Below are 57,479 nucleotides of genomic sequence, written 5' to 3'. Positions count from 1 at the left end.
GCGACGAACGGACGTCCCGGAGCGGCCTACGGCGGGTTCTTCTGGCGGGCCCGCAAGGAGAGCGCGGCCCCCGAGGTCTTCACCGCCGGCACCCGGGGCGAGGCGGCCGTCCACGGCGCCCCCGCCGACTGGCTCGCCTTGGCGGGATCGGGCTCCGCCCGCTCGAGCGGGGTGGACGGCAAGGGAGGCTGGACCCTCGTCTTCGCGGGCGCCACCGACGCCACCCGCCGCGACCCCTGGTTCGTGCGCACCGCCGAGTACCCGGGCGTCGGCTCGTCGCTGGCCTCGGCCGAGCGGCTGCCGATCCCGCCCGGCGAGACGGCCGTGCGCCGGATCGTCACCGTCGTCGCCGACGGCCGGCTCGACCGGGACGAGGCGGCGGCGCTGGTCCGGAAGGCGGTCAACCAGTGAGGCACGAGCGGCCCGAGACGTACACGAACCCGGTCCTGAACGCCGACTGGTCCGACCCGGACGTCATGCGGGTCGGCGACGACTTCTACCTGACCGCCTCCAGCTTCGGCCGCGCCCCCGGCCTGCCGCTGCTGCACTCGCGCAACCTGGTCGACTGGACGCTGATCGGCCACGCCCTCGAACGCCTCGAACCGGCCGCCGAGTTCAGGACCCCGCGCCACGACTGCGGGGTCTGGGCGCCCGCCCTGCGCCATCACGACGACCGCTTCTGGATCTTCTGGGGCGACCCCGACCAGGGCATCTTCCAGGTCAACGCCCCTGAGATCAGGGGGCCTTGGACCCGCCCGCATCTGGTGAAGGAGGGCAAGGGGCTCATCGACCCCTGCCCGCTGTGGGACGACGAGACCGGCGAGGCCCACCTGGTCCACGCCTGGGCGAAGTCCCGCGCGGGCGTCAAGAACCGGCTCACCGGCCACCGTATGCACCCGCAGGGGACGGCCGTCCTCGACGAGGGCAAGGTGATCGTCGACGGGGACCGGATCCCCGGCTGGTTCACCCTCGAAGGACCGAAGCTCTACCGGCACGACGGCTGGTACTGGATCCTCGCCCCGGCCGGGGGAGTGGAGACCGGCTGGCAGGGCGCCTTCCGTGCCTGGGACTTCTTCGGCCCCTACGAGGAGCGCGTCGTCCTGGAGCAGCGGGACACCGAGGTCAACGGCCCCCACCAGGGCGGCTGGGTGCGCACCCAGGCCGGCGAGGACTGGTTCGTGCACTTCCAGCAGCGCGGCGCCTACGGCAGGGTCGTCCATCTGCAGCCGATGCGGTGGGCCGCGGACGGCTGGCCGGTCGTCGGCGACGAGGGCGCCCCCGTCCTGGAACACCGGCGGCCCGACCTGCCCGCGGAGCCGCCCGCCGCGCCCGCCACGGACGACGACTTCCCCGGCGGACGCTTCGGCCGCCAGTGGTCGTGGACGGCCAACCCCCGTGACGGCTGGGCCACCCGGCACTCCGCCGACGGACTGCGTCTGACCTGTGTACGGACGGCCGACGCGCACGACCTGCGCACCCTGCCGAACGTGCTCACCCAGCGGCTGCCGGGGCGGCCGTCCGCCGTCGAGGTGGAACTGCGACTGCACAGCGAGGAACCGGGCGCCCGCGCCGGACTCACGGTCCTCGGGGACGCGTTCGCCTGGATCGGCCTCCAGCGGGGCGCCGACGGCGCCGTCCACCTGGTGCACCGGTTCGCCGAGCCGGCGGCCGACCGGGAACGGGACGCCGCCCCTCCGCGGCTCGCCCCCGAGGGACGGGCACGGCTGAGGATCGAGGCGGGCGCCGGAGCCCGCTGCCGTTTCACGTACGACGTCGGCGACGGTCCGTGTCACTCGGGCCCCGTCTTCGCCGCCACCCCCTGGCGCTGGGTGGGCGCCCTGCTCGGTCTCTTCGCCCTCGCGCCCGTGGGGACCGGACACGCGGGTGCGGCCACGTTCAGCGCCTTCCGGATCAGACCTCTCTGACTCACCCGCCGTACCCGCCCGTGAGGAGCGGCGCGACGCACCGCCCCGCCCTCGACCGCGCGGACCGGCGCCGGCCCCACCCCCCCCGCACAACTTCATATCTCCGTTGGGATCCAGAAGAAGAGAGCCGACCACATGAAGAGCAGCATCCACAGAAGCAGGCGAGCCGCCCTGGCCGTCGCCCTGGGCTCCGTGCTCGCGCTGACCGCCACCGCCTGCGGCGACGACGGCAGCGGCGCGGCGGGAGACAAGGGAGGCGACGGCTCCGGCAAGGGGGAGATCACCTTCTGGGACAACAACGGCGGTGTCCGCACCGATGTCTGGAAGGAGATCATCGCCGACTTCGAGAAGGCGAACCCGGACATCAAGGTCAAGTACGTCGGCGTGCCGTCCGACAGCGTCCAGTCCAAGTACGACACCGCCATCCAGGGCGGCGGGCTGCCCGACGTCGGCGGGGTGGGCACCGCGATGCTCGCAGAGATCGCCGCGCAGGACGCCCTCGAACCGCTGGACGAGCGTCTGGAGAAGAGCGGGCTGGGCAGCCGGCTCAACGCGAAGTTCCTGGACGGCGTCAAGGCCGCCGGCATCGACGGCAAGACGTTCACCGTGCCGACCTCCGCCAACAACGGCACCCTCTGGTACCGCACGGATCTCTTCCGGAAGGCGGGCCTGGAGGCGCCGACCACCTGGACGAAGTTCTACGAGGCCGCCGACAAGCTGACCGACAAGGACAAGAACGCCTTCGGGTACACCATCCGCGGCGGCGCCGGATCGATCGCCCAGGCCCTCGACGCCACGTACGGGCAGAGCGGCATCACCGCGTTCTGGAACGGTGACAGGACGACGGTCAACGACCCGAAGAACGTGGCCGCGCTGGAGAAGTACGTCGGCCTGTTCAAGAAGGACACCCCGGCCGCCGACGTCAACAACGACTTCACCAAGATGGTCGCCCAGTGGGACTCCGGCACCATCGGCATGCTGAGCCACAACCTGGGCTCCTTCGGCGACCACCAGAAGGCCCTGGCCGGCAGGTTCAGGGGCATCCCGGCGCCGACCCAGGACAACGGCACCCGGGTGCAGGTGTCCAACCCGGTGGACGGCCTGGGGCTGTTCAAGTCCAGCAAGAACAAGACCGCCGCCTGGAAGTTCATCGAGTTCGCCGCCTCGCACGAGTCCAACAGCAAGTGGAACAGGACGGCGGGCCAGGTGCCGGCCAACCTGGAGGCCGCGCAGGACAGCTGGGTGCAGGCGTCCGAGGCGACGAAGCTGGCGGCCGAGGCGCTGACGGGCACCACCACGAAGATCGTGCAGCTGCCCTACTACCTGCCCGACTGGAACACGATCTCCAAGGCCGACAACGAGCCGAACTTCCAGAAGGTGCTGCTGGGGAAGCTGAGCGCGAAGGAGTTCCTGGACCGGCTGGCCGACCAGCTGAACACCGCGCAGGCCGACTGGAGGAAGAACCACGGATAAGCCGGCCGCCTGCCGTCGTGGGCGCGACCGTGAGCGGTCGTGGACGGTCGCGCCCCCGCGGCGGAGCCGTGCAGCGGTACGGCCCCGCACCCCTGAAGGACTCGAGAGAGGCACACGTCCGTGTCCCTGACCCGTAGGCAGATCACCTCGGCGGCGCTGGCCGCCGTCCCCGCCGTCCTCCCCCTCGGCGTCGCGGCGGCCGGTACCGCCCACGCCGCCGGACGCAGGCGAACGCTCTACCTCGCCGGCGACTCCACCGCCGCCCAGAAGTACGCCGACGCCGCCCCCGAGACCGGGTGGGGCATGGCGCTCCCCTTCTTCCTGCACGCCGACCGGCCGGTCGCCAACCACGCGGTGAACGGGCGCAGTTCGAAGAGCTTCGTCGACGAGGGCAGGCTCGACGCCGTGCTCGCCGCGATCCGGCCGGGGGACCTGCTCCTCGTCCAGTTCGCGCACAACGACGAGAAGACCACCGACCCGACCCGGTACACGGAGCCCTGGACGACGTACCAGGGCTACCTGCGCAGGTACGTCGACGGCGCCCGGGCCAAGGGGGCGCGGCCGGTGCTGGCCACGCCCGTCGAGCGGCGCAGGTTCGACGCGGCGGGTGCTGCCCTGCCCACCCACGGGGAGTACCCCGCCGCCATGCGTGCGCTCGCCGCGCAGGAGGGGGTGGCGCTGCTCGACCTCCAGGCGCTGTCGCTGGCCCTGTGGCAGCGGCTCGGGGTCGAGGAGACGAAGACCTACTTCAACTGGACCGCCACCGAGCAGGACAACACGCACTTCAACCCGCCGGGAGCGATCGCGGTGGCTCGGCTCGTGGCCCGCGAGCTGCTGCGGACCCGGGTGCTCGCGCCGCGTGACGTGGTCCGGCTGCACGACGAGATCCCCACGTCCTGGATCACCTGGCCCGCGCCCCTTTCCTGACCGCTCCCGCGAGAGAGCCCCCGACCTTCTTCCAGAGGAGACCCGCACAGTGCGCACACAGTCATGTCATGGACGCGTCATAGCTGCCCTGGTGGGGTGCACCGCGCTGGTGCTGTCCGTCACCGCCACGGCGTCCGCCCAGGCCCAGTCCCGCTCCTCGTCCCGCGACCTCGGTCGGCAGGTCCTGGGCGCCGACGACGGCTGGGCCGCCTACGGGACGGGCACCACGGGCGGATCGGCCGCCGACGCCGACCACGTCCACACCGTCACCACCTGGGCCGAGTTCAGGGCCGCCCTCGCCGCCGGGGGATCCGCCCCGAAGATCATCAAGGTCAAGGGCGTCATCGACGCCGTCGCCGAGGGCTGTGACGCCTTCGCCGCGCTCGGCTACGACTTCGACGCCTATCTCGCCGCGTATGCTCCGGACGTCTGGGGACTGGACACCGACCTGAGCGACGAGCCCGACGACAGCCCGGAGGGGCTGCGACGCGCCTCCGCCGCCGCCCAGGACACGGCCGTCAAGGTGAACGTCCCCGCCAACACCACCATCGTCGGCATCGGCAGGAACGCCGGATTCAAGGGCGTCAGCCTGCAGATCAAGGCCGTCGACAACGTGATCATCCGCAACCTGGCCTTCGAGTCGCCCATCGACTGCTTCCCGCAGTGGGACCCCACCGACGGAGCCAAGGGCAACTGGAACTCCGAGTACGACACGGCCGTCGTCCACGGCTCCACGCACGTGTGGCTGGACCACAACACGTTCACCGACGGCTCGCACCCGGACAGCGCCGCGCCGACCTACTTCGGCATGCTCTACCAGCAGCACGACGGCGAACTGGACATCGTCCGCGGCGCCGACTACGTCACCGCCTCCTGGAACGTCTTCACCGAACACGACAAGACGATCCTCATCGGCAACAGCGACAGCGAGTCGACCGCCGCCGGCGACCGGGGCCACCTGAGGGCGACCTTCCACCACAACCTGTTCTCGAACCTCGTCGAGCGCGCCCCCCGCGTCCGCTTCGGGCAGGTGGACTCCTACAACAACCACTTCGTCGCGAACGGCGACTACTCCTACACCTTCGGCATCGGGAAGGAGTCGAAACTGGTCGCCGAGCACAACGCGTTCACCCTGCCGGAAGGGACCAGCGCGGCGAAGGTACTGAAGCGGTGGAACGTCTCGCCGCTGACCGCCGCCGACAACTACGTCAACGGCGTGAAGACCGATCTGATCGCCGTGCACAACGCGGAGATCCCCGGCGAGGTCCTCCAGTCCGGCGCGGGCTGGACGCCGACCCTGCGCACCAGGACCGACCCGGCGAAGTCGGTCCCCCGCATCGTCGACTGCGGCGCGGGCGCCGGACGCCTGGGCTGACCCTCCGCAGCACGCAGGGGGCCCGGTGCGCGCCGCCGCGCCGGTCCCCCTGATCCCCTCCCCACCCGAGCCGCACCGCGAAGGAGCAGTCGCATGCCCTCGCCCCTGCAACACCCCCTGTCCAGAAGGGGATTCCTCATGGCGAGCGCCGGCGCGGGCGCCGCCCTCGGCCTCGCCTGCGAGCCCGCACGGGCCGCCACCGGGAAGCTCCCGTTCGGCCGCCACGGATCCCCCGCCGCCCGCCTCACCGCGCAGACCCTGTACGTCGATCCGCAGGGCCGCGGCGACTTCACCTCGGTCCGGGACGCCGTCGCCGCCGCTGCCGGCAGCGGCTGGACCCTGGTCCTGGCCCCCGGCGTCTACCGGGAGACCGTCGTCCTCGACGCCACCCGCACCGAGGCCACCTGGATCGGCGCCTCGCAGGACCCGCGGGACACCGTCATCGTCCACGACACCGCGGCCGGCACCCCCAAGCCCGGCGGCGGCACCCACGGCACCACCGGCTCCGCCACCACGACCGTGCAGGCCGACGGCTTCACCGCCCGCCGGATCACCTTCGCCAACGACTGGCTGCGCGCCGACCACCCCGACATCACCGGCACCCAGGCCGTCGCGATCAAGGTCCAGGGCGACCGCTCCGCGTTCCACCACTGCCGTTTCCTCGGCCACCAGGACACCCTGTACGCCGACTCCAGAGCCCTCGGCGCGTTCGCCCGCCAGTACTACGCGCACTGCCACGTGGAAGGGGACGTCGACTTCGTCTTCGGCCGGGCCACGGCCGTCTACGAGCACTGCCGCTTCCGCGCCCTGAACCGCACCGACCTGGCCGCCGCCCCCTACGGCTTCGTCTTCGCGCCCTCCACCGCGAGCGCCAATCCGCACGGATTCCTGGTGACCGGGAGCCGGGTGAGCAGCGACGCGCCGGACGCCTTCTACAAGCTGGCCCGTCCGTGGGTGCCCAGCTCCGACACCACCGCCCGTCCGAGCCTCACCGTCCGCGACACCCGCCTGGACGCCGGCATCGACGCGGTCGCGCCCTATACCGACATGTCGGCCGCCTTCCCGTGGCAGAGCCAGCGGTTCGCCGAGTACCGCAACGCCGGCCCGGGAGCGCGGATCCCCGTCCCCGAGAACCGGCCCCGACTCACCGCGCGGCAGGCCCGGTCGGCGACCCGTGAGAGCTACCTGGGCGACTGGGAGCCCTGGCGGAGGGAGTGCTGAGATGCTGCGCCGACGCACCCTTCTCGCGGGCCTCGCGGGCGGCCTGACCGCCGGCGTTGCGACGCCCGCCCGCGCCTCGACCGGCCGCCGCGTCCGGCACGTCCGCCCCGGCGACTCCGTCCAGGCCGCCGTGGACGCGGTCACCGGCCCCGGCTGGACGATCGTCGTCCACCCGGGCACGTATCGAGAAGTCGTCGACGTGCCCGCCGACAAGGGCGAGTTGACTCTGCGCGGCGCCACCCGCGACCCGTGCGACGCCGTCCTCGTCTTCGACAACGCCAACGGCACCCCGAAACCGGACGGTTCCGGCACCTACGGCACCGCGGGTTCCGCCACCTTCACCTCTTCCGCGCCCGGCCTCACCGTCCGCGACCTCACCCTCGCCAACGACTGGCTGCGCGCCGACCACCCGGAGATCACCGGAACCCAGGCGGTGGCCGTCCACGTCACCGGCGACCGCACGCACTTCGAGAACGTCCGCCTCCTCGCCCACCAGGACACCCTCTTCGCGGACACCACCGCGCTGGACGCCTTCGACCGGCAGTACTTCCACCACTGCTACATCGAGGGCGACGTCGACTTCGTCTTCGGACGGGGCCGGGCCGTCTTCGACGCCTGTCACTTCCACACCCTGCAGAGGGACGTCGCCTTCACCCCCAAGGGCATGGTCTTCGCCCCGGCCACCGCCCGGGCCAACCCCTACGGCTTCCTCGCCCTGCGCGGCCGGATCACCTCCGGCGCCGAGGACGCCGCCTACAAGATCGCCCGGCCCTGGGTGCCGTCGTACGAGACGACCGCCTGGCCCTCGCTCGTCGTACGGGACACCTGGATCGGGCCCGGGATCGACGCCGTCGCCCCCTACACCAACATGCGCGACGCCCACCCCTGGCAGACCATGCGCTTTCGCGAGCACGCCAACTCCGGTCCCGGCGCGGTGATCCCGGCGCCCGAGAACAGGCCGCAGCTGACGGCCGAGGAGGCGGCCGTGCACACCCGGCGGACGTATCTCGGGGCCTGGAGGCCGTATGGGCACGGGTGACACCGTGGGGCGCAGGGCGTTCGTGGTGGGGGCGGGGACCGCGCTGCCGGCCGGCTCAGCGGCCGTGCCCGGCGCGGAGGCCGCCGTCGTCGACGGGCCGCTGCCCGACTTCCATCCCGCGCTCAAGGCCGAACTGACCTTTCCCCTCGCCTGGGGGAACGCCCCGATCCACGACTTCCGCGCCTGGCGACGCGCCGCCCGCGCCAAGGTCGAGGACCTGCTGATCGTCGGGCGGGACGACCGCACTCCCTACGCCCCCGAGTACGGCGACCGCCGGCGACAGGACGGCTACACCAGCGAGTCGGTCACGCTCTCCCTCACCCGTCACGAACGCGTCCGCGCCGCCCTCCTCACCCCGCACGGCCCCGGTCCCTTCCCGGCCGTGCTGCTCCTGCACGACCACGGGGCGAAGTTCGACATCGGGAAGGAGAAGCTGGTCCGGCCCTGGTACGACGACACGCGGCTGGCCTCCGCGCAGGCCTGGTCGCAGAGGTACTTCAGCGGGCGCTTCGTCGGCGACGAACTCGCCCGGCGGGGGTACGTCGTGCTGTGCGCGGACGCCCTCGGCTGGGGCGACCGCGGCCCCCTCGCCTACGACCAGCAGCAGGCCCTGGCCTCCAACTTCTTCAACCTCGGCTCCTCGCTCGCCGGACTCATGGCCCGCGAGGACGCACGCGCCGCCGGATTCCTGGCCGGCCTCGACCGGGTGGACGCCGGCCGGGTCGCGGCCGTCGGGTTCTCCATGGGCGCCTTCCGCGCCTGGCAGGCGGCCGCGCTCAGCGACGACCTCGCGGCCGCTGCGGCCGTGTGCTGGATGACAGGGCTGAGGAAAATGACGGTCCCCGGCAACAACACCCTGCGCGGGCAGTCCTCGTACTACATGCTCCACCCGGGGCTTCCCCGGTTCCTCGACTTCCCCGACGTGGCGAGCATCGCCGCACCCCGGCCGATGCTGTTCTTCGACGGCGGGCTCGACCCGCTGTTCCCGGCCGACGGCGTCCACGCGGCCCATGACCGGCTGCGCACCGTCTGGCGCTCCCGTCACGCCGAGGAGCGGTTGCACCTGAAGACCTGGCCCGACCTCGGCCATGTCTTCGTCGACCGCATGCAGGACGAGGTCTTCGACTGGCTCGACACCGTCCTGTGAACGTCCCCAACCGCAACCGCAACCGCAACCGCAACCCCAACCCCGTCCCCGAACCCATCCCCTGAGTCCATGCCTCCCCGCACGACGGAAAGGACCCGCACTCCATGTCTCGTCGTACCGCTCTCACCGCCGCCGCGGCCCTCGCCCTCGGCGCCTCGCTCGCCGCCCTCCCCACCCAGGCACAGGCCGCCACCGTGGTCGTCGCCAACTCCACCGACCTGGCCAACGCCATCAAGAACGCCACCGCCGGCACCGTCATCCAGGTCCGCGGCGGCACCTACTACCCGACGGCCACCCTGCAGTCGACGGCGAACGGCACCTCCTCCTCGCCGGTCACCCTCACGGCGTACGGCTCGGAGACCGTGAAGATCGACGGCTCGTCGCTGCCGGGCGGCGCCTGGATCCTCAAGCTGACCGCCGACTACTGGAACGTCTCCAACATCACCTTCCAGAACTCGCCGGACAGCGCGGTCGTCTGCCAGTCCTGCGCCGGCACCAACTGGAACAACGTCAAGACCATCAACGGCGGCGACTCGGGCTTCACCCTCACCGGAGACGGGACGGTCAACAACACCGTCAGGAACATCGACTCCTACGGTCACTACGACGCCGCGGGCCACGGGGAGAACGCCGACGGGATCGCCGTGAAGTTCGGCTCCGGCAGCGGCAACCTCATCACCGGGGCCCGCCTGTACAACAACTCGGACGACGGGATCGACTTCTGGTCCTTCTCCTCGCCCGTCACCGTCGAGCACACCTGGTCCTTCGGCAACGGCGTCAACCGCTGGTCCGACTCCGCCTTCGCGGGCGACGGCAACGGCTACAAGCTGGGCGGCGACGGCGAGGTCGTCGCGCACGTCGTCAACAACTCGGCCGCCTGGGGCAACGCCGGGAACGGCTTCACCGAGAACTCCAACACCGGCGCCATCGTCATCAACCGCACCACCGCCTACGCCAACAGCAAGTGGGGCTACTACTTCGCCACCGGCTCCGCCAAGCTCGGCAAGAACCTCGCCGTGAGCAACGGCGGCGGCCCGGTCAGCAAGAGTTCGAAGGTCGCCTCGGCCGGCAACAACTGGGACTCCGGCGTCTCCACGCCCGCCTTCCGGTCGACGGACGCGAGCAGCACCTACAACGCCCGCAGCTCCAGCGGCACCCTGCCGGCGACCACGTTCCTGACCACGGGCAGCACGACCATCGGAGCCACCATGAACTGACTCCACCGAGGCGCTTGACCCGTTTTTTGCCCGACGGGTCTCGCGCCCACGGGGGTGACGCGCGTAGAAACCTGTGTCATGCATAAGTCACTGCGCATCACGGCCGTAGCCGCGGCCTGCGCCGTCGCCGGCGCCGCCCTGTACGGCGCCGGCGCGGCCACGGCCGGCCAGTCCACGGCCAACTCCACCCACGAGCCCTACAACATCGGGCTCCTGGTGAAGGACATCGACACCTACTACGGCACCGCCCCGGACGCGAACGGCGTCTACCAGGCGTCGCCGACCAGCCCGTACGCCAAGGACCTCGCGAGCATCGACAAGGCCGCGCGGAAGTACATCGACGAGGCCTCCCGCAAGGCGGTCAGGAAGCACCAGCGGCCCGCGGTCGTCTTCGACATCGACGACACCCTGCTGCTCAGCCTCGACTACGAGAAGCGGTACAACTACACGTACAACTCCGCCTCCTGGGCGGCGTACGTGAACAAGGCCGACCGCCCGGCCGTGTTCGGCAGCCCGGAACTCGTGCGGTACGCCGAGAAGAAGGGCGTCGAGGTCTTCTACAACTCGGGCCTCGCCGAGGCGCAGCGCGCCGCCGCCGTCGAGAACCTGAAGAAGGTCGGCGCCGACGTCAACCTCGACGCGGGCCACATGTTCCTCAAGAACGCGGCCGCCCCGCCGTCCTACCTGAGCGCCTGCGCCACGCCGGGGGCCTGGACCTGCACCACCGTGCAGTACAAGTCCGGCACCCGCAAGCACATCGAGGACGACCTCGGGTACGAGATCATCGCCAACTTCGGCGACCAGTACTCCGACCTCGAGGGCGGCCACGCCGACCGCAGGTACAAGCTGCCGAACCCGACGTACTTCGTCGGCTGACGTCCTGTGCGTCCCCCGCCCGGTCCACGAACCGGGCGGGGGACGCACGGCCGGCTCAGGAGCCGCCGGCGTCGGTCTCGGGAGAGGTGAAGCCGCCGCCCACGGAACCCTGTTGCCCGTCCGAGCGGCCCTCGATCGCGTAGCTGTCCTTCTTGGCGTCCCGGCCGCCGCGGTCGTGGTTGTACTGCCCGGCGAACACCCACTCGCCCTTGGCGACCGTACGGCCCTCCTTGAGCACCCACGTGTAGACCAGGAAGCCGTCCCGCTCGACCACCGTGAAGGTGAAGTCGTCCTCGGGCAGGGAGCGCCAGGCGCCCGACTGCGAGACGCCGCCGGTCTGCGCGACCTTCAACTGCACGGTCAACTGCGTGAGCTGTTCGGACGTCCTGAGCGTGACGTTGCTCTGCGCCCAGAAGTCGTTGCTGTGCGCGTCGATCGAGCCGGCCGACCCCAGCGGGCCGTCCTCGGTGTCGTTCGTCCCCGGCAGCATCGTGGCCGCGGGCGTGGAGGGCGTCGCCCCGGGACTCTTCGGCGGTGCGCTGCTGGGCTCGGCCGGGTCCTTCGCGCCGCCGCCGGAGCTCGGTGTGGCCCTGGGCGAGGCGGGCGGGCGGCTCGTCGCGTCCGGGGACTCGACCGGCGGCGAGGAGACGGTGACCGTCTGCTGCGCCGGGGTGTCGCCCTTCACGGCGGACGCCACCGCGTAGCCGCCCACCGCGAGCATGCCCGCGACCGCGGCCGTGGCGCCCACGATCCGGGTCCAGCCCCACAGGGGCGGGCGGGTGGCCCGGTGGTGGGAGCGCGTCTGTCCCTGCTCCGCCATGCCGCGCTCGACCCGCGCCAGGATCCGGGCCCGGTCGGGCTCGTGCGCCTCGGCCGCCTCGTGCAGCCGGGCGCGCAGCTCGTCGTGCACGTCCCGCTGCATCGTCATCGGTCCCTTCCCGAGGCCGAGGCCTCACTGGTGCGCACCATGGCGGGCACCTTGAGCGGAGTTCCCTTGGCGCCGAGCAGCTTCTGCAGCTCGGCCATTCCCTTCGAGGTCTGGCTCTTCACCGTACCGACCGAGACCCCGAGGGCGAGCGCCGTGTCCTTCTCCGAGAGATCGAAGGCATGGCGCAGCACCACGCAGGCCCGCTTGCGGAAGGGGAGTCTACGCAGCGCCGACTGGACGTCCACAACGCCCGCGACGTCCGGGTTCTCCGTCTTCTCCTCGCGCTGCGACCAGAACAGCGCGATCCTGCGGCGTTCGCGCACGGCGCTGCGGATGTGGGTGCGGGCGAGGTTGGCGACGACGCCGCGGGCGTACGCCACCGGGTGGTCGGCCGCCCGTACCCGGTCCCAGCGGTTCCACAGGGCGAGGAGCGCGTCCGCCGCCAGGTCGTCGGCGGCGTCCGACTCACCGGTCAGAAGGTGGGCGAGCCGGGACAGTTCGGCGTAGTGGCGGTCGAAGAAGGCGTGGAACTCCACCGAGGCGGCGTCGTCGACGACTGTGCCCACGGGTGACCTCTTCTCGGTGCGGCCGGTGCTGCTTCGGGCACCCGGCGGGGTGCTCCTGTGCGTGTCATGTGAATGACATGGGGATGCCCCGAGGAGGTGGTCGGGACGAGATCGGGAAGCGTAGCAGTGATCGAGAACCTGTTGGCGTGCGGGGGTTCGAACGTGCCGCGGCGGGCCGAACGTCCTCGGAGTCCGATTCCGTAACACGGCGAAAACCTGAAGTCGGTTCAGCACAGGAACAATCCAGCCAGCATCCGCACCCAGATCATTCAGGCACCTAGGAGTACCAGCCATGTCCGTGACGAAGAAGACGGCCGACCGGCCTGACGTCGCGCCACCCGCGGCGAACAGTGTCGACCGGTTCTTCAAGATCTCCGAGCGGGGATCCACCTTCGGCCGGGAGGTGCGCGGCGGCTTCGCCACGTTCTTCACCATGGCCTACATACTTGTCCTGAATCCGATCATCCTGGGCAGTGCCAAGGACAAGTTCGGCCACCAGCTCGACGCCGTCCAACTCACCACCGCCACCGCCCTGGTGGCCGCCGTGATGACGATCGTCATGGGCGTCGGCGGCAACCTGCCCCTCGCACTCGCCGCGGGCCTGGGCCTCAACGCCGTGGTCGCCTTCCAGATCGCCCCGCTGATGAGCTGGGACGACGCGATGGGCCTCATCGTGCTGGAAGGCCTGCTGATCTGCGTCCTGGTGGTGACCGGTCTGCGCGAGGCCGTCATGCACGCCATTCCGCAGCCGTTGAAGCAGGCGATCAGCGTCGGCATCGGTCTGTTCATCGCCTTCATCGGCTTCGTCGACGCCGGCTTCGTCAGCCGTATCCCCGACGCCGCCAACACAACCGTGCCGGTGCAGCTCGGCGGCACCGGCACGCTCAGCGGCTGGCCGGTTCTCGTCTTCTGCCTCGGCGTGCTGCTGACGGTCGGACTGCTCGCCCGCAAGGTGAAGGGCGCGATCCTGATCAGCATCGTCACGATGACGGTCCTCGCGATCGTCATCAACTCGATCGCGGACATCAAGTCCTGGGGCCTGACCACGCCGTCGTGGCCCGACAAGATCGTCGACGCCCCCGACTTCGGGCTGGTCGGCCACTTCAGCCTGTTCGGCGCGTTCGGCGAGACCGGCGTCATCACGGTCGTCCTGCTGATCTTCACGCTGATCCTGTCCGACTTCTTCGACACCATGGGCACGGTCGTCGGCATCAGCGCGGAGGCCGGACTGCTGGACGAGAAGGGCGATGTGCCGGGCCTCGGCCGGGTGCTGCTCATCGACGGCGCGGCGGCGGTCGCGGGCGGCGCGGCCTCGGCGTCCTCGGCGACCTCCTACATCGAGTCGGCCGCCGGCGTCGGCGAGGGAGCCCGCACCGGCTTCTCCAACCTGGTCACCGGCGGCCTGTTCGCCCTGGCCCTGTTCCTGACCCCGGTGCTCACCATCGTCCCGCTCCAGGCGGCCGCCCCGGCCCTGGTCGCCGTCGGCTTCCTGATGATGACCCAGGTCAAGAGCATCGACTGGGACCGCTACGAGATCGCCATCCCGGCGTTCCTCACCATCGCCGTGATGCCCTTCACGTACTCGATCACCAACGGCATCGGCGCGGGCTTCGTGGCGTACGTCCTCATCAAGACGGTGCTCGGCAAGGCGAAGGAGGTCCACTGGCTGCTGTGGGGGGCCTCGGCGCTGTTCGTGGTGTACTTCGCGATCGACCCGATCGAGCAGATTCTCGGCGTGCGGTAGTTCCCGGGGCGAGCCCCGCACCCCGGCCGGGAGCGTTTCCCGGCCGGGGTGCTCAGGTGCTCACTTCTTCAGCGCCGCCTCCATCATCGCCTTGGCGACCGGGGCGGCCAGTCCGTTGCCGCTGACCTCGGAGCGCGCCGCGTTCGACTGCTCGACCACGACCGCCACGGCGACCTCCTTGTCCGAGGAGCCGGACTTGCCGTACGACGTGAACCAGGCGTACGGGGCCTTGCTGTTGTTCTCGCCGTTCTGGGCCGTGCCCGTCTTGCCGCCGACGGTGACGCCGTCGATGCGCGCGTTCGTGCCCGTGCCCTTCTCGACGACCGTCCGCATCGCCGACTGCAGTTGCCGGGCGGTGGAGGAGCTGAGGATCCGTGTGCTCGACGCGTCGTCGTAGTCCTTCAGCACGTCGCCGCCGCTGTCGGTGATCTGCGAGACCATGTGCGGCGAGACGAGCTCGCCGTCGTTGGCTATGGCCGCGGACACCATGGCCATCTGCAACGGGGTCGCCGTCACGTCGAACTGGCCGATGCCCGTCAGGGCCGTGGACGACTCGTCCATGCCGGACGGGTACACGCTCGTGTACGCCCGCACCGGCACGTCCAGGCTGTCGTCGTCGAAGCCGAATTCGTCGGCCATCGCCTTCAGCTTGTCCTGCCCGAGCTGGACGGCCATGTGCGCGAACACGTTGTTGCAGGAGTACTGCAGCGCGACCCGGATCGAGGCGTCCTCACACGGTGCGGAGGTGTTCTCGTTCTTCAGGTCCGTGCGGGTGCCCGGCAGCGTGTACGGGTCCTCGCTGTCGGTCTTCTCGTCGACCGACGAGTACAGCCCGTCCTCCAGCGCGGCCGCCGCCACCACCAGCTTGAACGTGGAGCCCGGCGCCAGCGGTTGCCGCAGCGCCCGGTTGACGAGGGGCTTGTCGGGGTCCGCGTTCAGCTTCTGCCAGGCCGTGCCGGCGGTGTTGGCGTCGGTCAGCGACGAGGGGTCGTACGACGGGGTCGACACGACCGCCAGGATCCGGCCCGTCTTCGGGTCGATCGCGACCGCCGCGCCCTTCTTGTCGCCGAGCGCGTCGTACGCCGCTTTCTGCACGTGCGGATCGATCGTCGTGATCACGTCGCCCGGGTCGGCCCGCTGGTTCGTGATCGTGTCCAGCGCGCTCTTCAGACCCGTGTCCGTGCCGTTGAGGAGGTCCGCGTAGACGCCCTCCAGCTGGGTCGGCGCATAGGCCTGCGAGGCGTAGCCCGTGACCGCCGCGTACAGCTCGCCGTCCGTGTACGTGCGCTTGTATCTGAGGTCGCCGCTCGTGGTGACGGCCGAGCCGGTGATCGCCTTTCCGGCCACGATGATGTTCCCGAGCGGCTTCGCGTACGTCTCGATCGCGTTGCGCCGGTTGTCCTGGTCGTCCGCGAGTGCCCGGCCCTCGTAGAACTGCACCCAGGTCGCCCGGAGCAACAGGGCGAACACCAGCAGCAGCGCGAAGACCGAGGCGCGCCTGATCGTCTTGTTCATTGCGATCAGAAGACGAACGGGAAGGAACCGATCGTTCCCGTCCGTCCGGAATTCTCATGGTCCGTTCATCCGGGACGGGTTCAGTTCTCCAGCCGCAGCACGATCTCCTCGATCTCCCCGCCGCGCGCGTTCGCGTACCCGGCGGCCCGGGCGGTGGGCCGGAAGCCGCACTTCTCCAGGACCCGCAGGGAGCCGGCGTTGTCGGCCGCCGCCCGCGCGAACAGCGGACGCTCCCGGACCTCCGACAGCAGGGCCGTCAACGCCTCCGTGGCGATGCCCCGGCCCCAGTACGCCCGGTCCACCCAGTACGTCACCTCGCGCTCGCCCGGCTCCCCGTAGACCGCGGCGCTGCCGACCACGTCACCGTCGGCCAGGATCGTGCGCACCACGTCGGACGAGGCGCGGATCTTCTTCCAGTGGGTGTCGAAGGCGTCCCGGTCGGCGGGATCCTTCGGGGTGAACGCGGCCATCACGAGGGACTCGGGGTCGTTCATCTGCCGGAAGAACACCGGCAGATCGCTGTCGTGGACCCGGCGAAGAGCGATCGGCATGCCCCCGAGCCTACGTGCCCGCGCCTCACAGCCGTCTGGTCGCCAGCGTGAGCCGGTCACGCGCGTCGAACAGGGCGTCCTTCACCATCTGCTCGTGCGCGGGGGTGAGCCTCGCCACCGGCACCGAGCAGCTGATCGCGTCGCGGGCCGGCGTGCGGTAGGGGATCGCCACGCCGAAGCAGCGCAGGCCCAGCGTGTTCTCCTCGCGGTCCACCGCGAAGCCCTGCTCGCGGACCTGGCGCAGCTCCTCGATGAGCTTCTCCCGGTCCGTGATCGTGTGCTCGGTCAGCGCCGGCAGGGTCTCCGGGAGCATCTTGCGGACCTGCTCGTCGGAGTACGTGCTCAGCAGCGCCTTGCCGAGGGAGGTGGAGTGCGCGGGCAGCCGGCGTCCGACCCGGGTGAAGGGGCGCAGGTAGTGCTGGGACTGGCGGGTGGCGAGGTAGACGACGTTGGTGCCGTCGAGCCGGGCCAGGTGGATGGTCTCGGTGGTGTCGTCCGAGAGCCGGTCCAGGGTGGGGCGGGCGGCCGCGACCACCTCGTCGCCGTCGATGTAGGAGGTGCCCACGAGCAGCGCCCGCACCCCGATGCCGTACCGCGTGCCCGTCGCGTCCGTCTCCACCCAGCCCAGTTCCACCAGCGTGCGCAGCAGCATGTAGAGGCTGGACTTGGGGTAGCCGACGGCCTCCTGGACCGCTGCGAGGGAGTGCATTCCGGGGCGGCCGGCGAAGTATTCCAGCAGTTCAACCGTCCGCACCGCGGACTTGACCTGCGCCCCGCCCCCCGTCTCGCCAGCCGACATCGCCCTTGACCCCTTCGTTCGACGGGAAATACGCTCCGACAGCATATTCATCATCAGAGACAGCGTTCAGTATATCGAACGACCCTGGTGAATGAGCCAGTACCAAACGTGGAGGGACCCGCGGTGGCAGCAGCACCAGTCTGGAGTGTCGACCCCCGAACCGGGAAGCAGCGTGAACAGGTTGCGGTGGAGGCCACGGCCCAGGAGGTCGACGCCGTCGTCCGCGCCGCGCACGAGGCGCGCGGCTCCCTCGCGGACCGCGGCGTCCGCGCGGCCTTCCTGCGCTCGGCCGCGGACCGGCTCCAGGCGGCCAGGGAGACGCTCGTCGAGGTGGCCGACGCCGAGACCGCGCTCGGCCCGGTCAGGCTGAACGGCGAGCTGGCCCGCACCTGCTACCAGCTGCGCGCGTTCGCCGACATCGTCGACGAGGGCGCCTTCCTCGACGTCGTCGTCAACCACCCCGACGACACCGCCACCCCGCCGATCCCCGACCTGCGCCGCTACAAGGTGCCGCTCGGCGTGGTCGCCGTGTACTCGGCCTCGAACTTCCCCTTCGCCTTCTCGGTCGCAGGCGGCGACACCGCGAGCGCGCTGGCGGCCGGCAACCCGGTCGTCGTCAAGTCCCACCCCGACCACCCGGGCCTGTCCGAGCTGGTCGCCAAGGTGGTCCGCACGGCCGCCGCGGACCACGGCATCCCGCAGGACGTGCTCGGTCTCGTCCACGGCTTCGAGGCCGGCGTCGAGCTGATCAAGCACCCGCTGGTCGCCGCGGCCGGCTTCACCGGGTCGATCCGGGGCGGCCGCGCCCTGTTCGACGCGGCGGCGGCCCGCCCGGTGCCGATCCCCTTCCACGGCGAGCTGGGCTCGCTGAACCCCGTCGTGGTGACGGAGGCGGCGGCCGCCGAGCGCGCCGAGGCCATCGGCGCCGGGCTCGCCGGGTCGATGACGATGGGCGTCGGCCAGTTCTGCGTCAAGCCGGGCCTGGTGCTCGTACCCTCCGGCGCGGCCGGCGACGGACTGGTCAAGTCGCTGACCGACGCCGTGAGCGACACCGACGCGGGCGTGCTGCTCGACCACCGGATGCGGGACAACTTCATCGCCGGGGTCGCCGAGCGCGCGGAGCTGGCCGACGTGGAGTCGCCGGTCACGCCCGGCGCGGGCGGCGAGCACACCGTCAGCGCGGGCTTCCTGACCGTGCCCGCGGCCCGGCTCGCCGCCGAGGGCGAGCACGACCTGCTGCTGGAGGAGTGCTTCGGGCCGGTCACCGTCGTGGCCCGCTATGAGGACGACGGCGAGGTCAGGGCCGTTCTGTCCCGGCTGCCGGGCAACCTGACGGCCACGGTTCAGCTGTCCGAGGGGGAGGCGGCCGGCGAGGGGCGCGGCGGGGAGATCCTCGCCGAGCTGACGCCGCTGGCCGGACGGGTGCTGGTGAACGGGTGGCCCACCGGAGTCGCCGTCGCGCCGGCCCAGCACCACGGCGGGCCGTACCCCGCGACCACGTCGACCTCCACCTCGGTGGGCGGCACGGCGATCGAGCGGTGGCTGCGTCCGGTCGCCTACCAGAACGCTCCTGCCGCGCTGCTGCCGGTGGAGCTCCGGGACGAGAACGAGCTGGGGCTTCCCCGGCGGTTCAACGGTCGGCTGGAGCGGTAGCGCTCCGCGCGGGCGCCGTCGGGGCGCGACCGGCCCCGGCCGTCCACAGGCGGGCCGGGGCCGGCCGCGCCCGCGTCGCGGAGCCGCAACTCGAAGCAGCCCCGCGCCCGTTGGCCCCCCGGCTCCCCTGAGATGATGAGGCAATGGACGTCTCGCTTCCCGAACTGCCCTTCCCCCTCCGTACGTACGGACCCGACGGGCACTGGTCCCACGAGGACGGGGTGCTCACCGGATGGGCCGGGGCCCGGCAGGACCGGTTCGTGCCGCCCACCGGGGAGGCGCTGGATCCCGCCGCCGACGCCCCCCGGCTGCTGGGGGCGCCGGAAGGGGACTTCCAACTGATCGCGCGGGTCACCGTGGGGTTCAACTGGGCCTTCGACGCGGGGGCGTTGTACGTCCATGTCGGCGAGCGCGCGTGGGCCAAGCTCTGCCTGGAGTACTCCCCGGACGTGGCCACGGTCTGCACGGTGGTCACCCGGGGGCACTCCGACGACGCCAACTCCTTCACCGTGGAGGGAAGTTCGGTCTGGCTCCGGGTGAGCCGCACCGGCCGTGCCTTCGCCTTCCACGCCTCCCGCGACGGCAGGCGCTGGACCTTCGTCCGACTGTTCACGCTGGGCGAGGAGAAGGAGACCGGCGCCGCCCTGGTCGGCTTCATGGCGCAGTCGCCGATGGGGGAGGGGTGCGTCGTGACGTACGACCACATCGAGTTCCGCCACGCCTGGCCGGACGACCTGAGAGACGGAGGCTGAGCGGGAACGTCCCCCGTACGCAACCGGACCTCCGTGCGCAACCGGACCTCCGTGCGCAACCGGACCTCCGTGCGCAACCGGACCTCCGTGCGCAACCGGACCTCCGTGCGCAACCGGCCCCCCGTACCCAGCCGGCCCCCCCGTGCGCAGCCGGACCTCGGTGCGGCCGTGTAGGCCGTTTGCCGGTGCCGTGGTGCACCGGCCCGAAGCGGTGCCAACGATTCCAGGTGTGCCCGTCAGGCGATGACGTACGCCTGTCTCCGGGGCACGTGGACGGAGGTACGTGAGCATGAGACATCGCATTGCCGCCCTCGCGGCGGCGGGCGTGCTGGCCGCGGCGGTCCCGGCCGGCGCGGCCTCCCCGGAGCCCCCGCCCGGGTACGGGGACTCACCGCCGCCGGGGCCGACCGCTCCGCCGCCCGGTTCGGCGCCGCCGGACGGCGAGGCCTGGGCCTGGACCCAGCTGACCAGCGGCGGCACCCGGATCCGATACGTTTCCACGGATTCCAGCCACTCCTGCCCCAGCGTGAGATACACCTACCAGGCAGGCCCGCACACGGACGCCCTGACGCGGAGGAGCACGCCTTCGACGACGTCACAGTTCCCGACCACCGTCTGCGAGGCCGAGGTGCCTCTCACGGCCTCCGACGCGACGCTGGTGTCGGTGCAGGCGGCCAGGCTGCACCCGTCGTCCGGTCGGGTGCCGCTGCCGAACTGGACCTCGAGCACCCGTCCCACCAGGATCGGCGTGATCGGCGACACCGGCTGCTCGCTCCCCACGGACATGACCGAGCAGCCGCAGGACTGTGCGAACCGCTGGCCGTTCAGACAGATCGCGAAGAGTGTCGCCGACCGGACGAAGCCGGATCTCGTGATCCACGTCGGCGACTACCTCTACCGGGAGAACCCCGACAGGGCGAACGACAAGGCGGCGAACCCCGGCTGTACGGACTTCGCCGACAGAGCCGCCTGGGCCTGTGTGGTCGCCGACTTCTTCAGGCCCGCCGAACGTCTGCTGGCCGTGGCCCCGGTCGTGCTCGCCCGGGGCAATCACGAGGACTGCAACGCGATCCAGCAGGGCGGCGCGGGCGGCGCGTGGTTCCGCTACCTCGCCGACCGGCTGCGCTCCAACGAGTCCTGCAGCCTGTTCAGCCAGCCGGCGGTGATCCCGGCCGGCGCCCTGACCATCGCCAACGTGGACTCCTCGTTCGCCGACCGCAGGGACGACGGAGGCACGGCGAACCAGGGCGCCTACACCACGCATTTCAACGCCGTGAACCAGGCCGCGGCGAAGGCCCCCGGCGACGTCTTCGTGGTCACGCACAAGCCGCTGTGGATGGTGAAGGCGGCCGGATCGAAGGCGGGGGACGTCACCTGGGCGACGCCGGTCCTCGACGGGGCCGTCGCCGACACCTCCCTGCACCGCCTGCAGGGCGCGGTGCGCATGGTGCTCTCGGGACACTTCCACCTCGCCCAGAAGCTCGACTTCGACAGCGCCCGCCCGCCCCAGCTGACCTTCGGGAACTCGGGTGGCCCCGTGGACAACGGCCCGGTCGACGCCAATGTCGAGGTGCAGTCCATCGGCACGCCCGCGCAGCGGGTGAGACAGTCGGTGACCAAGCTGCAGACCCCCGGAGGTACGGGGATCTTCGGCTACGGGGATCTCCGCTGGGGCGGCACGACCTGGAATCTCAGCTTCCGTGACAGGAGCGGCGACCGTCTGGGCGGCAGCTGCATGCTGAGCAAGAGCACCGACCACCGGAACTTCCTCTGTTAGGAGCGTCCGGCAGCGGGGCGGGGAACCGTGTCGGCGGCTTCTCCGTCCTCCCCTGCATGTTCGGAGAACGCGTCACGGGACGCCGGGTGATCCGCACCGCCGTCCCTGCCGAGACCGAGAGGGTCGCCGCGCTGCACGCGCGCGCCCGGGCGACCTACTACCCGGACGGGATCCCGCAGGACGGCACCGACTGGCTCGCCGCCTGGCGCGCGGCCATCGAACGGCCCGACGGCCAGGTGCTGTGCGTCGTCGAGCGGGGCGGGATCGTCGGCGTCGCGTCCTTCCGCACGCCCGAGGGCGCGCCCGCGCACACGGTCAAGCTGTTCCAGTTCCACGTCGACCCCGGCCACTGGCGTGCGGGGATCGGCACGTCCCTGCACGAAGCCTGCGTCGAGCAGTGGCGGGCGGACGGCCGGCGCACGGCCGTGCTCGACGTGCACGCCGGCAACCGGCGGGCCCAGGCCTTCTACGCACGTCAGGGCTGGCGCCCGGATCCGGGGAACCCGCCCGCCGAGGACGACCACCATCTCTGGCTCAGCTTCGCGGTGCCCGGGGAATGAAGCGGGCTGCTTGAACGTTCATCCACTCGGCGGAGGGAGCCTCCGTGTCAGCCGCACGACCTGGAGAGAGCCGAGACATGCGCGTCGAGATCTGGAGCGACATCGCCTGCCCGTGGTGCTACGTGGGCAAGGCCCGCTTCGAGAAGGCGCTGGAGGCCTTCCCGCACCGCGACCAGGTCGAGGTGGTGCACCGTTCCTTCGAGCTGGACCCGGGCCGCGCCAAGGGCGACGTCCAGCCCGTGCTGGCCATGCTCACCAATAAGTACGGGATGAGCGAGGCGCAGGCGCAGGCCGGCGAGGAGAACCTGGGCGCGCAGGCCGCCGCCGAGGGCCTCGACTACCGCACCCGTGACCGCGACCACGGCAACACTTTCGACATGCACCGGCTGCTGCACTTCGCCAAGGAGCAGGGCCGCCAGGACGAGCTGATCCAGATCCTCTACCGGGCCAACTTCGCCGAGGAGCGGTCGGTGTTCTCCGAGGGCGACGAGCGTCTCGTGGAACTCGCGGCCGAGGCCGGCCTGGACGCCGACGCCGCCCGCAGCGTCCTCGCCGACCCGGCCGCGTACGCCGACGAGGTGCGCGCCGACGAGCGCGAGGCCGCCGAGCTCGGCGCGAACGGCGTGCCCTTCTTCGTCCTGGACCGCGCCTACGGCGTCTCCGGCGCCCAGCCCGCCGAGGTCTTCGCGCAGGCCCTGACCCAGGCATGGGGCGACCGCTCGCCGCTGAAGCCGATCGACGGCGGCGGCGCGGAGACCTGCGGCCCGGACGGGTGCGCGGTCCCCCAGCGGTGAACCTGCAGGTGGCGGCCTATCTATAAGCGTTCCTTAGGGAAATCACGTAAAAATCGGCAATGGACGACAGGTCCGGCGGGGCCCACAGTGGACGCATGAACACCTTCGAGCACCTCGTCGGCGCCGAGTTCACCCCGAAGACCACCTACCTGAACACCGCCAGCAACGGCCTGCTGCCCGCCCGTACCGTCGCCGCCGTGCACGCGGCGGCGCTGCTGCGGGCCGAGGGCAGGCCGCTGACCCCGCTGTTCGAGGACGTGCAGGCGTGCCGGGCCGCGTTCGCCCGGCTGGCCGGCGTGCCCGTCACCCGGGTGGCTCTGGGCGCCTCGGTCGCCGCGCACACCGGAGTGATCGCCGCCTCGCTCCCCGCGGGGGCGGAGGTGCTCACCGCCGAGGGCGACTTCACCTCCGTGCTGAACCCGTTCCACGTCCGCGGCGACCTCAAGGTCCGCGCCGTGCCGCTGGAGCGGATCGCCGAGTCCGTCCGCCCCGGCACGGCGCTCGTCGCCGTCAGCGCCGCCCAGTCCGCCGACGGACGGATCGCCGACCTGCCCGCCCTGCGGGAGGCCGCCCGGGCGCACGGGGCGCGCACCTACGTCGACTTCTCGCAGGCCGCGGGCTGGCTGCCGACGGACGCCGACGCCCACGACTTCTCCGCCGCCGTCTCCTTCAAGTGGCTGCTCGGCCCGCACGGCGCGGCCTTCCTCGTGGTCCCGGAGGACTTCGGCGGCCTGTCGCCGATCCTTGCGGGCTGGGTCGCCGGCGAGCAGCCCTGGGACAGCTGTTACGGCCCGGTGGCCGAACTCGCCCATTCCGCGCGGCGGTTCGACCTGACGCCCGCCCTGTTCACCTACGCCGGGCTGCGCCGTTCCCTCGAACTGCTGGAGGAACTCGGCGTGGCCACGATCGGCGCCCACAACCGGTCCCTCGCCGACCGCTTCCGCGCCGGCCTGGCCGCCCTCGGTCGCGAGCCCGTTCCCGCGCCCGGCTCCGCGATCGTCTCCGTGCCCGGACTCGGCCACCGTCAGCCCGAGCTGGCCGCCGCCGGCATCCAGGTCTCGGACCGGGCCGGCCACCTGCGCACCGCCTTCCACCTGTACAACACACCCGCCGACGTCGACCGCCTGCTGGACGTCCTGTCGGACTGACGCCTGACGCCTGACGCCCGACGGACGGCAGCCCGACGGGCCCAGGACTCCCTCACCCCGGTCGGGGAGGGTGTCACGGGCCTCGTCGGGCTGCCGTCCGTCGGCGGACGCGCCGGCGCTCACGTCACGGGCGTGAAGTCCCGCGCTCCGATGAAGTCCGGCCGGCGGATCGGCGCCGCGAACGGCTCCACGGCCGTGTTCTCCACACTGTTGAACACGATGAACACGTTGCTGCGCGGGAAGGGCGTGATGTTGTCGCCGGACCCGTGCATGGCGTTGCAGTCGAACCAGGTCGCCGAACCCGCCTTGCCCGTGAACAACTTGATGCCGTAGTCGCCGGCCATCGCGGTGAGCGCCTCGTCCGAGGGCGTGCCCGCGTCCTGCATCTGCAGCGACTTCTTGTAGTTGTCCTTCGGCGTCGCCCCGGCACAGCCGAGGAACGTGCGGTGCGAACCCGGCATGATCATCAGACCGCCGTTGGTGTCGAAGTTCTCGGTCAGCGCGATCGAGACGGACACCGTCCGCATGTTCGGCAGGCCGTCCTCGGCGTGCCAGGTCTCGAAGTCGGAGTGCCAGTAGAAGCCGCCGGCCCCGAAGCCGGGCTTGACGTTGATCCGCGACTGGTGGACGTACACGTCCGAGCCGAGGATCTGCCGGGCCCGCCCGACGACCCGCTCGTCGCGCACGAGGGCGGCGAACACCGGGCTCAGCTTGTGCACCTCGAAGACGGACCGGATCTCCTTGGACCGCGGCTCGACGATCGACCGCTCGTCCGCCCGGATGTCCGGGTCCGTGACGAGCTTCTCCAGCTCACGCCGGCAGACGGCGACCTCGTCGTCGCTGATCAACTGATCGATGGCCAGGAAGCCGTCGCGCTCGTACGCCTGGAGGTCGGCGGCCTGGATCGGGCCGGGAGTGTCGGGAGAGCCCCAGACCACAGGGTCCTGACGGGGGACGGACACCTCGGTGGTGCCACGGGTGGGGTAGAGATCGGTGAGGGTGGTCACGATGCTTGCACCTCCTCGGGCTCGGTCAGCAGGGGGTAGACGCCGTTCTCGTCGTGGTCCTCCCGCCCGGTCACGGGCGGGTTGAACACGCAGAGGCAGCGGAAGTCCTCCTTGACGCGCAGCGTGTGCCGCTCGTGCCCGTCGAGGAGGTACATGGTGCCGGGCGTGATGGTGTGCGTCAGCCCGGTCTCGTGGTCGGTCAGCTCGGCCTCGCCCTCGACGCAGACGACGGCCTCGATGTGGTTCGCGTAGTGCATCGACGTCTCGGTACCCGCGTACAGAATCGTTTCGTGCAGCGAGAACCCGACCCGTTCCCGGGCGAGGACGATGCGTTTGCTCTCCCACGTGCCGGACGCCGCCCGCACATGTCGGTCGGTGTCTTCGATGTCCTTGAACGAACGGACGATCACGGTGGTGCGATGCCTCCTAGGTAGGTGACGCGGGGTGGGGGACGCGGGCCGAGGGGGTCAGACGGTCTCCCGCACGGCGCGGGCGACGATGCTCAGACCCTCGTCCAGTTCCTCAGGGGTGATGGTCAGGGCCGGCAGCAGCTTGACGACCTCGCTCTCCGGGCCCGACGTCTCGATCAGCAGCCCGAGTTCGAAGGCCCGCTTCGCGACCCGTCCGGCCCGCGCCTTCTCGTGGAACTCCAGGCCCCACACCAGACCGCGTCCCCGGTACTCCTTGACGTCGGCGAGGTTCTCCTCGGTGATCGAGATCAGCCCCTGCTCGACCTGCTCGCCACGCGCCCGGGTCTGCTTCTCCATCGCGGACCCGTCGGCCCAGTAGGTCTCCAGGGCGGCGGTCGCGGTGACGAAGGCCGGGTTGTTGCCGCGGAAGGTGCCGTTGTGCTCGCCCGGCTCCCACACGTCCAGCTCCGGCTTGAACAGGCAGAGCGACATGGGCAGTCCGTAGCCGCTGATGGACTTGGACACGGTGACGATGTCCGGGACGATGCCGGCCTCCTCGAAGGAGAAGAAGGCCCCGGTGCGCCCGCATCCCATCTGGATGTCGTCGACGATCAGCAGCATGTCCTGCCGCTCGCACAGCGCCTTGAGCGCCCGCAGCCACTCCGGGCGCGCGGCGTTGATGCCGCCCTCGCCCTGCACGGTCTCGACGATCACGGCCGCCGGCTTGTTGAGACCGGAGCCCTGGTCCTCCAGCAGACGCTCGAACCACAGGAAGTCGGGGACCTGGCCGTCGAAGTAGTTGTCGAACGGCATGGGCGTCCCGTGCACCAGCGGGACCCCGGCGCCGGCCCGCTTGAAGGCGTTGCCGGTGACGGCGAGCGACCCGAGGGACATGCCGTGGAAGGCGTTGGTGAACGACACGATGGCCTCGCGCCCCTTCACCTTCCGCGCCAGCTTCAGCGCGGACTCCACGGCGTTGGTGCCGGTCGGGCCCGGGAACATGACCTTGTAGGGCAGGTCGCGCGGGCGCAGCACCAGGTCCTGGAAGGTCTGCAGGAACGTCCGTTTGGCGACGGTCGACATGTCGAGCCCGTGCGTGACGCCGTCCCGCATCAGATAGTCGATCAACGCCCGTTTCAGCACCGGGTTGTTGTGGCCGTAGTTGAGGGACCCCGCGCCGGCGAAGAAGTCGAGGTAGCGGTGACCGTCCTCGTCGAACATGAGGCTGCCCTGGGCACGGTCGAAGACGGCGGGCCAGCCGCGGCAGTAGCTGCGTACCTCGGACTCGAGGGTCTCGAACACGCTGAGGTCGGGCTGGGTGATGGTCACGACGAAACGCTCCTCGGGGTGGGGTCGGAAGGAGGGGGGCTGTGGGGCGCGGGGGGTCAGAAGGCGAGCGGGCCGATGCGGTACAGGACCTCGGGGTCGTGCGGGCCGTCGGGGAACAGCCCGGTGTCGAACAGCACTTCCCGTGTGACGGCGGCCCCGTGCCGTTCGGCGAACGAGGCGAACAGCCGCTCCGAGGCGGTGTTGCCCGGCGTGATGGTGGTCTCGACGGCGGTGAGCGTGCGCTCGGCGGCGAGCCGCGCGGTCAGCCCGTCGAGCAGAGCGGCGGCGAGACCGCGGCCGCGGTACGCGGCGTCGACCGCGACCTGCCAGACCAGCAGGGTGTGGGGGTCCTCCGGCCGTGCGTACCCGGTGAGGAACCCGACCGGCGTGCCGTCCTCCGCCCGCGCCACCGCCGAGGTGGCGGCGAAGTCGCGGCACCACAGCAGATAGCTGTAGGAGGAGTTCAGGTCGAGCGTTCCGGATTCCTTGGCGATACGCCATAGCGCGGCCCCGTCCGCCACCGACGGACGGTCGATATGCAGGTCTGCTTGTGTGGCGGTCATGCGGATTGAACTTACCCAGCGAAATTCAAAAACGCATGGAGAGGACGTGGTGATTCCGTGATGCCGCTGAAGCGTAAGGTTGTTTTGTCCATTTTTGCACCGTGCAAATGGTACATATCGCCCCGCTTGTGCAATGCGTCACGCGATTGTGATGTGCCGGAAATCCTCCGTGTTTAGGTGCGCGGAATCCGGGCAGAAGAACTCGGGAACGCTATCCGTCCGATGAGTTGGACAGGAAACTCGGTAAAGAAAGTCACAGTGAATTCGGGAATCACTCCTAATTCACACTCCGGTCACCCCGTCGATGCGCTCCCGGAGAATGTCGGCGTGTCCGTTGTGCCGGGCGTACTCCTCGATCATGTGGATGAGTATCCAGCGCAGGCTGACCTCGAGGCCCGCCATCGGGCCGTCGGGGATCCGGCCGGTGTCCTGCGGCGACCGCCCGGCGATCAGCTCGCGCCCGCGCGCGACCTCCCGCCGCCAGACGGCCAGCGCCTCGTCGAGACCGCGCCCGGCGTCGAGGGCGTACCCGGTCGCCTCCTCGAAGACCGGCGGTACGTCGAGCCCGGTGAACGCCCGCTGGAACCAGTTGCGCTCGACCTCGGCGAGATGCTGGACGAGGCCCAGCAGCGTCAGTTCGGACGGCTCCGCGGACGGCGAGCGCACCTGCTGCTCGTCAAGACCCGCGCACTTCAGCTCGAGAGTGGCCCGGTGGAAGGCGAGCCAGCTCTCCAGCATGGGGAGTTCGTCCCCGGTCATCAACGGGACGGGACGGCCGTCGGGAAGCGTCTGCGGTGTGTTGGCGGTCATGCGGGCAGCATGACAGTTGGCGCCCGCGTCCGGGCCTCAATGCCAGGCGCTCTCCACGGTCCGCCGGGCCGCGTCCGGGTCCACGTCCAGCCCGTGCTCCGCCAGCGCGGCGCCCAGTGCGGCCAGGCACCGCTGCACCGCCCCCGCGCTCGCGTCGGACCCGTAGTGGTTGACCCGGATCATCTCCCCGGCCAGCGCGCCCCCGCCCGCCGCCAGCGGCAGGGTCGCGTCGCCCGCCAGCGCCCGGGCCACCAACTCCGACGCCACGACCCCGGAGGGCGTGCGCAGCGTCGTGGCGACCGGCGCCGCGTCCGCCGCGTCGTGCACATAAGGCTCCAGCCCGCCGCCCAGCGCCGCCGCACCGGCCCGCGTCGCGGCCGCGGCGCGGGCGTGCCGCGCCATCACCGTCTCCAGGCCCTCCGCTTCGATCCGCTCGACGCACGCCTCCAGCGCCAGCATCTCCAGCTGCGCCGGCGCGTGCAGCAGTGTCCTGCGGCCCCCGTCGACCCACCGCTCCTTCCAGTCCAGCAGCGACAGGTACGAGCGGCGCGGCGCCCTCGGGTTCGAGGCCATCCGCGCCCACGCCCGCTCGCTCACCGACACCGCCGACACGCCCGCCGGGCCGCCCATCGCCTTCTGCGCGCCGATCACGCACAGGTCCACGCCCCACGCGTCCGGCAGCACCGGCTCGGCCCCGACCGAGGCCACCGCGTCCAGGTAGAACAGCGCGCCGTGCTCCCGCACCGCCGCGCCGATCTCCGCGACCGGGTTGGTGTTGCCGGTCGCCGCCTCCGCGTGCACCAGCGACACGAAGTCGATCTCCGGGTGCTCGGCGAACGCCTCCCGGATCCGCGCCGCCGTGACCGCCGTGTGGAAGGGCACCGCCAGGTCGACGACGGTCGCGCCGCAGTCCCGCAGCCAGTCGCCGAAGGTCTGCCCGTACGGACCGGTGATCACGTTCAGTGCGGTCGTGCCCGGACCCGCCGTGCCGCGGATCGCCCCCTCCAGCGGCAGCAGCGCCTCGCCCTGCATGATCACGACGTCCTGCCTGGTGTCCAGCAGCCGCGCCACCCGGTCCTCGATCGAGGCGAAGTGTGCGGCGCTCAGCGGGGCGAGGTCCAGGAACGGGTGGGTCACGAGGGTGCTCTCTTCGCTCACGGGGTAGAGGTGACGAGGGTAACCGGCAGCTGCCGGGCCCTTCCCACTGCGGACTTCTTAGGTCGAAGAGCTCTGTAACCATCGGTTTGATTTGAGACAGTCAAACTTCTCCTTATAATCGGAACCCATAGTTCCCTTACAGGAAGGCCCGTCGTGAACACCCTCCCCGGGCGCCGGATCCGCGTTCTGGCCGCCACCACCGCGACGGCCGGGCTGATGCTCGTGGCCGCCTGCACCTCCACCGACGACGGTGGCAGCGGCTCGAAGACCGCCGCCGGCGGGGTCGAGCTCGTCAAGGCGGGCCAGCTCACCACCTGCACCCACCTGCCCTACCCGCCCTTCCAGTCGGAGATCGGCGGCACGGTGCAGGGCTTCGACGTGTCCCTGATCGACCTCGTCGCCAAGAACCTCGGCGTGAAGCAGGAGATCCTCGACACCCCCTTCGAGAACTTCAAGACCGGCGCCTTCCTCAACTCCGGCCAGTGCGACCTGGCCGCGGCCGGCATGACCATCACCGACGAGCGCAAGAAGAACGTCGACTTCTCCGACCCGTACTTCGACGCCACCCAGGCCGTCCTGGTCGACAAGGGCGCGGGCGTCGCCTCGCTCGCCGACGTGAAGTCCAAGAACGTCAAGCTCGGCGCCCAGGCGCAGACCACCGGCGAGGACTACGCCAAGAAGCAGGGCTTCGACCCGGTCTCCTTCGAGTCCTCCGACGCCGTCCTCAACGGCCTGCGCACCGGCCAGGTCAAGGCCGTGATCATCGACTACCCGGTCGTCCAGGGCTGGCTGAAGGACAAGGCCAACGCGGACGCCTTCAAGGTCGTCGACAACCTCAACACCGGCGAGCAGTACGGCTTCACGGTGAAGAAGGGCAACACCGAGCTGGCCACGGCGATCAACAAGGCGCTCGCCGACGCGAAGGCCGACGGCACCTACAAGAAGCTGTACGAGAAGTGGATCGGCCCCTACGACGAGTCGGTCGCCTCCCCGTCCGCCTCCGCCCCGGCGTCCTGACCCCATGGCCGACACGGACGTACCCCTCCAGCCGAAGAAGAAGGGCCTGACGCGGCGGCAGAAGCGCAGCCTCTCGCGGGGCGCGCAGTACGTCGTCTTCGTCGCCGCCGTGATCGTGTTCGCGGTCACGGCCGACTGGGGACGGCTGAAGAACCAGTTCGCCCAGTGGGACATCGCGCGGCAGATGTTCCCGGACGTCATCACGCTCGCGTTGAAGAACACCGTGCTGTACACGGTGTCCGGCTTCGTCCTCGGCCTGGTGCTCGGTCTGGTCGTCGCGCTGATGCGGCTGTCCTCGGTGGGGCCCTACCGCTGGCTGGCCGGCGTCTACATCGAGATCTTCCGCGGCCTGCCCGCCCTGCTGATCTTCGTCTTCATCGGTGTGGCCGTGCCGCTGGCCTTCCCCGGCACGGAGATCGTCGGCGGCACCTACGGCAAGGCGGCCCTCGGGCTCGGGCTGATCGGCGCCGCGTACATGGCGGAGACGTTCCGCGCGGGCATCCAGGCCGTGCCCAAGGGGCAGATGGAGGCCGCGCGCTCGCTGGGGTTCTCGCCCGCGCGCGCGATGGTCTCGGTCATCATCCCGCAGGCCTTCCGGATCATCCTCCCGCCGCTCACCAACGAGCTCATCATGCTCTTCAAGGACTCGTCCCTGGTGCTGCTCCTCGGAGTGACACTGGAGGAGCGTGAACTGTCCAAGTACGGCCGTGACCTGGCCAGCACCACCGCCAACTCCACGCCGATCCTGGTCGCCGGCCTGTGCTACCTGCTGGTGACCATCCCGCTCGGCTTCGTCGTGCGCCGTATGGAGGCGAAGGCCCAGGAGGCCGTGAAATGAGCCGACCCGAGATCGAAGTACGCGGCCTGCACAAGTCGTTCGGCGACAACCAGGTGCTGCGGGGCATCGACCTGGAAGTCGGCCGGGGCGAGGTCGTCTGTGTCATCGGGCCGTCCGGCTCCGGCAAGTCGACGCTGCTGCGCTGCGTGAACCTGCTGGAGGAGCCGACCGGGGGACAGGTCTTCGTCGGCGGCACCGAACTGACCGACCCCGACGTCGACATCGACGCCGTACGACGTCGTATCGGCATGGTCTTCCAGCAGTTCAACCTCTTCCCGCACCTGTCCGTGACCGAGAACCTCACGCTGCCGCAGCGCCGGGTGCTCGGGCGCGGCAAGGCGGAGGCGGCGAAGGTGGCCGCCGAGAACCTGGAACGCGTGGGCCTGTCGGAGAAGGCGACCGCCTACCCCGCCTCCCTCTCCGGCGGCCAGCAGCAGCGGGTCGCCATCGCCCGCGCCCTGGCCATGGGGCCCGAGGTGATGCTCTTCGACGAGCCGACGTCGGCGCTCGACCCGGAACTGGTGGGCGACGTCCTGGCCGTCATGCGCATGCTGGCCGACGAGGGCATGACGATGATGGTCGTCACCCACGAGATGACCTTCGCGCGCGAGGTCGCCGACCGGGTCGTCTTCATGGACGGCGGCGTGATCGTCGAGGACGGCGCCCCCGCCCGGGTCATCGGCGCCCCCGCCCACGAGCGCACCCGCCACTTCCTCTCCCGCCTCCTCGACCCGGCGATGGCCGAGGTGGAGGAGGAGAGGTCCGACCAGGTGGGCGGCCCCGGAAAGTAGCCTCACTACAGTGCCGTACATGAGCGATCACCCGGTGCTGCACGTGAAGGGCCGGGTCCTGACCGGACCCGACGACGTCCGCGACGAGCTGTGGGTCGTCGGCGGCCGGATCTCCTACGACCGTCCCGCCGGCGCCCGCGACGTGCGCGTGGTCGAGGGCTGGGCGCTGCCCGGCCTCGTCGACGCCCACTGCCATGTCGGCCTCGGCGCGCACGGGCCGGTCGAGCCGGACGTCGCCGAGAAACAGGCGCTGACCGACCGCGAGGCGGGCGCCCTGTTGATCCGGGACGCCGGCTCGCCCTCGGACACCCGGTGGGTCGACGACCGCGCGGACCTCCCGAAGATCATCCGCGCGGGCCGGCACATCGCCCGCACCCGCCGCTACATCCGCGGCTACGCCCACGAGACCGAGCCCGACGGCCTGGTCGCCCACGTCGCGCGGGAGGCCCGGCGCGGCGACGGCTGGGTCAAGCTGGTCGGCGACTGGATCGACCGCGAGGCGGGCGACCTCGCCCCCAGCTGGCCGCGGGAGGCGGCCGAGGCGGCCATCGCGGAGGCCCACCGGCTGGGCGCGCGGGTCACCGCCCACTGCTTCGCCGAGAACTCGCTGCGCGACCTGGTCGAGTCCGGCATCGACTGCATCGAGCACGCCACGGGCCTCACCCAGGAACTGATCCCGCTGTTCGTCGAACGCGGCGTGGCGATCGTCCCGACCCTCGTGAACATCGCGACATTCCCGGACCTCGCCGCCGGCGGCGAGGCCAAGTTCCCCCGCTGGTCGGCCCATATGCGCCGGCTTCACGAACGCCGTTACGACACCGTGCGCGACGCCCACGACGCCGGCATCGCGGTCTTCGTCGGCACGGACGCCGGCGGCACACTGCCGCACGGTCTGGTGGCCGCGGAGGTCGCGGAACTGGTCACGGCGGGCATCCCGCCGCGCAAGGCGCTCTCGGCGGCGAGTTGGGGCGCACGCGAGTGGCTCGGACGCCCCGGTCTGGACGAGGGCGCTCCGGCGGATCTGGTGGTCTACGAGACGGACCCGCGCGCGGACGTACGGGTGCTGGCGGCGCCGCGCCGGGTGGTGCTGGACGGGGTGGTGGTGAGCTGAGGACGGTGGTGCGCGGGAGGACCAGGGGAACGCACGTGCCGGTGGATTCGAAGACGTGCACGGAAAATCCACGAAGGGGTGAACTCGCGTCAGCCTGCTGACCGTTCACCCTTCGTACGCGATTCTTGCGGGGTCCCGAAGCGTCTCTTCTGGGGGTCCCACCCTTGAACGGCAACACCTTCCGCATGCCCGCACGCGCCCGTCGCGTCGCCGTCGTCGTGGCGGCCACGGCCCTGGCCGCGGGTCCCGCGGCCCTGGCCGGCGCGGGCGCCGCCCACGCGACCGACGGCCGGGCCCGCGCGAGCGCGTCCGTCCTGCGCACCGGCCTCGACGTGGCCCTGCTCGGCAAGACCGCCGAGGTCCCGCTAGCCGTCTCCCTCAACGAGGTGCACGCGCCGCGAAGCGCCGAGAAGACCGCGCTGACGGCCGAGCTGGACGGCGTCGACGGCGGAAAGCCCTTCAGCGTCCTGCGCGCGGACGTCGCCGAGGCGAAGGCGACGGCCGACGGCACGAAGGCCGAGGCGTCCACCCGCCTCGCCCACGCCAGGGTGCACGTCCCCGGCCTCCCGCTGCTCTCCCTCGTGGAGGTCGGCACGGTCACCTCGAAGGCGACCTGCGAGGCCGGCAGGGCGCCGGTCGCCGTCTCCAACCTGCTCGGCTCGCTGACGGTCCTGGGCAAGAAGGTGTCGGTCAGCACGGGCGGCACGACCGACGTGAAGGTCCCGGGCGTGGGAGAGGTCCGTCTGGACCTCTCCCGGCGGGCGACGACCACCCGCACGGCCGCCGCCACCGCCCTCGAACTCACCGTCTCCGTCAACCCGTTGAAGCTGGGCGTCGCCGAGGTCACGGGCACCCTGACCCTGGCGAGGGCGACCTGCGAGACGCCCGCGGCGCGGCAGCCGGAACACCAGGGTCCGGAACAGAACGAGGACCGACAGAAGGACCAGGACCAGGGTCAGGGTCAGGGTCAGGAGCAGGCCTCCGGGCCGAGCGCCGCGGCCCCGGCCGGCGACGTCAGGGCCCAGGGCGCGCCCGCCCGGGCGGACCTGGCGCAGACCGGCGGGGGTACGGCGACCCCGTACGTCGCGGGCGGCGCCGTGGCGCTGCTGCTCGCGGGTGGGGGAGCGGTGGCTCTGGCCCGCCGCCGCGGCTGACGGGGCGGGATGAGGGCACGGCCCCCGGACGTCCCCCGGCGGGCCGTGCCCGGTCCCCGCGCGGCCCCCGTTCCGTCCCCGACCCGGTCCGCGCGCAGGTCCCTGCCCCGGTCGGCGGCCCGGTCCTCGTTCTGTCCTCGCCCGGGTCGGCGTCCGGTCCCCGTCCTCCCCCGCTCTGGTCGGCGGCCGGCCCCTACGCGGTCCCCGTCCGGGGCGGCGGCGGGTCCGCGCGTGGTCCCCGTCCGGGTCGGCGTCCGGTCCCTGCGTGGTCCCCGTCCGGGTCGGCGTCCGGTCCCTGCGTGGTCCCCGTCCGGGTCGGCGTCCGGTCCCTGTGTGGTCCCCGTCCGGGGCGGCGGCGGGTCCGCGCGTGGTCCCCGTCCGGGTCGGGGGCTGGGTCGGCGTCCGGTCCCTGCGTGGTCCCCGTCCGGGTCGGCGGCCGGCCCCCGTCCGGGTCGGGGCCGGGTCGGCGGTCGGTCCCCGGGCTGTCCCCGACCCGGTCCCCCTTACTCCCGGGTCAGCGCCAGGGCCTGGTCCAGGGCCTGGAGGAAACGGTTCACCGTCGGCCGGTCCCGTACCGCCAGCCGCAGCCACTCCTCGTCCAGCCCGGGGAAAGTGTCCCCGCGCCGGACCGCGAAGCCAAGGGTGCGCAGCCGTCGGCGGACGGCGGCGGCCCGGGGCAGCCGGACGAGGACGAAGGGGCCGTCCGCGGGCCCCACGACCCGCAGCCCGTCGCAGGCGAACTCCTCCAGACCGGCGACGAGATGCGCCCGGTCCGCGGCGACCCGGTGCGCCGCGTGCGCCGCCTCCGCCAGCGCCTGCGCCCCCATGCACGCCTCCGCCGCCGCCAGGGCCGGCGAGGACACCGGCCAGAGCGGCTGTGCCCGCTCCAGCTCGGCGATCGTCTCCGGCTCGGCGAGGACGTACCCGATCCGCAGCCCCGCCAGTCCCCAGGTCTTCGTCAGGCTGCGCAGCACGACGAGACCGGGCACGTCCGTCGCCCCGGCGAGCGCCTCCCGCTCGCCCGGCACCGCGTCCATGAACGCCTCGTCGACCACCAGCGTCCGCCCGGCCCGGGCCAGCCGCCGGACCGTCCGCGCCGGATGCAGCACCGAGGTCGGGTTCGTCGGATTGCCGATCACCACCAGGTCGGCGTCCTCGGGGACGGCCGCGGGATCCAGTTGGAAGCCGTCCTCCTCCCGCAGCAGCACCCGGCCCACGCTGTGCCCGGCGTCCAGCAGCGCCGCCTCCGGCTCGGTGAACTGCGGGTGCACCACGACCGGCCGCCGGACCTTCAGGGCGCGCGCCAGCAGCACGAACGCCTCCGCCGCACCCGCCGTCAGCAGCACGCGCTCCACGGGCAGCCCGTGCCGCGCCGCGACCGCCGCCCGCGCGGCCCGCCCGTCCGGGTACGCCGCGAGGCCGCCGAGCGAGGCGGCGATGCGCTCGCGCAGCCAGCGCGGGGGCGTGTCCGCGCGGACGTTCACGGCGAGGTCGACGAGCGCCGAACCGTCGCCGCGCACCTCGGCGTCCCCGTGGTGGCGCAGGTCGTGCCCGTCGGCGTGCTCCTCAGTGCGCATGGGAGTGCGAGTGCCCGTGGTGATGCCCGTCGTGGTGATGTCCGTCGTCGTCCGGGTGGAAGTGCGGCTGCTGGGGCAGCCCCACCTTGTCCTCGAACCCCGGCAGCGCGATCCGGTACACGCACGAGTCGCAGTTCATCCGCAGGTCTCCCTTGACGGCCTCCGCGTACCGCTCCATCACCAGGTCGAGCAGCTCCGGCTCGGGACCGATGACGTCCGCCGAGCGCACCTCGACCTCCGGGTGCGCGGCCGCCCACCCCTCGGTCTGCTGCCGCACCCGGTCCGGCAGGATCCCGGTGAACAGGAAGTACGGCAGGACGACGATCCGCCGCGCGCCCAGCTTCACGCACCGGTCGAGCCCGCTCGGCACGTCCGGCGCGGCCAGCGACACGAACGCCGTCTCCACGCCCGCGTAGCCGCGTCCCTCCCACAACAGCCGCGCCGCCTTGTACACCTCGGCGTTCGCGTCCGGGTCCGTCGACCCGCGCCCGACCAGCAGCACGGTCACGTCGGCCAGGTCCTCGGGGGTCCGCCCCGCCGCGCCCAGCGCCTCGGCCAGCCGTCGCTCCAGCACCCTCAGCAGGGCCGGGTGCGGGCCCAGCGGACGCCCGTACGTGTACGAGATCCCCGGGTGGCGCTCCTTCTCGCGGGACAGGGCGGCCGGGATGTCGCCCTTGGCGTGACCGGCGGACACCAGCATCAGCGGGACGGCGGCGAAGCGGCGCACGCCGCGCTCCACCAGCTCCGTCACCGCCTCGCCCAGCGGCGGCGGGGACAGCTCGATGAAGCCGCCCGCGACGGGCAGTTCGGGATGGCGGCGGCCCAGCTCCCGTACGAAGTCCCGGAACGCCTCGGCTCCGGCCTCGTCCCGGGTGCCGTGGCCGGCGATGAGCAGGGCGGGCGGCGGGGTGGTCACTGTTTCTCCTCGGTGTCTGTCACGGATGGGTGCGGCGGGGTGTCGTGCGCCGGGCCGGCGCCGGGCGTGCGCCTCACCGGACCTCCCCCGGGGAGGCTTCCTGCCAGCGGTAGCCGCGGGGCGTGACCATGCGACCCGCGATGTCGCGGGTCGCCGTGTTGCCCACGGTCACGACCGTCATCATGTCGACCCATGCCGGGTCGAGCTCGGCCAGCGTGGTCAGCCGGCTGGTTCCGTCGGGCCGGGACGCGTTGCGCACGACGCCCACCGGCGTCGTCGGCTCCCGGTGCTCGGCGAGGATCGACAGCGCCTTGGGCAGCTGCCAGTCGCGGCCCCGGGAGCGGGGGTTGTAGAACGTGACCACGATGTCGGCCTCCGCCGCGGCCCGCACCCGCCGCTCGATGACCTCCCACGGCGTGTGCAGGTCGGACAGGCTGATCGACACATGGTCGTGGCCGAGCGGCGCACCGAGGATCGCGCCGGCCGCCAGCGCGGCCGTCACGCCCGGCACCCCGACCACGTCGATGTCGTCGGACGCCTCGGCGAGCGCCGGCGACGCCATGGCGTACACGCCCGCGTCCCCGCTGCCGATCAGCGCGACGGCCTGCCCGCGCCGGGCCTCCTCGACGGCCGTGCGGGCGCGCTCCTCCTCGGCGCCCAGACCCGACTCCAGGATCCGGGTGCCCGGCCGCAGCAGGTCGCGGATCTGGTCGACGTACTGGTCGAGCCCGACGAGCACCGAGGCCCGCCGCAGCTCGGCCGTGGCGCGCGGGGTGAGCAGGTCGCGGGCGCCGGGACCGAGCCCGACGACCGCGAGCCGCCCGCGCGCGGGGCGCCGTACGACGGCACAGGTGGCCATCGAGGCGTGCCCGTCCGCCCGCGCCGACTTCCGCTTGGGGACGAGGAGTTCACCGCCGCGGGCGAGTGCGGAGGCCTCGGCGACGGACGGGGTGCCGACGGCGGTGAGGGGGGCGTCGGAGGGGTTGGGCACCTCGACCTTCGCCAGCTCCTCGGCGCGGTACGTCACCACGGGCACCCCGAGCCGGGCGGCCGCCTCGACGATGCCGGGCTCGTCGCGCTTGGCGTCCACGGTGGCGAGCTCGGCGAGGCTGCGCGCGGACAGTCCCGCGTCCCGCAACGCGTCCTCGACCAGGCCGAGCACCTCGTCGACCGGGACGCCCCGGGACGCGCCGACGCCGACGACGAGGGAGGGCGGACGCAACAGCACCTCACCGTCGGCGGGTTCGGCCGCGCGGTCCGTCAGCCGGACGACAGGAGCGTCCTGCGTGCGGCCCCGCGCCGCGAACGGCAGCGGCGGCAGCGGCCACGCCGTCTCCACCTCCAGTGCGACCGGCTCTCCGTCCAGCAGGGCCCGCGTCACACCGGCGACGTCGCCCTCGACGGGGAGACCGAGCGTGTCCAGGCCGGGAACGCCGACGGCGTCCGTCGCCGTGGTCACCACGGGCTCGGCGCCCAGCAACCCGCCCACCCGCACGGCGAGTTCGTTGGCGCCGCCACCGTGCCCGCCGACCAGCGAGACGGCGAACCGCCCGGCCTCGTCGACGCACACCACACCCGGGTCGGTCTTCTTGTCCCCCAGCAGCGGCGCCACGAGCCGTACGACGGCCCCGGTCGCCAGAAAGCACACGAGCTGCTCGCACTCCGCGAACGCGGCCCGTACGGCGTCCCCGACGGGACCCTCGTACACGCGCGTGCGGTCCGGCCACGCCGCGGCCAGCCGGTCGCGTGCCGCCGCCCCCGCCGCGGTGGCGGAAATGAGGCCGATCACAGGGCAACTCCTTCATCAGTGAACGCTTGAGGCCGGACACCCCACAGCAGGAAAACCGGATTGGTCGCCGCCAGCCGGGTCACGTTCCCCGGCAGCGGCGCCAGCCGCGAGGACTGCAGCAGCACCCCGCCGGAGTCGAACCCGGCGCCGTCGAGCGCGGCGCGCACCGCGGGCACCCGGTCGAGCGCGGCCACCGCGACGACGACGGCCCGGCGGGCCCGCCGGGCGCACACGTCGACGATGCCGGGCAGCTCGCGCCCCCCGCCGCCGACGAACACCGCGTCGGGGTCGTCGAGCCCGGCCAGCACGTCGGGCGCCGCGCCATGGACGACCTGCACGTCGACGCCGTGGGCGCGGGCGTTGGCGCGGATGCGTGCCACCCCGTCCGCCGCCTTCTCGACCGCGCTGACGGCGGCCCCGAGCCGCGCGCACTCCACGGCCACGGATCCCGACCCGGAGCCCACGTCCCAGACCAGGTCGCCGGGGCGCGGCCCGAGCCGGGCCAGGGCCAGCGCCCGCACCTCGAACTTGGTGATCATCGAGTCGCGGTGCGCGAAGTCGTCCTCGGCCAGCGCCCATCCGGCGGGACCGGCCTGCGGCCCGGCGACGGTCCGCACGGGGCCCAGCGCCCGCGTCTCGTCCAGGCACAGCACGACGCTCACGGCCGTCCCCCAGTCGCGTCCGGCGGCCTCCGCGGGCGAGACCCGCTCCACGCTCTCGCGCCCCGGTTCGCCCAGCGCGCGGGCCACGACCAGCGTCCGGTCGGGCGCGCTGCGGGCGAGCGCGGCGCCCAGCTCGGCGGGACCGGCGCCCGGCCCGGTCAGCACGGCCGTCTTCGGGTACGCCCGGCACATGTTGACGGCCGTCCGCGCATTGCGCCCGTGCGCGCTGACGACCACGGCGTCGTCCCAGGTCAGCCCGATCCGCGCGAAGGCGGCCGCCACCGAGGAGACACCGGGCCGGACGTCCAGCCGACGCGGCCCGAACCGCTCGGCCAGCGCCCGCACGATCCCGAAGAACCCGGGGTCGCCCGAGGCCAGCACCACCACGCGACGCTCCTTGCCGACGTACGCCTCCACGGCGTCCAGGGCCGGCGCCAGCGGACCGAGCACGATCCGCTCGACGGTCGCGGGCAGTGCCACGGCGTCCAGATGCCGCCGCCCTCCCACGACGAGCTCGGCCCCGGCCAGCACGTCGGGGGGAGGCGGCGCGCCCGTCCCCGTGCCGACCACCGTGATCAGACGGCTCACGTACTCGCACCCCGCGTCCGCAGCGCCCGGCGGGCCTCCGGGTCGGCCTTGCGATAGCCGTGGAAGTGACCGGGGTGGTACAGGTGCGAGCGGGTTCCGTGCGCGTCGAGGGCCGGACCGACCAGGAAGAGGGTGTGCTTCCAGAGCTTGTGCTCCTTGACCGTCTCCTCCAGCGTCTCGATCGTGCACTTCACGACCAGTTCCTCCGGCCAGGTCGCCTGGTAGGCGACGACGACCGGGGTCGAGGTCGGATACCCGCCCTCCAGCAGCTCCCGCACGAGCTGCCCACTGCGCGCGGCCGACAGGAAGACCGCCATGGTGGTGCCGTGCTTGGCGAACTCGCGTACCTCCTCGCCGGGCGGCATCGGCGTCTTGCCGCCGCCGAGGCGGGTCAGGACGACGGACTGCGCGACCTCGGGGATCGTCAGCTCGCGACGGGCCAGCGCGGCGACGGCCGAGAAGGAGGAGACGCCGGGCACGATCTCGGTCTCGACGCCGATCTCCTCGCACCGGTCGAGCTGCTCCTGCGTGCCGCCCCACAGGGCGGGGTCCCCGGAGTGGATGCGGGCGACCTTCAGGCCCTCGGCGCGCGCCCGCTCGTAGACGGCCACCACGTCCTCCAGGGACATCGTCGCCGAGTCGAGGATCTCCGCCCCCTCACGCGCGTGTTCGAGGACCTCCGCCTGGACCAGGCTCGCGGCCCAGATCACGACGTCGGCCTCGGCGATGGCACGCGCGGCGCGGAACGTCAGCAGGTCGGCGGCGCCGGGGCCGGCGCCGACGAAGGTCACCTTGCCGGTGGGGGCATCGGCCATGGGTTCGGGTCCTCTCATAACGGGCTTCGTACGTGCTTTACCGGGGTCGGCGAGCGGCGCGGATGTGCGCGATCGGGGGTTGATCGGATAGCAAGGGCGTATGGCGGTCTTCGTCGCGCTCGGCGCGTTCCTCATGACGCTCGCCGGCGGCTGGACGGCACAACGCGTGACCGACCGCCGCCACCTGGTGCTGGGCCTGGCCGGCGGCCTGATGCTGGGCGTGGTCGGCCTGGACCTGCTGCCGGAGGCTCTGGAGGCGGCGGGCACGGAGGTCTTCGGCGTCCCGGCCGCGCTGCTGCTCTTCGTCGCCGGCTTTCTGCTGGCCCATCTGGTGGAACGGCTGCTGGCGGTGCGTCAGGCCGCGCACGGCGCCGAGGAGCACGACGGCCGGGCCCCGCAGGTGGGCCTGACGGCGGCCGCGGCCATGGTCGGCCACAGCGCCATGGACGGCGTGGCCATCGGCGCGGCCTTCCAGGTCGACGGCGGCATGGGCGTGTCCGTGGCCCTGGCGGTCATCGCCCACGACTTCGCCGACGGCTTCAACACGTACACGATCACGAGCGTGTACGGAAACGCCCGCCGCAAGGCGCTGGCCATGCTGTTCGCGGACGCGGCGGCACCGGTGGCCGGCGCGGCCTGCACGTCCTTGATCGCCATCCCCGCCCAGCTGCTCGGGGGCTACCTCGGCTTCTTCGGCGGCGCCCTGCTGTACCTGGCGGCCGCCGAGATCCTTCCCGAGGCCCACCACGAACACCCCGCCCGCTCGACCGTGCTGTGCACGATCGCGGGCGCGGCCTTCATCTGGCTGGTGGTGGGTCTGGCCGCGTGACCCGGACGCGGGCGCACTCACAGCTTGCCGCCCCGGCCGCCCTCGCGCCGCGCGGGCGCGATCAGCGTGGACAGGTACGGCAGCGGTTCGCCGTCCAGCTCGTCGGCGGGCCGGATGGACTCCTGCTCCAGCCCGAGCGCCGACCCCCACACCGCGTCCCCGATCCGCCCGGTCTCCCGCAGCGCCTCGGCGACCTCGGCGGCCTGCCGCCCGAACTTGTAGGCGACGACCGTCCCCGGGCCGGCGAGCGCGTCCTTCAGCACGGCCGAACCCGCCGTCACCGGCACCAGCGTCAACGGCTCGGTGCCCTCGGTGAGCACGGCGCCGGACCGCGCCGCGAGATCCTGCATGGCGGTGATGCCCGGGACGGTCTCGATCACGACGCCCGGCACCGACTCCACGATGGTCTGCGCGAGATAGGTGAACGTGGAGTACACGTTGGGATCGCCGATGGTCGCGAAGGCGACCGAACCGTGCCGCCGCAGCAGCTCGGCGACCCGCTCCCCGGCGGCGTCCCAGGCGGCCTCGCGCCGCGCCCGGTCGATCCGCTCGTTGAGCGCGAACACGACCCGGACGATCTTGTCCTGCGGCGCGTAGTGCAGAACGGTGGCCTCCGCCCGCCCCCGCTCACCGGTGTCCATCACGGGCACGACGACGACCTCGGCGGCCCGCAGCGCGTTGACGCCCTTCACGGTCACCAGCTCCGGGTCCCCGGGGCCCACCCCGACTCCGACCAGCCTGCTGCTCATGACGTCCGGCACCTCTCCACGAACCGACGGGCCACACCGGGCTCGGCCGCCCAGTGCGTGTGCAGATAACTCGCGTGCACACCGCGCTCCACGAAACCTTCGACCCGCCGCCGCGGGGTCCGCACCCCCCAGGCCGCAACCGCCCCCGAGCCCGGCTCCACGACGGTCCGGTGGAACTCGTGCCCGCGCATCCGCGTCCCCGCGACGGCCAGCACGCTGTCGCTCACGGCGACGGCGTCCCGGTACCCGAGGGTGAGCCGCTCGGACATGCGGGCGGTCGCGTCGAGCACCCCGCACATCGGCTGCCCGTCCAGCTCCCGGCACAGGTACAGCAGCCCGGCGCACTCGGCGGCGACCGGGGCGCCGCGCTCCGCGAGGGCGGCGACGCTCTTCCTCAGCGGCTCGTTGGCGGACAGCTCGGCGGCGTACACCTCGGGGAACCCGCCCCCGATGACGAGCCCGGCGGTGCCCTCCGGGAGGGATTCGTCCCGCAGCGGGTCGAAGACGACGACCTCGGCCCCGGCGGCGGTCAGCAGTTCCGTGTGCTCCGCATAGGAGAAGGTGAACGCCGCCCCACCGGCGACGGCCACCCGCACCTCGCCGGCAGAGCCGTTCTCACCCGGCCCGTCCGGCGTTCCGGGACGAGGCCCGGCCGCGTCCCAGGGCGCGCAGGACAGCGCCCCCGCGCTTCGCGCCAACGCGAGCAACGCCTCGAGGTCGCACCCGTGCGCGACCTGCGCGGCCATGGCGGCGACCGCCTCCACCGCCGGCGCCCGCCGTTCGGCGACCGGCACCAGCCCGAGGTGCCGAGAGGGCGTGTCCACCTGGGGGGCCCGCCGCAGGGCGCCCAGCACCGGCACCCCCGCCGAGTCCAAAGCGTCCCGCAGAAGCTCCTCGTGCCGGTCGGAAGCGACCTTGTTGAGGATCACGCCCCCGATCCGCACCTGTGGGTCCCAGGAGGCGAAGCCGTGCACGAGCGCGGCCACGGAACGCGACTGCGACGACGCGTCGACCACGAGGACGACCGGAGCCCGCAGCAGCTTCGCCACCTGGGCGGTCGACGCCAGCTCCCCCTCCCCGGCGGCCCCGTCGTACATCCCCATCACGCCCTCGACGACGGCCACGTCACAGCCGGACGCGCCGTGCGCGAACAGCGGGCCGATCAGCTCCGGCCCGCACAGGTACGCGTCGAGGTTGCGTCCCACCCGCCCGGTGGCGAGCGCGTGGTACCCGGGGTCGATGTAGTCCGGCCCGACCTTGTGCGGGGACACGGCGAGCCCCCGCGCGGTGAGCGCGGCCATCAGCCCCGTGGCGACGGTCGTCTTGCCGCTGCCCGAGGAGGGCGCGGCGACGACCAGCCGGGGGACGGAGGACGGGGACGGGGAGGTCAGCACGGCGTCACCACTCGATGCCTCTCTGGCCCTTCTGCCCCGCGTCCATCGGATGCTTGACCTTGGACATGTCGGTCACCAGGTCCGCGAAGTCCACCAGTTTCCCGGGCGCGTTCCGCCCGGTGATCACGACATGCTGGGTGCCCGGCCGGTCGCGCAGCACGTCGACGACCTCGTCCGTGTCGATCCAGCCCCAGTGCATCGGGTACGCGAACTCGTCGAGCACGTAGAGCCGGTACGTCTCGGCCGCCAGGTCCCGCTTGACCTGCTCCCAGCCCTCGCGGGCCTTCTCCTCGTTGTCCATCTGGGCGTCCCGCTGGACCCAGGACCACCCCTCGCCCATCTTGTGCCAGTCGACGGACCCGCCCTCGCCGCTGGCGCCCAGCACACGCAGCGCGTTCTCCTCGCCGACCTTCCACTTGGCGGACTTGACGAACTGGAACACCCCGATGGGCCACCCCTGGTTCCAGGCGCGCAGCGCGAGCCCGAACGCGGCGGTGGACTTGCCCTTCCCGATCCCGGTGTGCACGACGACCAGCGGCCGGTTGCGGCGCTGACGCGTCGTCAGTCCGTCGTCCGGCACCACACTCGGCTGTCCCTGCGGCATTACGCGGCCCTCCTCTGCACGTCCTTCACCAGCCCGGCGATCGAGTCCGCCCGCAACTCGTCGAGGGTCACCGCCGTACCTCCCAGTTCGCCCGCCAGCTGTCCGGCCAGCCCCAGCCGCACCGGACCCGACTCGCAGTCCACGACCACGGACGCGACGTCCCCGGCCGCGAACAGCCGAGCCGCCCGTCCGGCCAGCGCCACGGGCTCCGGCCCGCCGGTGGCGCGTCCGTCGGTCACGACGACGACCAGTGCCCGCCGCGCCGGATCCCGCAGCCGCTCCCCCCGAAGCACGTCGTGCGCCTTGAGCAGCCCTGCGGCCAGCGGCGTCCGCCCGCCGGTCGGCAGCGACTCCAGCCGGGCCGCCGCCGCGTCCACGGACGACGTCGGAGGCAACGCCACATCGGCGGCGGACCCCCGGAACGTCACCAGCCCCACCTTGTCCCGCCGCTGGTACGCGTCGAGGAGCAGCGACAGCACGGCGCCCTTCACGGCGCTCATCCGCTGCCGCGCCGCCATCGACCCGGAGGCGTCGACGACGAACAGCACGAGATTGCCCTCCCGCCCCTCCCGGGTCGCCTGCCGCAGATCGTCCCGCCGCACCACCAGTCCCGGCCCGGACCGTCCCCGCGCCCGCTGGTGCGGTGCGGCCGCCTGCACCGTCGCCGCCAGGTGCAGCTTGGTCAGCGCGCCCCGGGGCCGGCGCGCCCCCGTCGTCCGCCCGTGCTCGGTCCTGGCCCGCGAGCGCCGTCCGGCGGCCCCCTCGCCGAGCCCCGGCACGCTCAGCACCTTCGTACGGAACGGCTCGGCGGCCCGCACGGCCTGCTGCTCACCGGCGCCGGCGCCCGAAGGCTCCGGTTCGCCGCCCTCGCCGGCCTCGGGACGCGCGCCGGTGTCACCGCCCTGCGGGCCGTCCGGCTCCGACGGCGGCTGCCCGCCGCCCCCGCCGCCGGGTCCGTCCGGGTCGGGATCCTGGTCCTCGTCGCCCTCCCCGGAGAACTCCTCCAGCGTCTCGTCGAGCTTGTCCTCGTCGAGACCGGGCGCGTCGAAGGGGTTGCGGCGCCGCCGGTGCGGCAGCGCCAGCAGCGCGGCCTGGCGCACGTCCTCCGCGAGGACGTCCGTCCGCCCCGCCCAGGCCGCCAGCGCGGTCGCCGTGCGCGCCATCACGATGTCGGCCCGCATGCCGTCCACCTCGAACGCCGCGCACGTCGCCGCGATCTGCCGCAGCGCCCCGTCGCCCAGCCGCACCGACGGCAGCAGCTTGCGCGCGGCCACGATCCGCCCGCGCACGTCGGCCTCCTCCTGCGCCCACCGCTCGGCGAACCCGTCGGGATCGTCGTCGTAGGCGAGCCGGCGCCGCACGACCTCCACCCGCTGGTCGGGCTCGCGCGAGGCGGCCACCTCCACCGTCAGCCCGAACCTGTCCAGCAACTGCGGCCGCAGTTCGCCCTCTTCGGGGTTCATCGTCCCGACGAGCAGGAACCGTGCGGCATGACGCACCGAGACGCCCTCGCGCTCGACGTACGAGGCGCCCATCGCCGCCGCGTCCAGCAGCAGGTCGACCAGGTGGTCGTGCAGGAGGTTGACCTCGTCGACGTAGAGGATCCCGCGGTGTGCCGCGGCGAGCAGCCCCGGCTCGAACGCCTTGACGCCCTCGGCCAGCGCCCGCTCGATGTCGAGGGCGCCGACCAGCCGGTCCTCCGAGGCGCCCACCGGCAGTTCGACCATCCGCGCCGGCCGGGTCTCGAACGCCCCCGGCTCGTGCGGGCCGTCCGGGCAGGCGGGGTCGGGGGAGTCGGGGTCGCAGGAGAACCGGCAGCCGGAGACCACGTCCAGCGTGGGCATGAGCGCCGACAGGGCGCGCACGGCCGTCGACTTGGCGGTGCCCTTCTCGCCGCGGACCAGCACGCCGCCCACCGCCGGCGACACGGCGTTCAGCAGCAGTGCGAGCCGCAGGTCGTCCTGGCCGACCACGGCCGTGAACGGGAAAGGAGTGCTCACTTCTGGTCGTCCTCCAGGTCGCCTTCCAGCTCCAGGTAGGTGGCGCGCAGCCGCTCGATCGTGTCGGCGTCCGGCTCCGCCCACAGGCCGCGTTCGGCGGCCTCCAGGAGTCGCTCCGTGATCCCGCGCAGCGCCCACGGGTTGGACTTCTTCATGAAGTCCCGGTTGTCCGCGTCGAACACGTACTCCGCGCTGAGCTTCTCGTACATCCAGTCGTCGACGACCCCGGCCGTGGCGTCGTAGCCGAACAGGTAGTCCACGGTCGCCGCCATCTCGAAGGCGCCCTTGTAGCCGTGCCGCCGCATCGCCGCCATCCAGCGCGGGTTGACCACCCGGGCGCGGAACACGCGGTGCGTCTCCTCGCCCAGGGTGCGGGTCCGCACCTGGTCGGGCACGGCGCTGTCGCCGACGTACGCCTCGGGGTTGGCGCCCGTCAGGTGGCGCACCATCGCGACCATGCCGCCGTGGTACTGGAAGTAGTCGTCGGCGTCGACGAGGTCGTGCTCGCGGGTGTCCACGTTCTTCGCGGCGACTGCGATCCGCTTGAACGCCGTCTCCATGTCCCCGCGCGCCGCCCGGCCGTCGAGCCCGCGCCCGTAGGCGTACCCGCCCCAGACGGCGTACACCTCGGCGAGGTCGGCGTCGGAGCGCCAGTTGCGGGCGTCGATCAGCGGCAGCAGACCGGCCCCGTACGCCCCCGGCTTGGAGCCGAAGACGCGGGCGCTCGCGCGCCGCCGGTCCCCGTGCGCGGCCGTGTCCTCGTCCACGTGGGCGCGCACGAAGTTGGACTCGGCCGGCTCGTCCAGCTCGGCCACCGCCCGCACCGCGTCGTCGATCAGCCCGACCACGTGCGGGAACGCGTCCCGGAAGAAGCCGGAGATACGGACGGTGACGTCGATGCGCGGCCGGCCCAGCTCGGCGAGCGGGACGACCTCGAACCCCGTCACCCGGCGCGAGGCGTCGTCCCAGACGGGACGGCAGCCCAGCAGCGCCAGGATCTCGGCGATGTCGTCGCCCTGCGTGCGCATGGCCGACGTGCCCCACACCGTCAGGCCGACGGACTTCGGATACCCGCCCGTGTCCTGCAGATACCGCTGCACGAGGGAGTCGGCGAGCGACTGCCCGACCTCCCAGCTCAGCCTGGACGGGATGGCCTTGGGGTCGACGGAGTAGAAGTTCCGACCGGTGGGGAGCACGTTGACCAGGCCGCGCGTGGGCGAGCCGGAGGGCCCGGCCGGAACGTAACCGCCGTCCAGCGCCTTGAGGATGTGCCCGATCTCGTCCGTCGTCCGGGCGAGCCTCGGCACCACCTCGGTGCACGCGAACTCCAGCACCGCGACGGCGTCGGGCAGTTCGGCGCCGCCGAGCACGTCACGCACCAGCGCGCGGCTCTCCGCGACCGCCCAGTCCCGTGCCTCCATGCCTTCCGCGACCCGCCGGCACAGCTGCTCCAGCAGATCGATCGCGTCGGACGCCGTCCGCGACGGCCCCTCGACGAGGTCCGTCAGCTCCACCGGCGCCTTCACGGGCGCCCCCGGCTCGGACAGCAGCTCCTTCTCGTCGAGCCCGAAGTGGGCCGCGAACGACGCCCTCAGCCCCGGCAGCGCGTTCGCCTTCCCGCCCCACACCTGCGAGGCGCGCAGCACGGCCAGTACGAGGTTGACGCGCGGTTCGCCGACCGGCCCGCCGCCCAGGACGTGCAGCCCGTCGCGGATCTGCACGTCCTTGATCTCGCAGAGATAGCCGTCGATGTGCATGACGAACTCGTCGAAGGAGTCGTCGTCCGGCTGGTCGTCGACGTGCAGGTCGTGGTGGAGCTCGGCGGCCTTCACCAGCGTCCAGATCTGCGCGCGCACGGCCGGCGCCTTCGCCGGGTCGAGGTCGGAGACGAGCGCGTACTCGTCGAGCAGTTGCTCCAGCTTCGCCAGGTCGCCGTAGGTGTCGGCCCGCGCCATCGGCGGCACCAGGTGGTCGACGACCGTGGCGTGCCCACGCCGCTTGGCCTGGGTGCCCTCGCCGGGGTCGTTGACGATGAAGGGGTAGATCAGCGGCAGGTCGCCGAGGACGGCGTCCGGCGCGCAGCCGCCGCTCAGCCCGAGTCCCTTGCCCGGCAGCCACTCCATCGTGCCGTGCTTGCCCATGTGCACGACCGCGTCGGCGCCGAAGCCCCCCTCCGACGCCGGGGCCTCCAGCCACCGGTAGGCGGCCATGTAGTGGTGCGACGGCGGCATGTCGGGGTCGTGGTAGATCGCGATCGGGTTCTCGCCGAACCCGCGCGGCGGCTGGATCATCACCACGACGTTCCCGAACTGCAGGGAGGCGAGCACGATGTCGTCCCCGTCGACGTACAGCGAGCCCGGCGGCTCGCCCCACGCCTCCAGCATGGCGGCCCGCAGCTCCGGGTCGAGCCTGTCGAACCAGGCCCGGTAGTCGGCCAGCGGCACCCGGGCCGGCGCGGCGGCCAGCTGCTCCTCGGTGAGCCATTCGACGTCGTGGCCACCGGCGTTGATGAGCCGGTGGATCAGCTCGTCCCCGTCGTCGGGATGCCCCTCGACCACGTACCCGGCGTCCCGCAGCGCATCCAGCACCCGCACGGCCGAGGCGGGCGTGTCCAGGCCGACGGCGTTGCCGACCCGCGAGTGCTTGGTCGGGTAGGCGGTGAACACGAGCGCGAGCTTCTTGTCGCCGTTCGGCTTGTGCCTCAACTGCGCGTGCCGGACGGCGATCCCGGCGACGCGCGCCGACCGCTCGGGGTCGGCGACGTACACGGGGACGTCGTCGGGGCCCTGCTCCTTGAAGGAGAAGGGCACGGTGACCAGCCGCCCGTCGAACTCGGGGATCGCGACCTGCATCGCCGCGTCCATGGGGGACAGCGCCGCGTCGGACTCGTCCCAGGCCGCACGCGACGACGTGAGGCAGAGCCCCTGCAGCACGGGCACGTTCAGCTCGGCGAGCGCCCCGACGTCCCACGCCTCCTCGTCGCCGCCCGCCGAGGCCTGCGAGGCGTGCGCGCCGCCGGCGGCCAGGACGGTGGCGACGACGGCGTCCGAGCGGCCGAGGATCTCGTACAGCCCGGCGTCCGCGCCGCGCAGCGAACCGCAGTACACGGGCAGGGCGTTGGCGCCCCGCGCCTCGATCGCGTCGCACAGGGTGTCCACGAAGGCGGTGTTGCCGCTCAGCTCGTGGGCCCGGTAGAAGAGCACGCCGACGGTCGGCCGTCCCTCGGTGAACGCCCGCTCGCCGTGGACGCCGTACTCCGGCATCTTCTGCGGTTCGACGAACCCCTCGCCGGTCAGCAGCACGGTGTCGGAGAGGAACCGCGCCAACTCGGTCAGGTTGGCCGGCCCGCCCTCCACGAGGTACCGCAGCGCCTCCGCCACGACCCCGGCCGGCACTGACGACTCGGCCATCAGCTCGGCGTCCGGCACGGTCTCGCCGCCCAGCAGTACGGTCGGAACGCCGGACGCCCGCAGCGCGGCGAGACCGTCCTCCCAGGCCCGCTTCCCGCCGAGCAGCCGTACGACGGCGATGTCCGCGCCGTCGAGGAGAGCGGGCAGCTCGTCCGTGACGCCGACCCGGGTCGGGTTGCCGATCCGGTAGTCGGCGCCCGTGGCGGCCCGGGCCGCCAGCAGATCGGTGTCGGCGGTCGACAACAACAACACTGTGCTCATGCGGGCGCTCCCGGTGGAATGAAAGGCAGTCCTTGCGGCGCGCCCGACTCGATGAGCCGCCAGAGCGCGTCGGTGTCCGCGTGCTGTTCGATCAGGTCGCCGAGCCGGTCGAGCTGCTCCTCGCGCAGCCCGGCGAAGGAGGTGTCGGGGGCCGGCACGAACCGGCGGCCCGCGGCGGCCGCCACATCGCGCAGAAACGCCCGCCGGAACCCGTCGGACTCCAGCGAGCCGTGCCAGTGCGTGCCCCAGGTCTGGCCGACCCGGCAGCCGTCGAGGAAGGCCTCGCCGCCCATGACGTCGGCGACCCCGTGATGGATCTCGTACCCCTCGACCCGTTCGCCGAGGGCTTCGCCCGTCGGCCGGGTGAGGGTCTTCTCCCGGGCGAACCGCACCCGGACCGGGAGGACTCCGAGCCCCTCCACCCGGCCGCGCCGGGACTCGACCTCGTCCTCGATGTGCTCGCCGAGGATCTGGAAGCCTCCGCAGATGCCGAGGACGGGCCGCTGCTCGGCGGCCCTGCGCAGGAGGGCCTCGGCCAGCCCCCGTTCGCGCAGCCACTCCAGGGCACGGACCGTCCCCCGGGTCCCCGGAACGACGACGAGGTCGGCGTCGGCCAGTTCCTCGGGCCGGTCCACGAACCGCACGACGACGCCGGGTTCGGCGGCCAGCGCGTCCACGTCCGTGAAGTTCGACATGAGCGGGATCGCGCAGACGGCGATCCGCAGCACGTCCTCCCCCACGGGCGGAGCGGTGTTGGACTCCCGCACGGTCCCGCGCAGCGAGACGCGGAGCCCGTCCTCCTCGTCGATCCCGAGCCCGTGCCGGAACGGCAGCACTCCGTAGGTCCGCCGTCCGGTCAGCCCGTGCAGCATGTCGAGGCCCGGCTCCAGCAAGGAGACGTCCCCCCGGAACTTGTTGACGAGGAACCCGGCGACGAGCGCCTGGTCCTCGGGGGAGAGCAGCGCCACGGTCCCGAAGAACGAGGCGAAGACGCCGCCGCGGTCGATGTCGCCCACGACCAGCACGGGCAGCCCGGCATTGCGGGCGATCCCCATGTTGACGATGTCCGTCCGCCGCAGATTGATCTCGGCAGGACTGCCGGCCCCCTCACAGATCACCGCGTCATACGTGCCCCGCAATCCGGCGAGACAGTCGAGAACGGTCCCGAGGAGCTTCTGCTGCCGCCCCCCGTGGTACCCGCGGGCGCTCAGCTCGCCCACCGGCTTGCCCAGCAGCACCACCTGACTGCTCTGCTCGCCGCCGGGCTTGAGCAGCACCGGGTTCATCAGCGCCGTCGGCTCGATGCGGCAGGCCTGCGCCTGCATGGCCTGCGCCCGCCCGATCTCGGCGCCCTCCCGCGTCACGAACGAGTTCAGCGACATGTTCTGCGCCTTGAACGGCGCGACCTTCACCCCCTGCCGCACCAGCCACCGGCAGATCCCGGCCGTGACGACGCTCTTGCCGGCGTCGGAGGTGGTGCCGGCGACGAGGAGACCCCCGCTCATGACGTACGCCCCTTCCGCGCGCCCAGCGTGTCGCGCGCGTTCTTCGCGACGAAGCGCGCGGCGACGGTGACGCCGAGCGCGAGCAGGCCGACGTGGCGGGACAGCCGCGCGGCGCGTTCGATGTCCCGCGCGACGACGGGCCGCCCCGCCGCCCCGTTGAGCACGGGCCGGTGCTCCACCCGGCCGCCGTAGGACAGGGTCCCGCCCAGCCGCACCCCGAGGGCGCCCGCGAAGGACGCTTCCACGGGGCCCGCGTTGGGGCTGGGATGCTTGCCGGCGTCGGCGCGCCAGGCTCGTACCGCGCCCCGCGGATCGTCTCCGGCGACGGCGGCGAGCACGGCGGTCAGCCGTGCCCCCGGCCACCCGGCGACGTCGTCGAGCCGGGCCGAGGCCCACCCGTAGCGCAGATGGCGCGGCGACCGGTGTCCGACCATCGCGTCGAGGGTGTTGACGGCCCGGAACCCGAGCAGCCCCGGCACCCCGCCCACGGCGCCCCACACCAGGGCGCCGACGACGGCGTCGGAGGTGTTCTCGGCGACGGATTCCACGACGGCCCGGGCGATCCCGTCGGCGTCCAGGGCCTGCGGGTCGCGCCCGCACAGATGCGGCAGCCGTTCCCGGGCGGCCTCGACGTCCCCCGCCTCCAGGGCCCGGCCGATGCGCCGGGCCTCGCGGACGAGGGAAGTGCCCCCGACGACCGCCCAGGTGGCGGCTGCGGTGAGGGCGACGGAGGCGGCGGGACGGTCGCGCACGGCCCGCGAGGCGACGGCTCCCAGGGCGACGGCGCCGCCCGCGCAGACGACGGCGTGCAGGGCGCCCCACCCCCGGTGGTCCCGCCACAGCAGCCGCTCGACGGCGCCCGCAGCCCGCCCGAACGCGGCGACCGGGTGTCCCCGGCGGGGATCGCCGAGGAGCAGGTCGCCGAGGAGGCCGGCGGCGGCGCCGTACGCGTGGACGCGATCGGCACCCATCGGCTCAGCCGGCCGTGAGGGCGGGCAGCGACCTGATGGCGACGCGAGACGGGCAGCCGAGCATGGCTATGTGTCCTCACTCAGGGTGTCCACGCCCTGGTTCGACGAGACCGCGGCGAGAGTTCCTGGCTCCCGGGGGTTACTACCCCGGTGACAGTGGCGGGACCGCGCCGGATTCGCACCGGCTTCCTCTTCTGCCGCCGTACATGGCTCGGGCAGTCCACCACGGGCCCGGAAGGGTCGTCAACTTGCTGTTGACCTGCAGGAGGAGAGTGTGCAGAACCCCACACGCGGGCGATCGGCGGGGTCACACGGACAGGGGGTGCGGGACGGCGATCCGTCCCGCACCCCCTGGGTGTCCGATGGCGCGTCAGGTCACGGCCGACGCGTCAGGCCACGATCAGCGAGATCCCGTACGCCACCGCCGCCGCACAGGCCGCGAAGCACGCGTACGCGCCCGTCACCGCGAGGGTGGCCGAGCCGCCCTCCGCCGTCGCGCGCTCCTGCCGCGACAGGCCCATGACGCCGAGGGTGAACAGGGCCACGAGGCCCACGGTGACCACGAGGCTGACGCCGAACACGGAGCCCAGGGCTGCCCAGTCGATCTTCATGATGCTTCTCTTCCTTCGGACCGGACGCGCCGGCTCAGACGGTCGCGGCCGGCGGGGCGGCGGGGGCCGCCACGGGCTCGGGGGCCGGGGAGGGGATGGTGGCCGTCAGGTCGTCGGCGATCTGGCCCGCCGGAGGCGGGGTGACGGCCGCGATCGCCGTCGTGACGACGCCCGCCGGCTCCGCGGTCTCGTTGACGTTCGAGGCGTCGACGACCTCGCGCCGGGAGATCTTCCAGATGGCCGCGCTGGAGGCGATCAGGAAGACGGCCACGACGGCCGTGCCCCAGGAGCCCAGGCCGGTCACGGCCTCGGCGAGCGCGCCCACCAGGGCCGCCGCCGGCAGGGTCAGGCCCCAGGCCACGAACATGCGGGTCGCCGTCGACCAGCGGACCACACCGCCCTTGCGGCCCAGCCCCGCGCCCATCACCGAACCGGAGACCGAGTGGGTGGTGGAGAGGGAGAAGCCGAGATGGGAGGAGGCCAGGATGACGGTGGCCGCGCTGGTCTGGGCGGCGAAGCCCTGCTGCGGCTGGAGGTCGGTCAGGCCCTTGCCCATGGTGCGGATGATGCGCCAGCCGCCGAGGTAGGTGCCGAGCGCGATGGCGAGGCCCGCGGAGAGGATGACCCAGGTGGGCGGGTCGGAGTCGGGGGCGACGGCGCCGCCGGCGACCAGGGCGAGGGTGATGATGCCCATCGTCTTCTGCGCGTCGTTCGTGCCGTGCGCGAGGGAGACCAGGCCGGCCGAGGCGATCTGGCCCGTGCGGTAGCCCTTGGCCGCGGCCTTGCCGTCGGCCTTCTTGCCGAGGGTGTAGGAGAGCCGGGTCGCCAGCATCGCGGCGACGCCCGCCACGATCGGCGCCGCGATCGCCGGGATCAGGACCTTGGTGACCAGCACGTCACCGTGCACCGCGCCCGTTCCGGCCGAGGCGATGGTGGCGCCGATCAGACCGCCCATGAGGGCGTGGGAGGAACTGGAGGGCAGGCCCACCAGCCAGGTCAGCAGGTTCCAGAGGATCGCGCCGACCAACGCGGCGAAGATGACCTCGGGACGGATGCCGGTCTCGTCGACGAGACCCTTGGAGATCGTGTTGGCGACCTCCACCGAGAGGAAAGCGCCCACCAGGTTCAGCACGGCGGACATCGCCACCGCGACCTTGGGCTTGAGCGCACCGGTCGAGATGGTCGTGGCCATCGCGTTGGCGGTGTCGTGAAAACCGTTCGTGAAATCGAACGCGAGTGCGGTGACGACCACAATCGCGAGGATCAGCGAGAAGTTTTCCATTTACCCAGGCAATCGTTCGAAGTCATTGGTGCGTTGACCGTAGGCAATCTGGGTGAACGGAAGATGAACTGGGGCGGGCGTCGGGGTGTCCGTGCAAGGGCTTTGGGGCCGGCGTCGCCGCGATGCCCGAGTTGCGCCCAAGCGCCGCACGGCCGACCGCCCTTGGCCGCCCTCCGCCGCCCGTCCACGGGACCGCCGAAGAGATTTTGGTCACCCGGCAGGACGCCGCTGCCGGGCTGCCGCCGGGAGGCCCGCGCCCAGCACCCCGGCGCACGGTGGTCACGGCGCTCCGGACGGCGCCGTCGTGTACGAAACGCGCGCCCCGCGCCGTGCGCGCGCGGCGCCCACGCAATGCCTGCGTGTGCCGGTGTACCGGGGGGCGGGGGGCGTTGGTGGTGCGGTGGTGTCCGGTGCGGGCGTCCGGTGGTGCGCGGTGCGGGCATCCAGGAGGTATCCGCCCGGGGATCCCCGGGTGCGGCAGCGGTCCCGTCGGCCTGCTGGCAGGATCGCGGCATGGCTGAGCAGCGACGCGAGCAGGGGGAGTTCCGGGACGCCCGGAACTGCGGGGACTCCCGGGACGGCGAGCAGGGCGCGGGGGAACGCCGGGGGAGAAGAGCGGCGACCCCCGAGGAGGCCCGGGCCTGGGAGGCGCTCGTGACGACGGCCCGTCGCACGGTGACCGACGGCCTCGTCGTCGGCACCTCCGGAAACGTCTCCGTGCGCGTCGGCGACACCGTGCTGGTCACCCCGTCGGGAGTGCCGTACGACCGGCTCACGCCGGACGACGTCACCGGCGTCGACCTCGCCGGCCGTCAGGCGCTCGGCGCCCTGGTCCCGACGAGCGAACTGCCCATGCACCTCGCCGTGTACCGCACCACCGGCGCCGGGGCCGTCGTCCACACCCACGCCGTGCACGCCACGGCCGTGTCGACCCTCGTCCCGGAGCTTCCCTTCGTCCACTACATGGCGGGCGCCCTCGGCGGCCCCGTCCGGGTCGCGCCCTACGCGACGTACGGCACCGAGGAGTTGGCCGCGAACATGCTCCGGGCGCTCGCCGACCGCACCGGCTGCCTCCTGCAGAACCACGGCACCCTCACCTACGGCGCCACCCTCGACCAGGCCTACGACCGCACGGCCCAACTGGAGTGGATGTGCCGCCTGTGGCTGACGGCGTCGTCGGTTCCCGGCCTCAGCCCGACCCTGCTGACGGAGGACCAGGCAACCGAGGCGGCGGAGCGACTCCGAGGCTACGGACAACGCCCCTGACACCCCGGCGGCGCAGGGTCTTCACCGCCCCTCCGGACCGACCCTCCGGCCGCCTGCGCGCCATCGCGTGCCCGGCGTCGCGTCCCCCGGGCGGCCGCAATGCCTGTCGGCGGCCGTTGGGGGGCGTGGCGATGGTGGTGGGCCGCCGGTGCGGGGGGACGGGCAGGCGCTGTCGGTCCGGCGGGAGTGGGGCTTCGGGGGCTGCCCGGCCGCCTGGGCGCTCGCCGCGCGCCCGGCGTCCGTCCCCCGCGCGCCCGGCGTCGCGTCCCCCGGGCGGCCGCAGCACTGGCCGCCGTGGGGGATGACCCGGACACTGGACGGGTGCGCACAGTCACAGCGACGGCCGTCGCCGTCACCGCAGCCCTGGCCGCCGGCGCCGCCAGTGTCGCCGCCGGCCGGTTCGCCAGCGACGCCGCGCTGAAGGCGCCGCCCGGCAGGCCGCTGCCCACCGAACCCCGGCTCACCGTGCACGGCACGGCCGCCGGGCAGATCACCCTCACCCGCGACCTGGCCGCCCTGCGCCCCGGCTCCTACGGCCTCTCCGGCAACGGCTCCCACGCGGTCGTCGGCGCCGTGCTGCCCGCCGCCCCGCACTCCGCCGACACCGTGGTGCGCCGCCTGGAACGCGTCACCCACGGGTCCCTGAACCCCGGCGACGCGGTCTGGCTGACCCCGAACCTGCACGTCGGCAACCCGGACAGCGCCCTCGGCCTGGACCACGCCGACGTCGACATCCCCGGCGAACTGGGCAACCTGCCCGCCTGGTTCGTGCCGGGCGCGCGCCGCACCTGGGTGATCGCCGTGCACGGCCTGGGCGCCACCCGGGAGCACGCCCTGAACCTCCTGGGCTTCCTGCACCGGCGCCGCTTCCCGGTGCTCGCCCTCTCCTACCGCGGCGACCTCGGCGCCCCCCGTTCCCCGGACGGTCTCAGCCACCTCGGCGCGACCGAATGGCGGGACCTGGACGCGGCGATGCGGTACGCCGTGCGCTACGGCGCCGAACGCGTCGTCCTGTTCGGCTGGTCCACCGGCGCCACCATGGCGCTGCGCGCCGCCGCCGACTCGGGCCTGCGCGACCTCGTCTCGGGGCTCGTGCTCGACTCCCCGGTCCTCGACTGGCGGACCACGCTGCGGGCCCTGGCCGCCGCCCGGCACACGCCCGGCGCGCTCCTGCCGCTCGCCGTCCGCGCCGCCGAGGGGCGCACCGGCCTGCACGGCCGGGTCGGCGACCATGCCGACGCGGCCGCCGACCCGGACCGGCTGCGGGTCCCGACGCTGATCGTGCACGGCCCCGACGACGCCGTCGCCCCGTGGAGCGCCTCCCGCCGCCTCGCCGACCGCCGCCCCGAGCTGGTCTCCCTCCACACCGTGGCGCACGCACCGCACGGCGCCATGTGGAACGTCGACCCCGCCGCCTACGAGGAGGCGCTGCGCCGCTTCCTGACCCCGCTGATGTGACCCCGACGAACCCCGGTGCGTCCTCCGAGGCGCATCTGACGGCTCCCGCCGCAACGGTCCACCGCAACGATCCGCCGTACGCAATCCGCCGTACGCAATCCGCCTACGCGATCAGACGCACACGATCCGGCGTACGCGATCAGACGCACGCGATCCGCTCGAGCCGGTCCGCGATCGACCGCCGGGGCCGTTCCGGGTCCGTTCCGCGTCGTCCCGGGTCGCTCGCAGCGTTCGGCGCACCCGGACGCCGAGAGCGGTCGCGAGGGTTCCGTTTAAGCCCGTACCACTGGCCTGAAGGCACCGCCTCACCCCTCTCGGCACCCCGTGCCTTGGCCAGTCCCTTAGCCGCCCGTGACATTCCGTTTGGGTTTTCGGACCGTCAACCGGAAGACTGCACCCGTGACGTCCCGTATCCCGCGCGACTCCAGGCTTCGACTCGTCCGCCCGCGACCCCTGGCCGCCGCCCCCTCAGCTGTGAACGAGCGGCGCCCACGCCGCCCCGCACCCCGCCCGCCGGAGGGCACTCCGGCCCCCGCGGAGCTGGCCAGAATGGCGCGCTCCGGACTGGCCGCCGCGGCCCGCGTCGCCCGCTGGGCCGACAACGCCCTCGGCCCCGG

The 57,479-nt window shown here is 72.6% G+C and carries 51 protein-coding genes and 1 riboswitch (2 of these 52 cut by a window edge); of the genes, 26 read left to right on the top strand and 25 right to left on the bottom strand.

Going from position 1 to position 57,479, the window contains the following annotated elements:
• From ACZ7DE_RS20240 to ACZ7DE_RS20195, 10 genes are all read left to right on the top strand, one after another.
• On the top strand, positions 1–411 hold the 3' end of the coding sequence (locus tag ACZ7DE_RS20240) for a DUF6807 domain-containing protein (RefSeq protein WP_470763059.1). 480 nt of this gene lie to the left of the window's left edge; 411 of the gene's 891 nt are visible here — the last part of the coding sequence; its start codon lies off the left edge, out of view; it ends in the stop codon at positions 409–411.
• A complete protein-coding gene (locus tag ACZ7DE_RS20235) occupies positions 408–1,925 on the top strand; it encodes a glycoside hydrolase family 43 protein (RefSeq protein ID WP_470763057.1) in 1,518 nt (505 codons plus the stop codon). The genes ACZ7DE_RS20240 and ACZ7DE_RS20235 overlap by 4 nt, the downstream gene beginning before the upstream one ends.
• A gap of 135 nt (positions 1,926–2,060) precedes the next feature.
• Positions 2,061–3,398: an ABC transporter substrate-binding protein gene (locus ACZ7DE_RS20230; RefSeq protein WP_470763055.1), complete on the top strand. Its 1,338-nt coding sequence runs from the start codon at positions 2,061–2,063 to the stop codon at positions 3,396–3,398.
• Between the two features lie 120 nt (positions 3,399–3,518).
• Entirely contained in the window at positions 3,519–4,325 is an 807-nt protein-coding gene (locus ACZ7DE_RS20225; protein ID WP_470763053.1) for a rhamnogalacturonan acetylesterase, read from the top strand.
• Between the two features lie 49 nt (positions 4,326–4,374).
• Positions 4,375–5,700, top strand: coding sequence for a pectate lyase family protein (locus ACZ7DE_RS20220; protein WP_470763051.1), 1,326 nt, complete (start codon positions 4,375–4,377; stop codon positions 5,698–5,700).
• 93 nt (positions 5,701–5,793) lie between these two features.
• Positions 5,794–6,921 carry a pectinesterase family protein gene (locus ACZ7DE_RS20215; protein ID WP_470763049.1) on the top strand — a complete coding sequence of 376 codons (1,128 nt, stop codon included), beginning with the start codon at positions 5,794–5,796 and terminating at the stop codon, positions 6,919–6,921.
• 4 nt (positions 6,922–6,925) lie between these two features.
• Positions 6,926–7,960, top strand: a complete 1,035-nt coding sequence (locus tag ACZ7DE_RS20210) for a pectinesterase family protein (protein ID WP_470763608.1) — start codon at positions 6,926–6,928, stop codon at positions 7,958–7,960.
• Positions 7,947–9,107, top strand: coding sequence for a dienelactone hydrolase family protein (locus ACZ7DE_RS20205; protein WP_470763047.1), 1,161 nt, complete (start codon positions 7,947–7,949; stop codon positions 9,105–9,107). Before ACZ7DE_RS20210 ends, ACZ7DE_RS20205 begins: the two co-directional genes overlap by 14 nt.
• 104 nt (positions 9,108–9,211) lie before the next feature.
• Positions 9,212–10,324, top strand: coding sequence for a right-handed parallel beta-helix repeat-containing protein (locus tag ACZ7DE_RS20200; protein WP_470763045.1), 1,113 nt, complete (start codon positions 9,212–9,214; stop codon positions 10,322–10,324).
• Between the two features lie 78 nt (positions 10,325–10,402).
• The gene (locus ACZ7DE_RS20195) at positions 10,403–11,200 is read left to right on the top strand and encodes an HAD family acid phosphatase (RefSeq protein WP_470763043.1); all 798 of its coding nucleotides are present in this window, start codon (positions 10,403–10,405) and stop codon (positions 11,198–11,200) included.
• Between the two features lie 55 nt (positions 11,201–11,255).
• On the opposite strand, the gene ACZ7DE_RS20190 is transcribed toward ACZ7DE_RS20195, so the two are convergent.
• Positions 11,256–12,128: a hypothetical protein gene (locus tag ACZ7DE_RS20190; protein WP_470763041.1), complete on the bottom strand. Its 873-nt coding sequence runs from the start codon at positions 12,126–12,128 to the stop codon at positions 11,256–11,258.
• On the bottom strand, positions 12,125–12,694 hold the full coding sequence (locus ACZ7DE_RS20185) for a SigE family RNA polymerase sigma factor (RefSeq protein ID WP_470763039.1): 570 nt from the start codon (positions 12,692–12,694) through the stop codon (positions 12,125–12,127). Before ACZ7DE_RS20185 ends, ACZ7DE_RS20190 begins: the two co-directional genes overlap by 4 nt.
• Positions 12,695–12,986: 292 nt before the next feature.
• Here ACZ7DE_RS20185 and ACZ7DE_RS20180 point away from each other — a divergent pair, with 292 nt between their 5' ends.
• Positions 12,987–14,438 (top strand): NCS2 family permease, encoded by a 1,452-nt coding sequence (locus ACZ7DE_RS20180; protein WP_470763037.1) that lies wholly within the window; start codon positions 12,987–12,989, stop codon positions 14,436–14,438.
• Between the two features lie 60 nt (positions 14,439–14,498).
• Here ACZ7DE_RS20180 and ACZ7DE_RS20175 read toward each other — a convergent pair whose 3' ends face one another.
• The 3 genes from ACZ7DE_RS20175 to ACZ7DE_RS20165 form a co-directional block, all read right to left on the bottom strand.
• Positions 14,499–15,953 (bottom strand): peptidoglycan D,D-transpeptidase FtsI family protein, encoded by a 1,455-nt coding sequence (locus ACZ7DE_RS20175; RefSeq protein ID WP_470763035.1) that lies wholly within the window; start codon positions 15,951–15,953, stop codon positions 14,499–14,501.
• An 80-nt stretch (positions 15,954–16,033) separates the two neighbouring features.
• A complete protein-coding gene (locus ACZ7DE_RS20170; RefSeq protein ID WP_470763033.1) occupies positions 16,034–16,504 on the bottom strand; it encodes a GNAT family N-acetyltransferase in 471 nt (156 codons plus the stop codon).
• A 25-nt stretch (positions 16,505–16,529) separates the two neighbouring features.
• Positions 16,530–17,303, bottom strand: coding sequence for an IclR family transcriptional regulator (locus ACZ7DE_RS20165; RefSeq protein WP_470763031.1), 774 nt, complete (start codon positions 17,301–17,303; stop codon positions 16,530–16,532).
• 123 nt (positions 17,304–17,426) lie between these two features.
• On the opposite strand from ACZ7DE_RS20165, the gene ACZ7DE_RS20160 reads away from it, so the two are divergent.
• The 6 genes from ACZ7DE_RS20160 (at position 17,427) to ACZ7DE_RS20135 (ending at position 23,987) form a co-directional block, all read left to right on the top strand.
• On the top strand, positions 17,427–18,956 hold the full coding sequence (locus ACZ7DE_RS20160; protein WP_470763029.1) for an aldehyde dehydrogenase (NADP(+)): 1,530 nt from the start codon (positions 17,427–17,429) through the stop codon (positions 18,954–18,956).
• Positions 18,957–19,099: 143 nt separating this feature from the next.
• Complete coding sequence (locus tag ACZ7DE_RS20155; RefSeq protein WP_470763028.1) at positions 19,100–19,708, top strand: DUF1349 domain-containing protein; 609 nt, start codon at positions 19,100–19,102, stop codon at positions 19,706–19,708.
• 289 nt (positions 19,709–19,997) lie between these two features.
• Positions 19,998–21,485 (top strand): metallophosphoesterase family protein, encoded by a 1,488-nt coding sequence (locus ACZ7DE_RS20150; RefSeq protein ID WP_470763026.1) that lies wholly within the window; start codon positions 19,998–20,000, stop codon positions 21,483–21,485.
• 56 nt (positions 21,486–21,541) lie between these two features.
• A complete protein-coding gene (locus ACZ7DE_RS20145; protein ID WP_470763024.1) occupies positions 21,542–22,045 on the top strand; it encodes a GNAT family N-acetyltransferase in 504 nt (167 codons plus the stop codon).
• 77 nt (positions 22,046–22,122) lie between these two features.
• Complete coding sequence (locus ACZ7DE_RS20140; RefSeq protein ID WP_470763022.1) at positions 22,123–22,839, top strand: DsbA family oxidoreductase; 717 nt, start codon at positions 22,123–22,125, stop codon at positions 22,837–22,839.
• A 95-nt stretch (positions 22,840–22,934) separates the two neighbouring features.
• Positions 22,935–23,987, top strand: a complete 1,053-nt coding sequence (locus ACZ7DE_RS20135) for an aminotransferase class V-fold PLP-dependent enzyme (RefSeq protein ID WP_470763020.1) — start codon at positions 22,935–22,937, stop codon at positions 23,985–23,987.
• Between the two features lie 119 nt (positions 23,988–24,106).
• On the opposite strand, the gene thpD is transcribed toward ACZ7DE_RS20135, so the two are convergent.
• The 6 genes from thpD to ACZ7DE_RS20105 all read right to left on the bottom strand — a co-directional run bounded on the left by thpD (position 24,107) and on the right by ACZ7DE_RS20105 (position 29,243).
• Positions 24,107–24,994, bottom strand: a complete 888-nt coding sequence (thpD, locus tag ACZ7DE_RS20130) for an ectoine hydroxylase (protein ID WP_470763018.1) — start codon at positions 24,992–24,994, stop codon at positions 24,107–24,109.
• Positions 24,991–25,404 carry an ectoine synthase gene (locus ACZ7DE_RS20125; RefSeq protein WP_470763016.1) on the bottom strand — a complete coding sequence of 138 codons (414 nt, stop codon included), beginning with the start codon at positions 25,402–25,404 and terminating at the stop codon, positions 24,991–24,993. Before ACZ7DE_RS20125 ends, thpD begins: the two co-directional genes overlap by 4 nt.
• 57 nt (positions 25,405–25,461) lie before the next feature.
• Positions 25,462–26,733 (bottom strand): diaminobutyrate--2-oxoglutarate transaminase, encoded by a 1,272-nt coding sequence (gene ectB, locus ACZ7DE_RS20120; RefSeq protein WP_470763014.1) that lies wholly within the window; start codon positions 26,731–26,733, stop codon positions 25,462–25,464.
• Positions 26,734–26,789: 56 nt separating this feature from the next.
• Positions 26,790–27,296 (bottom strand): diaminobutyrate acetyltransferase, encoded by a 507-nt coding sequence (gene ectA, locus ACZ7DE_RS20115; protein ID WP_470763012.1) that lies wholly within the window; start codon positions 27,294–27,296, stop codon positions 26,790–26,792.
• Positions 27,297–27,578: 282 nt separating this feature from the next.
• Positions 27,579–28,106 (bottom strand): DinB family protein, encoded by a 528-nt coding sequence (locus ACZ7DE_RS20110; protein WP_470763010.1) that lies wholly within the window; start codon positions 28,104–28,106, stop codon positions 27,579–27,581.
• Positions 28,107–28,142: 36 nt separating this feature from the next.
• The gene (locus ACZ7DE_RS20105) at positions 28,143–29,243 is read right to left on the bottom strand and encodes a pyridoxal-phosphate-dependent aminotransferase family protein (protein ID WP_470763606.1); all 1,101 of its coding nucleotides are present in this window, start codon (positions 29,241–29,243) and stop codon (positions 28,143–28,145) included.
• 174 nt (positions 29,244–29,417) lie between these two features.
• Between ACZ7DE_RS20105 and ACZ7DE_RS20100 the strand changes: the two genes are divergently transcribed.
• The 5 genes from ACZ7DE_RS20100 (at position 29,418) to ACZ7DE_RS20080 (ending at position 34,175) form a co-directional block, all read left to right on the top strand.
• Positions 29,418–30,281: a transporter substrate-binding domain-containing protein gene (locus tag ACZ7DE_RS20100; protein ID WP_470763008.1), complete on the top strand. Its 864-nt coding sequence runs from the start codon at positions 29,418–29,420 to the stop codon at positions 30,279–30,281.
• A gap of 4 nt (positions 30,282–30,285) precedes the next feature.
• A complete protein-coding gene (locus ACZ7DE_RS20095; protein WP_470763006.1) occupies positions 30,286–31,119 on the top strand; it encodes an amino acid ABC transporter permease in 834 nt (277 codons plus the stop codon).
• On the top strand, positions 31,116–31,910 hold the full coding sequence (locus ACZ7DE_RS20090) for an amino acid ABC transporter ATP-binding protein (protein ID WP_470763003.1): 795 nt from the start codon (positions 31,116–31,118) through the stop codon (positions 31,908–31,910). Before ACZ7DE_RS20095 ends, ACZ7DE_RS20090 begins: the two co-directional genes overlap by 4 nt.
• 19 nt (positions 31,911–31,929) lie before the next feature.
• Positions 31,930–33,021: an amidohydrolase family protein gene (locus tag ACZ7DE_RS20085; RefSeq protein ID WP_470762999.1), complete on the top strand. Its 1,092-nt coding sequence runs from the start codon at positions 31,930–31,932 to the stop codon at positions 33,019–33,021.
• Positions 33,022–33,185: 164 nt separating this feature from the next.
• A complete protein-coding gene (locus ACZ7DE_RS20080; protein ID WP_470762997.1) occupies positions 33,186–34,175 on the top strand; it encodes an SCO1860 family LAETG-anchored protein in 990 nt (329 codons plus the stop codon).
• A gap of 503 nt (positions 34,176–34,678) precedes the next feature.
• Here ACZ7DE_RS20080 and cobC read toward each other — a convergent pair.
• From cobC to cobM, 5 genes are all read right to left on the bottom strand, one after another.
• Positions 34,679–35,752 (bottom strand): Rv2231c family pyridoxal phosphate-dependent protein CobC, encoded by a 1,074-nt coding sequence (cobC, locus tag ACZ7DE_RS20075; RefSeq protein ID WP_470762996.1) that lies wholly within the window; start codon positions 35,750–35,752, stop codon positions 34,679–34,681.
• Entirely contained in the window at positions 35,742–36,668 is a 927-nt protein-coding gene (locus ACZ7DE_RS20070) for a sirohydrochlorin chelatase (protein WP_470762995.1), read from the bottom strand. Before ACZ7DE_RS20070 ends, cobC begins: the two co-directional genes overlap by 11 nt.
• Positions 36,669–36,741: 73 nt before the next feature.
• Complete coding sequence (gene cobJ, locus ACZ7DE_RS20065; protein ID WP_470762993.1) at positions 36,742–38,457, bottom strand: precorrin-3B C(17)-methyltransferase; 1,716 nt, start codon at positions 38,455–38,457, stop codon at positions 36,742–36,744.
• Positions 38,454–39,698, bottom strand: coding sequence for a precorrin-6y C5,15-methyltransferase (decarboxylating) subunit CbiE (cbiE, locus tag ACZ7DE_RS20060; protein WP_470763604.1), 1,245 nt, complete (start codon positions 39,696–39,698; stop codon positions 38,454–38,456). Before cbiE ends, cobJ begins: the two co-directional genes overlap by 4 nt.
• Positions 39,699–39,703: 5 nt before the next feature.
• Positions 39,704–40,522 (bottom strand): precorrin-4 C(11)-methyltransferase, encoded by an 819-nt coding sequence (gene cobM, locus ACZ7DE_RS20055; RefSeq protein ID WP_470762992.1) that lies wholly within the window; start codon positions 40,520–40,522, stop codon positions 39,704–39,706.
• A gap of 100 nt (positions 40,523–40,622) precedes the next feature.
• Between cobM and ACZ7DE_RS20050 the strand changes: the two genes are divergently transcribed.
• Complete coding sequence (locus ACZ7DE_RS20050; RefSeq protein WP_470762991.1) at positions 40,623–41,351, top strand: ZIP family metal transporter; 729 nt, start codon at positions 40,623–40,625, stop codon at positions 41,349–41,351.
• A gap of 17 nt (positions 41,352–41,368) precedes the next feature.
• On the opposite strand, the gene cobI is transcribed toward ACZ7DE_RS20050, so the two are convergent.
• From cobI to ACZ7DE_RS20005, 9 genes are all read right to left on the bottom strand, one after another.
• Positions 41,369–42,100: a precorrin-2 C(20)-methyltransferase gene (gene cobI, locus ACZ7DE_RS20045; RefSeq protein ID WP_470762990.1), complete on the bottom strand. Its 732-nt coding sequence runs from the start codon at positions 42,098–42,100 to the stop codon at positions 41,369–41,371.
• Positions 42,097–43,494, bottom strand: a complete 1,398-nt coding sequence (locus ACZ7DE_RS20040) for a cobyrinate a,c-diamide synthase (RefSeq protein ID WP_470762989.1) — start codon at positions 43,492–43,494, stop codon at positions 42,097–42,099. Before ACZ7DE_RS20040 ends, cobI begins: the two co-directional genes overlap by 4 nt.
• 4 nt (positions 43,495–43,498) lie before the next feature.
• Positions 43,499–44,098, bottom strand: a complete 600-nt coding sequence (cobO, locus tag ACZ7DE_RS20035; RefSeq protein ID WP_470762988.1) for a cob(I)yrinic acid a,c-diamide adenosyltransferase — start codon at positions 44,096–44,098, stop codon at positions 43,499–43,501.
• Complete coding sequence (locus ACZ7DE_RS20030; RefSeq protein ID WP_470762987.1) at positions 44,098–46,098, bottom strand: putative cobaltochelatase; 2,001 nt, start codon at positions 46,096–46,098, stop codon at positions 44,098–44,100. Before ACZ7DE_RS20030 ends, cobO begins: the two co-directional genes overlap by 1 nt.
• Entirely contained in the window at positions 46,095–49,769 is a 3,675-nt protein-coding gene (cobN, locus tag ACZ7DE_RS20025; RefSeq protein ID WP_470762986.1) for a cobaltochelatase subunit CobN, read from the bottom strand. Before cobN ends, ACZ7DE_RS20030 begins: the two co-directional genes overlap by 4 nt.
• Positions 49,766–51,274: a cobyric acid synthase gene (locus ACZ7DE_RS20020; protein ID WP_470762984.1), complete on the bottom strand. Its 1,509-nt coding sequence runs from the start codon at positions 51,272–51,274 to the stop codon at positions 49,766–49,768. The genes cobN and ACZ7DE_RS20020 overlap by 4 nt, the downstream gene beginning before the upstream one ends.
• Positions 51,271–52,245 (bottom strand): cobalamin biosynthesis protein, encoded by a 975-nt coding sequence (locus ACZ7DE_RS20015; protein ID WP_470762982.1) that lies wholly within the window; start codon positions 52,243–52,245, stop codon positions 51,271–51,273. The genes ACZ7DE_RS20020 and ACZ7DE_RS20015 overlap by 4 nt, the downstream gene beginning before the upstream one ends.
• Before the next feature lie 99 nt (positions 52,246–52,344).
• Positions 52,345–52,486, bottom strand: a riboswitch (cobalamin riboswitch).
• 148 nt (positions 52,487–52,634) lie between these two features.
• Complete coding sequence (locus ACZ7DE_RS20010; protein ID WP_328482697.1) at positions 52,635–52,856, bottom strand: hypothetical protein; 222 nt, start codon at positions 52,854–52,856, stop codon at positions 52,635–52,637.
• 34 nt (positions 52,857–52,890) lie between these two features.
• Positions 52,891–54,138 (bottom strand): inorganic phosphate transporter, encoded by a 1,248-nt coding sequence (locus ACZ7DE_RS20005; protein ID WP_470762980.1) that lies wholly within the window; start codon positions 54,136–54,138, stop codon positions 52,891–52,893.
• Positions 54,139–54,651: 513 nt separating this feature from the next.
• Between ACZ7DE_RS20005 and ACZ7DE_RS20000 the strand changes: the two genes are divergently transcribed.
• The 3 genes from ACZ7DE_RS20000 to ACZ7DE_RS19990 all read left to right on the top strand — a co-directional run.
• Positions 54,652–55,404, top strand: coding sequence for a class II aldolase/adducin family protein (locus ACZ7DE_RS20000; RefSeq protein ID WP_470762978.1), 753 nt, complete (start codon positions 54,652–54,654; stop codon positions 55,402–55,404).
• Between the two features lie 321 nt (positions 55,405–55,725).
• Complete coding sequence (locus tag ACZ7DE_RS19995) at positions 55,726–56,862, top strand: alpha/beta hydrolase (protein WP_470762976.1); 1,137 nt, start codon at positions 55,726–55,728, stop codon at positions 56,860–56,862.
• 549 nt (positions 56,863–57,411) lie between these two features.
• Positions 57,412–57,479 carry the 5' end (the start) of a hypothetical protein gene (locus tag ACZ7DE_RS19990; protein WP_470762974.1) on the top strand. It continues 1,219 nt past the right edge of the window, so only the first 68 of its 1,287 coding nucleotides appear in the window; the start codon lies at positions 57,412–57,414; the stop codon falls past the right edge of the window.

This window comes from Streptomyces sp. NPDC037083 (genome assembly GCF_055606485.1).
The sequence above is the reverse complement of the archived record's forward strand: the minus strand, read 5'-3'. Positions and strand labels throughout refer to the sequence as shown.

Bases quoted from the DNA above. Each gene is read 5' to 3' on its own strand.
- ACZ7DE_RS20230 (WP_470763055.1), top strand. From the start codon at position 2,061: ATGAAGAGCAGCATCCACAGAAGCAGGCGAGCCGCCCTGGCCGTCGCC.
- ACZ7DE_RS20215 (WP_470763049.1), top strand. From the start codon at position 5,794: ATGCCCTCGCCCCTGCAACACCCCCTGTCCAGAAGGGGATTCCTCATG.
- ACZ7DE_RS20205 (WP_470763047.1), top strand. From the start codon at position 7,947: ATGGGCACGGGTGACACCGTGGGGCGCAGGGCGTTCGTGGTGGGGGCG.
- ACZ7DE_RS20200 (WP_470763045.1), top strand. From the start codon at position 9,212: ATGTCTCGTCGTACCGCTCTCACCGCCGCCGCGGCCCTCGCCCTCGGC.
- ACZ7DE_RS20195 (WP_470763043.1), top strand. From the start codon at position 10,403: ATGCATAAGTCACTGCGCATCACGGCCGTAGCCGCGGCCTGCGCCGTC.
- ACZ7DE_RS20190 (WP_470763041.1), bottom strand. From the start codon at position 12,128: ATGACGATGCAGCGGGACGTGCACGACGAGCTGCGCGCCCGGCTGCAC.
- ACZ7DE_RS20180 (WP_470763037.1), top strand. From the start codon at position 12,987: ATGTCCGTGACGAAGAAGACGGCCGACCGGCCTGACGTCGCGCCACCC.
- ACZ7DE_RS20175 (WP_470763035.1), bottom strand. From the start codon at position 15,953: ATGAACAAGACGATCAGGCGCGCCTCGGTCTTCGCGCTGCTGCTGGTG.
- ACZ7DE_RS20170 (WP_470763033.1), bottom strand. From the start codon at position 16,504: ATGCCGATCGCTCTTCGCCGGGTCCACGACAGCGATCTGCCGGTGTTC.
- ACZ7DE_RS20165 (WP_470763031.1), bottom strand. From the start codon at position 17,303: ATGTCGGCTGGCGAGACGGGGGGCGGGGCGCAGGTCAAGTCCGCGGTG.
- ACZ7DE_RS20155 (WP_470763028.1), top strand. From the start codon at position 19,100: ATGGACGTCTCGCTTCCCGAACTGCCCTTCCCCCTCCGTACGTACGGA.
- ACZ7DE_RS20150 (WP_470763026.1), top strand. From the start codon at position 19,998: ATGAGACATCGCATTGCCGCCCTCGCGGCGGCGGGCGTGCTGGCCGCG.
- ACZ7DE_RS20145 (WP_470763024.1), top strand. From the start codon at position 21,542: ATGTTCGGAGAACGCGTCACGGGACGCCGGGTGATCCGCACCGCCGTC.
- ACZ7DE_RS20140 (WP_470763022.1), top strand. From the start codon at position 22,123: ATGCGCGTCGAGATCTGGAGCGACATCGCCTGCCCGTGGTGCTACGTG.
- ACZ7DE_RS20135 (WP_470763020.1), top strand. From the start codon at position 22,935: ATGAACACCTTCGAGCACCTCGTCGGCGCCGAGTTCACCCCGAAGACC.
- ectA (WP_470763012.1), bottom strand. From the start codon at position 27,296: ATGACCGCCACACAAGCAGACCTGCATATCGACCGTCCGTCGGTGGCG.
- ACZ7DE_RS20110 (WP_470763010.1), bottom strand. From the start codon at position 28,106: ATGACCGCCAACACACCGCAGACGCTTCCCGACGGCCGTCCCGTCCCG.
- ACZ7DE_RS20095 (WP_470763006.1), top strand. From the start codon at position 30,286: ATGGCCGACACGGACGTACCCCTCCAGCCGAAGAAGAAGGGCCTGACG.
- ACZ7DE_RS20090 (WP_470763003.1), top strand. From the start codon at position 31,116: ATGAGCCGACCCGAGATCGAAGTACGCGGCCTGCACAAGTCGTTCGGC.
- ACZ7DE_RS20085 (WP_470762999.1), top strand. From the start codon at position 31,930: ATGAGCGATCACCCGGTGCTGCACGTGAAGGGCCGGGTCCTGACCGGA.
- cobC (WP_470762996.1), bottom strand. From the start codon at position 35,752: ATGCGCACTGAGGAGCACGCCGACGGGCACGACCTGCGCCACCACGGG.
- cobM (WP_470762992.1), bottom strand. From the start codon at position 40,522: ATGGCCGATGCCCCCACCGGCAAGGTGACCTTCGTCGGCGCCGGCCCC.
- ACZ7DE_RS20050 (WP_470762991.1), top strand. From the start codon at position 40,623: ATGGCGGTCTTCGTCGCGCTCGGCGCGTTCCTCATGACGCTCGCCGGC.
- cobI (WP_470762990.1), bottom strand. From the start codon at position 42,100: ATGAGCAGCAGGCTGGTCGGAGTCGGGGTGGGCCCCGGGGACCCGGAG.
- cobO (WP_470762988.1), bottom strand. From the start codon at position 44,098: ATGCCGCAGGGACAGCCGAGTGTGGTGCCGGACGACGGACTGACGACG.
- cobN (WP_470762986.1), bottom strand. From the start codon at position 49,769: ATGAGCACAGTGTTGTTGTTGTCGACCGCCGACACCGATCTGCTGGCG.
- ACZ7DE_RS20020 (WP_470762984.1), bottom strand. From the start codon at position 51,274: ATGAGCGGGGGTCTCCTCGTCGCCGGCACCACCTCCGACGCCGGCAAG.
- ACZ7DE_RS20015 (WP_470762982.1), bottom strand. From the start codon at position 52,245: ATGGGTGCCGATCGCGTCCACGCGTACGGCGCCGCCGCCGGCCTCCTC.
- ACZ7DE_RS20010 (WP_328482697.1), bottom strand. From the start codon at position 52,856: ATGAAGATCGACTGGGCAGCCCTGGGCTCCGTGTTCGGCGTCAGCCTC.
- ACZ7DE_RS20005 (WP_470762980.1), bottom strand. From the start codon at position 54,138: ATGGAAAACTTCTCGCTGATCCTCGCGATTGTGGTCGTCACCGCACTC.
- ACZ7DE_RS20000 (WP_470762978.1), top strand. From the start codon at position 54,652: ATGGCTGAGCAGCGACGCGAGCAGGGGGAGTTCCGGGACGCCCGGAAC.